52 protein-coding genes (2 of these 52 only partly in view) are annotated in these 57099 nt (G+C 71.3%); 29 read left to right on the forward strand and 23 right to left on the reverse strand.

What is annotated here, in order from left to right:
* On the reverse strand, positions 1–1844 hold the 5' portion of the coding sequence (locus FHS29_RS12355) for a DNA/RNA helicase domain-containing protein (protein WP_184690712.1). The gene continues 4 nt to the left of window position 1, outside the view; the window shows 1844 of its 1848 coding nt (coding positions 1–1844); it begins with the start codon at positions 1842–1844; its stop codon lies beyond the left edge, outside the window.
* Positions 1845–1946: 102 nt separating this feature from the next.
* Between FHS29_RS12355 and recQ the strand changes: the two genes are divergently transcribed.
* Entirely contained in the window at positions 1947–3746 is a 1800-nt protein-coding gene (gene recQ, locus FHS29_RS12360) for a DNA helicase RecQ (RefSeq protein WP_184690713.1), read from the forward strand.
* Entirely contained in the window at positions 3743–4552 is an 810-nt protein-coding gene (locus FHS29_RS12365; protein WP_184690714.1) for a pentapeptide repeat-containing protein, read from the forward strand. Before recQ ends, FHS29_RS12365 begins: the two co-directional genes overlap by 4 nt.
* Here the strand turns inward: FHS29_RS12365 and FHS29_RS12370 are convergent.
* A complete protein-coding gene (locus FHS29_RS12370) occupies positions 4549–5127 on the reverse strand; it encodes a TetR/AcrR family transcriptional regulator (RefSeq protein WP_312864879.1) in 579 nt (192 codons plus the stop codon). The genes FHS29_RS12365 and FHS29_RS12370 overlap by 4 nt on opposite strands.
* Positions 5128–5213: 86 nt before the next feature.
* On the opposite strand from FHS29_RS12370, the gene FHS29_RS12375 reads away from it, so the two are divergent.
* Both FHS29_RS12375 and FHS29_RS12380 read left to right on the forward strand, forming a co-directional pair.
* Positions 5214–6515 carry an APC family permease gene (locus FHS29_RS12375; RefSeq protein WP_312864880.1) on the forward strand — a complete coding sequence of 434 codons (1302 nt, stop codon included), beginning with the start codon at positions 5214–5216 and terminating at the stop codon, positions 6513–6515.
* A gap of 60 nt (positions 6516–6575) precedes the next feature.
* Positions 6576–7076, forward strand: a complete 501-nt coding sequence (locus FHS29_RS12380) for a hypothetical protein (RefSeq protein WP_221455767.1) — start codon at positions 6576–6578, stop codon at positions 7074–7076.
* Here FHS29_RS12380 and FHS29_RS37650 read toward each other — a convergent pair.
* Positions 7045–9051 carry an NACHT domain-containing protein gene (locus tag FHS29_RS37650; RefSeq protein ID WP_184690715.1) on the reverse strand — a complete coding sequence of 669 codons (2007 nt, stop codon included), beginning with the start codon at positions 9049–9051 and terminating at the stop codon, positions 7045–7047. The two genes, FHS29_RS12380 and FHS29_RS37650, sit on opposite strands and share 32 nt — an antisense overlap.
* A gap of 129 nt (positions 9052–9180) precedes the next feature.
* Positions 9181–9981, reverse strand: a complete 801-nt coding sequence (locus FHS29_RS12390) for an alpha/beta fold hydrolase (protein ID WP_184690716.1) — start codon at positions 9979–9981, stop codon at positions 9181–9183.
* 90 nt (positions 9982–10071) lie between these two features.
* Between FHS29_RS12390 and FHS29_RS12395 the strand changes: the two genes are divergently transcribed.
* Positions 10072–10455 carry a RidA family protein gene (locus FHS29_RS12395; RefSeq protein WP_184690717.1) on the forward strand — a complete coding sequence of 128 codons (384 nt, stop codon included), beginning with the start codon at positions 10072–10074 and terminating at the stop codon, positions 10453–10455.
* Here the strand turns inward: FHS29_RS12395 and FHS29_RS12400 are convergent.
* The 4 genes from FHS29_RS12400 to FHS29_RS12415 form a co-directional block, all read right to left on the reverse strand.
* On the reverse strand, positions 10430–10858 hold the full coding sequence (locus FHS29_RS12400; RefSeq protein WP_184690718.1) for a CoA-binding protein: 429 nt from the start codon (positions 10856–10858) through the stop codon (positions 10430–10432). The two genes, FHS29_RS12395 and FHS29_RS12400, sit on opposite strands and share 26 nt — an antisense overlap.
* A gap of 249 nt (positions 10859–11107) precedes the next feature.
* A complete protein-coding gene (locus FHS29_RS12405; RefSeq protein WP_184690719.1) occupies positions 11108–11971 on the reverse strand; it encodes a S1 family peptidase in 864 nt (287 codons plus the stop codon).
* Between the two features lie 207 nt (positions 11972–12178).
* Positions 12179–13255 carry a CaiB/BaiF CoA transferase family protein gene (locus FHS29_RS12410; RefSeq protein ID WP_312864881.1) on the reverse strand — a complete coding sequence of 359 codons (1077 nt, stop codon included), beginning with the start codon at positions 13253–13255 and terminating at the stop codon, positions 12179–12181.
* 63 nt (positions 13256–13318) lie between these two features.
* Positions 13319–14818: an aldehyde dehydrogenase family protein gene (locus FHS29_RS12415; protein WP_184690720.1), complete on the reverse strand. Its 1500-nt coding sequence runs from the start codon at positions 14816–14818 to the stop codon at positions 13319–13321.
* A gap of 140 nt (positions 14819–14958) precedes the next feature.
* Between FHS29_RS12415 and FHS29_RS37655 the strand changes: the two genes are divergently transcribed.
* On the forward strand, positions 14959–15093 hold the full coding sequence (locus tag FHS29_RS37655; RefSeq protein WP_281391571.1) for a hypothetical protein: 135 nt from the start codon (positions 14959–14961) through the stop codon (positions 15091–15093).
* 118 nt (positions 15094–15211) lie between these two features.
* Here the strand turns inward: FHS29_RS37655 and FHS29_RS12420 are convergent, their stop codons facing one another.
* On the reverse strand, positions 15212–15718 hold the full coding sequence (locus FHS29_RS12420; protein ID WP_184690721.1) for a DinB family protein: 507 nt from the start codon (positions 15716–15718) through the stop codon (positions 15212–15214).
* Complete coding sequence (locus FHS29_RS12425; RefSeq protein WP_184690722.1) at positions 15715–17301, reverse strand: thiamine pyrophosphate-binding protein; 1587 nt, start codon at positions 17299–17301, stop codon at positions 15715–15717. Before FHS29_RS12425 ends, FHS29_RS12420 begins: the two co-directional genes overlap by 4 nt.
* Before the next feature lie 390 nt (positions 17302–17691).
* Here FHS29_RS12425 and FHS29_RS12430 point away from each other — a divergent pair, with 390 nt between their 5' ends.
* The 9 genes from FHS29_RS12430 to FHS29_RS12470 all read left to right on the forward strand — a co-directional run bounded on the left by FHS29_RS12430 (position 17692) and on the right by FHS29_RS12470 (position 27371).
* The gene (locus FHS29_RS12430; protein ID WP_184690723.1) at positions 17692–18657 is read left to right on the forward strand and encodes a hypothetical protein; all 966 of its coding nucleotides are present in this window, start codon (positions 17692–17694) and stop codon (positions 18655–18657) included.
* Between the two features lie 198 nt (positions 18658–18855).
* Positions 18856–19467: an ANTAR domain-containing response regulator gene (locus FHS29_RS12435; RefSeq protein WP_184690724.1), complete on the forward strand. Its 612-nt coding sequence runs from the start codon at positions 18856–18858 to the stop codon at positions 19465–19467.
* Positions 19468–19728: 261 nt separating this feature from the next.
* Positions 19729–20904, forward strand: coding sequence for a branched-chain amino acid ABC transporter substrate-binding protein (locus FHS29_RS12440; protein WP_312864882.1), 1176 nt, complete (start codon positions 19729–19731; stop codon positions 20902–20904).
* 136 nt (positions 20905–21040) lie between these two features.
* The gene (locus FHS29_RS12445; protein WP_184690726.1) at positions 21041–22003 is read left to right on the forward strand and encodes a branched-chain amino acid ABC transporter permease; all 963 of its coding nucleotides are present in this window, start codon (positions 21041–21043) and stop codon (positions 22001–22003) included.
* Positions 22000–23142, forward strand: coding sequence for a branched-chain amino acid ABC transporter permease (locus FHS29_RS12450; RefSeq protein WP_184690727.1), 1143 nt, complete (start codon positions 22000–22002; stop codon positions 23140–23142). Before FHS29_RS12445 ends, FHS29_RS12450 begins: the two co-directional genes overlap by 4 nt.
* A 32-nt stretch (positions 23143–23174) precedes the next feature.
* Positions 23175–23915, forward strand: coding sequence for an ABC transporter ATP-binding protein (locus tag FHS29_RS12455; RefSeq protein WP_184690881.1), 741 nt, complete (start codon positions 23175–23177; stop codon positions 23913–23915).
* Entirely contained in the window at positions 23905–24609 is a 705-nt protein-coding gene (locus tag FHS29_RS12460; RefSeq protein ID WP_184690728.1) for an ABC transporter ATP-binding protein, read from the forward strand. The genes FHS29_RS12455 and FHS29_RS12460 overlap by 11 nt, the downstream gene beginning before the upstream one ends.
* 143 nt (positions 24610–24752) lie before the next feature.
* Positions 24753–25823, forward strand: a complete 1071-nt coding sequence (locus FHS29_RS12465; RefSeq protein ID WP_184690729.1) for a sigma-70 family RNA polymerase sigma factor — start codon at positions 24753–24755, stop codon at positions 25821–25823.
* A 72-nt stretch (positions 25824–25895) separates the two neighbouring features.
* Positions 25896–27371, forward strand: a complete 1476-nt coding sequence (locus tag FHS29_RS12470) for an MFS transporter (protein ID WP_312864883.1) — start codon at positions 25896–25898, stop codon at positions 27369–27371.
* 9 nt (positions 27372–27380) lie between these two features.
* On the opposite strand, the gene FHS29_RS12475 is transcribed toward FHS29_RS12470, so the two are convergent.
* Entirely contained in the window at positions 27381–27926 is a 546-nt protein-coding gene (locus tag FHS29_RS12475; protein ID WP_184690730.1) for a DUF4352 domain-containing protein, read from the reverse strand.
* A 3-nt stretch (positions 27927–27929) separates the two neighbouring features.
* Positions 27930–28376 (reverse strand): hotdog fold thioesterase, encoded by a 447-nt coding sequence (locus FHS29_RS12480; protein WP_184690731.1) that lies wholly within the window; start codon positions 28374–28376, stop codon positions 27930–27932.
* A 31-nt stretch (positions 28377–28407) separates the two neighbouring features.
* Between FHS29_RS12480 and polA the strand changes: the two genes are divergently transcribed.
* Positions 28408–31077 carry a DNA polymerase I gene (polA, locus tag FHS29_RS12485; RefSeq protein ID WP_184690732.1) on the forward strand — a complete coding sequence of 890 codons (2670 nt, stop codon included), beginning with the start codon at positions 28408–28410 and terminating at the stop codon, positions 31075–31077.
* 205 nt (positions 31078–31282) lie between these two features.
* Here polA and FHS29_RS12490 read toward each other — a convergent pair whose 3' ends face one another.
* Positions 31283–31726 (reverse strand): winged helix-turn-helix transcriptional regulator, encoded by a 444-nt coding sequence (locus tag FHS29_RS12490; RefSeq protein WP_184690733.1) that lies wholly within the window; start codon positions 31724–31726, stop codon positions 31283–31285.
* A 72-nt stretch (positions 31727–31798) separates the two neighbouring features.
* On the opposite strand from FHS29_RS12490, the gene FHS29_RS12495 reads away from it, so the two are divergent.
* Entirely contained in the window at positions 31799–32305 is a 507-nt protein-coding gene (locus tag FHS29_RS12495; protein WP_184690734.1) for a GNAT family N-acetyltransferase, read from the forward strand.
* 13 nt (positions 32306–32318) lie between these two features.
* Complete coding sequence (locus FHS29_RS12500; protein ID WP_246440168.1) at positions 32319–33626, forward strand: hypothetical protein; 1308 nt, start codon at positions 32319–32321, stop codon at positions 33624–33626.
* A gap of 74 nt (positions 33627–33700) precedes the next feature.
* On the opposite strand, the gene FHS29_RS12505 is transcribed toward FHS29_RS12500, so the two are convergent.
* Positions 33701–34159, reverse strand: coding sequence for a DUF1453 domain-containing protein (locus FHS29_RS12505; RefSeq protein WP_184690736.1), 459 nt, complete (start codon positions 34157–34159; stop codon positions 33701–33703).
* A gap of 64 nt (positions 34160–34223) precedes the next feature.
* Here FHS29_RS12505 and FHS29_RS12510 point away from each other — a divergent pair, with 64 nt between their 5' ends.
* The 3 genes from FHS29_RS12510 (at position 34224) to FHS29_RS12520 (ending at position 36180) form a co-directional block, all read left to right on the forward strand.
* Positions 34224–34829 carry a TetR/AcrR family transcriptional regulator gene (locus tag FHS29_RS12510; RefSeq protein ID WP_184690737.1) on the forward strand — a complete coding sequence of 202 codons (606 nt, stop codon included), beginning with the start codon at positions 34224–34226 and terminating at the stop codon, positions 34827–34829.
* Positions 34830–34900: 71 nt separating this feature from the next.
* Complete coding sequence (locus FHS29_RS12515) at positions 34901–35497, forward strand: P-loop NTPase family protein (RefSeq protein WP_184690738.1); 597 nt, start codon at positions 34901–34903, stop codon at positions 35495–35497.
* Entirely contained in the window at positions 35494–36180 is a 687-nt protein-coding gene (locus FHS29_RS12520) for a Rossmann-fold NAD(P)-binding domain-containing protein (RefSeq protein ID WP_184690739.1), read from the forward strand. Before FHS29_RS12515 ends, FHS29_RS12520 begins: the two co-directional genes overlap by 4 nt.
* Here FHS29_RS12520 and FHS29_RS12525 read toward each other — a convergent pair.
* The 5 genes from FHS29_RS12525 to FHS29_RS12545 all read right to left on the reverse strand — a co-directional run bounded on the left by FHS29_RS12525 (position 36177) and on the right by FHS29_RS12545 (position 41646).
* Positions 36177–36773 (reverse strand): TetR/AcrR family transcriptional regulator, encoded by a 597-nt coding sequence (locus FHS29_RS12525; protein ID WP_184690740.1) that lies wholly within the window; start codon positions 36771–36773, stop codon positions 36177–36179. The genes FHS29_RS12520 and FHS29_RS12525 overlap by 4 nt on opposite strands.
* The gene (locus FHS29_RS12530; protein WP_184690741.1) at positions 36770–38665 is read right to left on the reverse strand and encodes a YhgE/Pip domain-containing protein; all 1896 of its coding nucleotides are present in this window, start codon (positions 38663–38665) and stop codon (positions 36770–36772) included. Before FHS29_RS12530 ends, FHS29_RS12525 begins: the two co-directional genes overlap by 4 nt.
* Positions 38662–39654 carry a P-loop NTPase family protein gene (locus tag FHS29_RS12535; RefSeq protein ID WP_184690742.1) on the reverse strand — a complete coding sequence of 331 codons (993 nt, stop codon included), beginning with the start codon at positions 39652–39654 and terminating at the stop codon, positions 38662–38664. The genes FHS29_RS12530 and FHS29_RS12535 overlap by 4 nt, the downstream gene beginning before the upstream one ends.
* Positions 39655–39774: 120 nt before the next feature.
* Complete coding sequence (locus FHS29_RS12540; RefSeq protein WP_184690743.1) at positions 39775–40806, reverse strand: GNAT family N-acetyltransferase; 1032 nt, start codon at positions 40804–40806, stop codon at positions 39775–39777.
* Positions 40807–40815: 9 nt separating this feature from the next.
* Complete coding sequence (locus tag FHS29_RS12545) at positions 40816–41646, reverse strand: class I SAM-dependent methyltransferase (RefSeq protein WP_184690744.1); 831 nt, start codon at positions 41644–41646, stop codon at positions 40816–40818.
* 203 nt (positions 41647–41849) lie between these two features.
* On the opposite strand from FHS29_RS12545, the gene rpsA reads away from it, so the two are divergent.
* From rpsA to coaE, 3 genes are all read left to right on the forward strand, one after another.
* Positions 41850–43355 carry a 30S ribosomal protein S1 gene (gene rpsA / locus FHS29_RS12550; RefSeq protein WP_184690745.1) on the forward strand — a complete coding sequence of 502 codons (1506 nt, stop codon included), beginning with the start codon at positions 41850–41852 and terminating at the stop codon, positions 43353–43355.
* 271 nt (positions 43356–43626) lie between these two features.
* On the forward strand, positions 43627–44136 hold the full coding sequence (locus tag FHS29_RS12555) for a hypothetical protein (protein WP_184690746.1): 510 nt from the start codon (positions 43627–43629) through the stop codon (positions 44134–44136).
* Positions 44137–44515: 379 nt separating this feature from the next.
* Entirely contained in the window at positions 44516–45685 is a 1170-nt protein-coding gene (coaE, locus tag FHS29_RS12560; protein ID WP_184690747.1) for a dephospho-CoA kinase, read from the forward strand.
* On the opposite strand, the gene FHS29_RS12565 is transcribed toward coaE, so the two are convergent.
* Together FHS29_RS12565 and FHS29_RS12570 are read right to left on the reverse strand one after the other, a co-directional pair.
* A complete protein-coding gene (locus FHS29_RS12565) occupies positions 45661–46179 on the reverse strand; it encodes a ribonuclease FAU-1 family protein (RefSeq protein ID WP_184690748.1) in 519 nt (172 codons plus the stop codon). The genes coaE and FHS29_RS12565 overlap by 25 nt on opposite strands.
* A 136-nt stretch (positions 46180–46315) precedes the next feature.
* Positions 46316–46828, reverse strand: a complete 513-nt coding sequence (locus FHS29_RS12570; protein WP_184690883.1) for a ribonuclease FAU-1 family protein — start codon at positions 46826–46828, stop codon at positions 46316–46318.
* A gap of 111 nt (positions 46829–46939) precedes the next feature.
* Between FHS29_RS12570 and FHS29_RS12575 the strand changes: the two genes are divergently transcribed.
* The 3 genes from FHS29_RS12575 to FHS29_RS12585 all read left to right on the forward strand — a co-directional run bounded on the left by FHS29_RS12575 (position 46940) and on the right by FHS29_RS12585 (position 51187).
* The gene (locus FHS29_RS12575; RefSeq protein ID WP_184690749.1) at positions 46940–48256 is read left to right on the forward strand and encodes a DUF5685 family protein; all 1317 of its coding nucleotides are present in this window, start codon (positions 46940–46942) and stop codon (positions 48254–48256) included.
* Positions 48257–48313: 57 nt separating this feature from the next.
* Entirely contained in the window at positions 48314–50470 is a 2157-nt protein-coding gene (gene uvrB / locus FHS29_RS12580; protein ID WP_312864885.1) for an excinuclease ABC subunit UvrB, read from the forward strand.
* 366 nt (positions 50471–50836) lie between these two features.
* Positions 50837–51187: an MmcQ/YjbR family DNA-binding protein gene (locus FHS29_RS12585; protein WP_184690750.1), complete on the forward strand. Its 351-nt coding sequence runs from the start codon at positions 50837–50839 to the stop codon at positions 51185–51187.
* Between the two features lie 123 nt (positions 51188–51310).
* Here FHS29_RS12585 and FHS29_RS12590 read toward each other — a convergent pair whose 3' ends face one another.
* Together FHS29_RS12590 and FHS29_RS12595 are read right to left on the reverse strand one after the other, a co-directional pair.
* Positions 51311–52261: a DUF2705 family protein gene (locus FHS29_RS12590; RefSeq protein WP_184690751.1), complete on the reverse strand. Its 951-nt coding sequence runs from the start codon at positions 52259–52261 to the stop codon at positions 51311–51313.
* Positions 52258–55113 carry an alpha/beta fold hydrolase gene (locus FHS29_RS12595; RefSeq protein ID WP_184690752.1) on the reverse strand — a complete coding sequence of 952 codons (2856 nt, stop codon included), beginning with the start codon at positions 55111–55113 and terminating at the stop codon, positions 52258–52260. Before FHS29_RS12595 ends, FHS29_RS12590 begins: the two co-directional genes overlap by 4 nt.
* Positions 55114–55412: 299 nt before the next feature.
* On the opposite strand from FHS29_RS12595, the gene FHS29_RS12600 reads away from it, so the two are divergent.
* The gene (locus FHS29_RS12600) at positions 55413–56408 is read left to right on the forward strand and encodes a TerC family protein (protein ID WP_184690753.1); all 996 of its coding nucleotides are present in this window, start codon (positions 55413–55415) and stop codon (positions 56406–56408) included.
* Positions 56409–56518: 110 nt separating this feature from the next.
* On the forward strand, positions 56519–57099 hold the 5' portion of the coding sequence (locus FHS29_RS12605; protein ID WP_184690754.1) for a S9 family peptidase. The gene runs 1327 nt beyond the window's last position; 581 of the gene's 1908 nt are visible here — the first part of the coding sequence; the start codon lies at positions 56519–56521; the stop codon falls past the right edge of the window.

The raw sequence follows: 57099 nt of genomic DNA on the forward strand, positions 1-57099 counted from the left end.
CACAGGCCGGCCAGGAAGCGCTGGGTCTCCGGGTCGGTGGAGTAGAGCCGGCAGCCCGACGTCGCGCGGCTCGCCAGGACCCAGTACGTGTTCAGGGCCAGTCGCAGGTAGCGGTCGGCCGGGAGGTTCTTCATGGCCGGGTCGTGGCTGCGCGCCGAGTCGGCGACCCAGCGGTTGTCACGGCGGACCAGGTCGGGGCCGAGGATCACGCCGCCGTAGTCGTACTCGAGGCCCTGGCTGGTGTAGATGCAGCCGACCTGGTCCTGGCCGCCGGGATCGGTCGCCCAGAAGGCCCGTTTCGGGGCGGTCACCTCGCCGTCGGGTCCTCGGTGCACCCGGCCGGCGTTCCACGGCCGCCGCCAGGTCCGCTCCACCCCGTGGTCGGTCCACGTGATGGCGATGTCGTCGTGGAGCGGTTCGTTCGCCGGGCGTTTGGGCCACTGCCAGCAGAAGCCCGCCGCGATCCGCGCGGTGTGGCCGGTCGCTCCGTGGTGTCGGATCCAGGCCTCCAGCTCGTCCGGGTCGCTCGCCACACCGGCGTCGTAGTCCGACCCCTGCCACGGTTCGGGCACGCCGTCCGCGGACAGCAGCCGGCCGAGCCAGTTCAGGTAGGCCTGCGACCCGCCGCAGCGGAACTGGCTGGTCAGCTCGATGTGGCGGAAGTCCGCGCCTTCGCGCTCGGCGACGTGCCGCAGTTCCTCGACGGTGAAGCCCTCGTTCGGCCGGATCACTTGGCGCTCGTCCAGCAGGAACACGCTGACCGGAGCGTTCCTGACCAGTCGCGCGACCAGGTGCGGATCCCGCCTGAGCCGCTGCGCCTCGTCCACCAGCGGGATGATGCCCTTGCCGTTGTGCGAGTTGGGATACGCGAACAACCCTCTGGTGCGGTTCCGCTCGTCGAGCGCTCGTACGAGCTGGTCCATCAGGGTGCCCGACGGCGTGAGCAGACGGGCAGCCGGCGCCGACTCGAGGTTCGGGATGTCGGCGAGCAGCCGCAGCGCGACCACCGTCTTGCCGGTGCCGGGCCCGCCCGTGACCGCGATGACCCGCCTCCGACCCGCGAAGGCTTCGGCCACCGCGTGGACGACCCGTACCTGGGCGGCCTGCTGGGCACCGAGCAGAACGAACTCGGACCTCTGCGCCAGCACGGCGTCGAGCTCGGCGAACAGCTTCGGCGACGGCCTGTGCTCGACCGCGAGGAACCGGGCCAACTGCCCCTCGGCCGGCGACCGGAGATCGTCGCACCGCAACAGCGCGGCCAGCTCGTGCGGTTCGGTGTCGGTCAGTTCACCGCGGGACAGGATCGGGACGTCCCCGCTGCCCGATCGCCCTTCGACCTCTTCCCGCAGCCGAGTCGTCACGTCGATCCGAGCGTTGTGCAACACCGCGACGCCACGGAACTCGAGGTCCAGGGTGGCGTCCTCGAGCCACTTCTCCAGGTAGCTCCGGTACCCCGCCGCCTGGCGACACGGGTGCACCCGCTCGACGCCGGGGGAGATCTCGACCTCCAGCCAGTCGGCCCGGCGGAACCGGTCCCACTGCTTGAGCTCCACGACGACCCCGGTCAGCCCGCCGTCCGGTCGAACGCCCAGCACCACGGCGTCGACCCGTTCACCGGTACCGGGCAACTCGAACTCGAACAGCAAGGCCAGGTCCGCCAACCCGGCCCGGAGCAGCGCACGCACCAGCGCCGGCCAGCTGTTGCGCCAACTGCCCACCTCGGCGTCGCCGGGCTTCTCACCCCGCCCGCGCCGGAACCGGTCGACGCACGCGGCCACGAAGCCGTCGAGATCGGACCGCAACGCCTCACCAGCGTCCCGAACGGTGCCTGCGTACACGTGCATGATCTACAGCTACCAAAGTCACCCGGCACTCGTGGGTCGTTCCGTCGAACGGATGCGCGGGCGGCCGAACGGGGTGTCGGGGTGGGTCGTTAGGATCGCCGGGTGGGGTCGCATGAGGTTCTGCGCCGGGTCTTCGGGTACGACTCGTACCGCGGAGATCAGCAGGAGATCGTCGAGCACGTCATCGGTGGCGGTGACGCGCTCGTTCTCATGCCCACGGGCGGTGGGAAGTCGTTGTGCTACCAGATTCCCTCGCTGGTCCGGGAAGGCGTCGGGGTCGTCGTCTCGCCGTTGATCGCGTTGATGCAGGACCAGGTCGACGCATTGCGCGATCTCGGGGTGCGGGCCGGGTTCCTGAATTCGACGCAGTACCCCGACGAACGGTCGCTGGTGGAGGCGGAGTTCCTCGCCGGCGAACTGGACCTGCTCTACCTCGCGCCGGAGCGGTTGCGGGTGGAGCAGACCGTCCGGTTGTTGGAGCGGGGGAAGATCGCGCTGTTCGCGATCGACGAGGCGCACTGCGTCGCGCAGTGGGGGCACGACTTCCGTCCCGACTACCTCGCCCTCTCCCACCTGCACGAACGGTGGCCCGACGTGCCTCGGGTGGCGTTGACGGCCACCGCCACCGCGGCCACCCACGCGGAGATCGCCGAGCGGTTGAAGCTGGCGGACGCGAAGCACTTCGTGGCCAGTTTCGACCGGCCGAACATCCAGTACCGGATCGTTCCCAAGAACGAGCCGAAGAAGCAGCTGCTGGAACTGCTGCGCAACGAGCACGACGGCGACGCGGGAATCGTCTACTGCCTGTCCCGCAACTCGGTGGAGAAGACCGCCGAATTCCTCAACCAGAACGGCGTCAAAGCGCTTCCCTATCACGCCGGGCTGGATTCCGGGACGCGGGCGAAGAACCAGTCCCGATTCCTGCGCGAAGACGGTCTGGTGATGGTGGCGACCATCGCGTTCGGCATGGGCATCGACAAGCCGGACGTCCGGTTCGTCGCGCACCTCGACCTGCCGAAGTCCGTGGAGGGCTACTACCAGGAGACCGGGCGCGCCGGCCGGGACGGGCTGCCGTCCACCGCCTGGCTCGCCTACGGCCTCCAGGACGTCGTGCAGCAGCGCAAGATGATCGAGGACTCGGACGGCGACCAGCAGCACCGCCGCCGCCTGGTCGCCCACCTGGACGCGATGCTGGCGCTGTGCGAGACCGTCGAGTGCCGCCGCGTGCAGCTGCTCGAGTACTTCGGGCAGGGCGGCGAGCCGTGCGGCAACTGCGACACCTGCCTCGTGCCGCCGGAGACCTGGGACGGCACGGTGCCCGCGCAGAAGGTGCTGTCCACCGTGTACCGCCTGAAGAACGAGCGCCGGCAGAAGTTCGGCGCCGGGCAGACCATCGACATCCTGCTGGGGCGCAAGACCGCCAAGGTGATCCAGTTCGACCACGACACCCTCTCGGTGTTCGGCATCGGCACCGAGCTGAACGAGAGCGGCTGGCGCGGCGTCGTCCGGCAGCTGCTCGCGCAGGGCCTGCTGGCCGTCGAAGGGGAGTACTCGACCCTCGTCCTCACCCCCGGCAGCGAGGAGGTCCTCTACCGGGGCCGCAAGGTGCTCATGCGGCGCGAGCCGGAGCGGGCCGCGAAGGTCAGGACGGCCAAGCCCAAGAAGGGCGAACCGGTCGACATGCCCGCCGAGGCCGCGCCGGTGTTCGAACGCCTGCGGGCGTGGCGCGCCGCGACGGCCAAGGAGCAGGGCGTCCCGGCCTACGTGATCTTCCACGACGCCACGCTGCGGCAGATCGCCGCGAACGCGCCCGGCACGCTGGCCGAGCTGGGCACGGTCAACGGGGTCGGCGAGAACAAGCTGTCCAAGTACGGGCAGCAGATCCTGGACACGCTGGCGTGACCGGGCTGCGGGCCGACTGCGAGCGGTGCTTCGGGCTGTGCTGCGTGGTGCCGGCGTTCGCCAAGTCGTCCGACTTCGCGATCGACAAGCCCGCCCGCACGCCGTGCCGCAACCTGGCCGCGGACTTCGGCTGCGGCATCCACACCCGGCTGCGGGAACGGGGTTTCCGCGGCTGCACGGTCTACGACTGCTTCGGCGCGGGCCAGCAGGTCGCCCAGGTCACCTTCGGCGGGCGCAGCTGGCGGGACGCCCCGGAGACCGCCGAGCTGATGTTCGACGTCTTCCCGGTGGTGCGCGAGCTGCACGAACTGCTCTGGTACCTGACCGAGGCGCTCCGCCTGGACGCACCGGGACTGCACCACGCGCTCGCCGTGGCGAAGGCGGACATCGAGGAGCGGACCGCCGGCTCGCCGGAGGAGCTGGCGGGGACGGACGTCGAACCGGTCTGGCGCACGGTGAGCGCGCTGCTGGAGCAGGTCAGCGAGCACGTCCGGGCCTCCGCGACCGGGTCCGGGGGCAAAGCGGGCCGGAAGTCCAAGCGGGGCGCGGACCTCATCGGGAAGAACCTCGCCGGGGCCGACCTGCGCGGGGTGGACCTCCGGGGCGCGTACCTGATCGGCGCGAACCTCTCCCGCGCGGACCTGCGGTTGGCCGATCTGATCGGCGCGGACCTGCGCGGCGCGGACCTGTCGGGAGCCGATCTCCGCGAGGCGCTGTTCGTCACCCAGGTGCAGGTCGACGCAGCCAAGGGCGACGACCGGACCGCCCTCCCGCCGACGTTGACCCGACCGGGCCACTGGCCCTAGAGGCGCGCCAGAGCCCCTTCCACGACGTCCTCCAACGCCCGACGGTCGTGCGTCACCTTGCCGAGCACCCGCAACCCGTAATACGTGCTGAGGAAGAACCGGGCGCACACCAACGGATCCACGTCGCGGCGCAGCTCACCGTCGTGCTGGCCCAATGCGATGAGGTGGCACACCGCCCCCTCCAACCGCTCGAATTGCCGCCGCACCTGCTGCGCCACCAGGTCGTCGGTGCCGCCCGCGTCCACGGCGGCGTTGATCGCCAGGCAGCCGCGCCGGTCCGGGTCGGCCAAATCGGTGTCGATGACGGCCAGCATCAGCGCGCGCAGCCGGTCCTTCGCCGTGCCGGGGCCTTCCAGGATGGTGCGCTGCCCGCCGAACCCGAGTTCGGCGTACCGGCGCAGCGCCCGCTCGTACAGCCCGTGCTTGCTGCCGTAGGCGTTGTAGAGGCTGCCCCGCCCCAGACCCGTGCACGCGCACAGGTCCTCCGTCGAAGTGGCCTCGTACCCCTTCGACCAGAACACCTCCATCGCGGCGTCCACGACCGCCGCGTCGTCGAAAGCCCGTGGCCTGCCCACGATGTCGGAGCGTAGCCGGTCCGACACGCGGAGAAGAGCAGGTGAGACTATCCGCGACCGCCCGGAGTGCGGGAGGCTCTCTCGTTGTGGGCGAAAAGATCACGGGCTTAACCGTCGCGCAGGGCACCGCGATGTACGTCGGCGCGGTGCTGGGCACGGGAGTGATCGCGGTGCCCGCGCTCGCCGCGCAGGTGGCCGGTCCCGCGTCGCTGATCGCCTGGCTCTGTCTGGTAATGGTGTCCGCGCCGCTGGCCGCCACGTTCGCCGCGCTGGGTGCGCGCCACCCGGACGCGGGCGGTGTGTCGACCTACGCCCGCCTGGCCTTCGGTGAACGCGCGGCCACGGTGGTGGGCTGGTGCTTCTTCTTCGCCGTGCCGCCGGGCACGACGGCGTCCGCGCTGTTCGCCGGTTCGTACGTGGCGGACGCGGTCGGCGGTGGGCGGGTCGCCCAGGTCGGCACCGCGGTGGTGCTGATGACGCTGGTCGCCTCCACCAACTGGGCGGGTCTGCGTGCGTCGGGACGGATGCAGCTCGCGCTGGCCGGGATGCTCGTGCTGCTCGTGCTCGGGGCGGTCGCGCTGTCCGCGCCGATGATGAACCCGGCGAACCTGGAACCGTTCGCCCCCAACGGGTGGACCGCGATCGGACCGGCCGCCGCGCTGCTGGTGTGGAGCTTCGCCGGCTGGGAGGCGATCACGCACCTGGCTCAGGAGTTCGGCAAGCCGCAACGCGACCTGCCGCGCGCGGTCGGGTTCGCGGTGCTCATCGTGGCCGGGCTGTACCTGTCCGTCGCGTTCGCCACGGTCGCCGTGCTCGGCGCGGACGCCGATTCCGAGGCGCCGCTGGGCGAGCTGCTGGCACGGGCGTTGGGCGGCGACCTGAAGGTGTTCGCGGCGGTCGTGGCCGTGCTGCTGACCGTCGGATCGATGAACGCCTACTACGCGGGCAGCGCGAAGCTGGGTGCGGCGCTGAGCCGGGACGGGGCGTTCCCGCGCAGGCTGTCCGGCGGCAGTGTGGCGGGCGAGGTGCCGCGGCGCAGTCTCGCGCTGCTGGTGGGTCTGTCGTTCGTGATCCTGGTGGTGGTCGTGGTGACCGGAGCGGGCATCAAGCTGTTGGTGCTGCTGACCACCGGGCAGTTCGTCGCGGTGTACGTGATCGGGGCGGCGGCGGCCGTGCGGCTGCTTCCCCGGCGCAGCAAGGCCCGCTACACGGCGGTGCTCGCGCTGGCCGGGGTGTTGCTGCTGCTCGTGGTGTCCGGCGTCTACATGCTGCTGCCCGCACTGGTTGCCGTGCTGGCGCTGCTGTTCCTGCGCTGGAACCGCCGTCGGCGCGGTTCGCTGGACCCGGACGGCAACCTCTCGGCGGTGGAGCTACGTCGACGGACGTAGCCGCGCGGACCGCCGCACGACGGACGTGGTGACAAGCCCCGCACCGGCATCCTTCACCGCATGGAGCCATCGCCCACCGCGAAGTCGCGGCCCACCCGGAAGCCACCGCCCGCGGTGAAGTTACCGCCCACCGCGCGCAAGACCTCGGTCCTGCTGCACGTCGTCTCGTCCGTCGGCTGGCTCGGCGTGACGGTCGGGAACCTCGTCCTGGCGCTCGTCGCGTTCGACCGACCCGAGCTCTACCAGGCGATGGCGCTGCTGGGCGACTACGTCGTGCTGCCGATGGGCCTGGTGTCGCTGGCGACCGGGGTCGTGGTGTCCGTGGGCACGAAGTGGGGCCTGGTGAAGCACCGCTGGGTGCTGGTGAAGTTCGTGCTCACGGTGATCGCCGTGGTGGCCACGACGTTCGCGCTGCGATCCGGCCTGCACGACGCGGCGGACGGCACGGTCGGCACGGCGGGCACGGACGTGCTGGTCGCGTCGTGCGTGTCGTTGACGATCTACACGTTCAACACCGTGCTGTCGGTGTTCAAGCCGTGGGGTCGGACCCGGTGGGGCTGAGGCCCTCCCACCGGCGTTCCACGGTCGCGCCCAGCTCGACGGGGTCGCACTCGGCCACGTGGTCGCGCACTACGGAGTGCGGGAAGCGGTGGTCGTCGACGAGCAGCACCCGGTCTCGCGCGGACTGGATGATCGCCTTGCGCCGCAACGGGAACTCGTCCAGCGCCAGCGGTTTCGCGAGCAGTTCGGCGACCGGCTCGAACGGCCGGGCGGCCACCGGGGTCACCGCGAGCCCGATGAGCAGCCCGGTCACCGGCCCGATCGCCTGCCACTGCGGCGCGGCGCCCAGGCCGGCCGCGAGCCCGACCCCGGCCAGGCCCGCCACCGGTAACGAGCGCAGGCCGCGGCCCGCCGGAGGAAGGTCGCGCAGGCTCTCCCACAACTCGGTCAGCCCGCCGGTGAACACGCCGACCGCCGCACCCGCGCACAGCCCGATCCCCAGGGCCGTCAACAGGTCCGCCGACGGTCCGGTCCAGATCATCACGCCCGCCGGCAGCAGCGCACCCGCCACCGCCCAGTACCGGTCCCGCGTCACGCCCAACGCCACCAGGAACGTGACGGCCGGCACGAACCCGAACGCCGCGTACTCCGGCCAGCGCGCCACCTGGGCGCCCAACCACCTGCCCGCCGACGACAACGCGCCGACGCACACCGCGCCGGCGACGAAGCCCGTTGCCGCCCAACGCAGACCGCGTGACCGGTCGCCCACCGGGGCGGGAAAGCGCCCCTGCCGCAACCCGATCGTGCCCACCGCCGCGACCGCACCGGTCGTCAGCCCGAACTCCAGCCCGAGGACCAGGCACAGCGCCGTCGCCGCACCGGCCAGCGCACCCGGCCCGGCCCGCCGGAACAGCCGCCACACCGCCGGCGCGCCGACGAAGTCCAGCCACACCTCCCGGCGCGGCAGCCGGTGCCGGGCGGCCAGGTCGGCCCGGCGGCGGGCGATCCGGGCCAGGAAGCGCAACGCGCGCAGCGTGCGTTCCGCGCGCCCCGGCCCCCGTGCGGCCGACTCGACCAGGTACGTGTCCAGCACACCGCGGTACTCCGCCCGGCCCGCCCGGTAGGCCAGCGCCAGCAGCCCGAACGCCAGTGGCGTGCGCACCTCCTCCCACACGTCCGGGTCCTTGGCCAACACCTCGTGCAGCCCGTCCAGCCGAGGTCCGCAGGCGGCGATCAGGTCGAGCACGTCGGTGCGCCGCAACGGTTCCACGTGCACCACGTCGTAGCGCGGCAGCCGCAGGTAGTCGTCGGTGGAGCAGCACAGCACCACCTGCGGCAGCTTCAGCGCGGTGATCCACGCCAGGCACTCGGCCCGGTCCGCCTCGGGCACGTCGTCCAGCCCGTCGAACAGCACGGTCAGCCGCCGGTCCCGCAGCCAGGTCCGGCCCAGCCGCGCCCCGATCCGGTACCGCCGGGCGAGCGTGGCGAGCAGCCACTCGCCGAAGTCCTCGTCGCGCCGCCACGTGCCCAGTTCGACCAGCACGGGCACCGGCCGGCCCTCGTCGCCCTTCGCGCGGTTGAGCAGCGTCTCGGCCAGTTCCAGCAGGAGGGTCGTCTTGCCCGCGCCCGGCTCTCCGGTCACCACCAGCGGCGCTTTGACCCGGGTCGGCAGCCGCGGCCCGATCCGGGGCGCGACACCGAGCTTGAGCCGCACCTGCTCGGCCAGCGACCCGTCCTGGCGGGCCCGGACGTACCGCTCCACCCGCTCCAGCGCGGCGGTGCGGTTGGCCGGGTGCGCGGGCCGGCGCTGCACGAGCACGGCGCTGAGCGGTTCCCACACGGCGAGCGCGACGGTGACCGCCGACAGCAGCACCAGCGACGGCCACAGCCACGTCGCGTACGGCCCGAGCACGCGGGGCGCGGAACCGCCGGTCGCCGCGTTGATGGCGATCGGCAGGAGCACCAGACACGTCACGCCACCCGCGCCGATCAGAGCGATCAGGCGCGAGGTGCGGGCGAGTCTCCGGTGGTCCATGTGCCCCTTCCGCAGGTCGCAACGACGGTAACGGCGTTTGCGGTCCCGTGGTAGGGAACTTCTCGTGGCTTCGCGGTCACTGCCGGCGATTGCTCCGAACGGCGGCGTCGCCGGAGCCGCCGGACGTCGTCAGCCCTTCAGGAACTCCACGAGCAGGCGGTTGACCTCGGCCGGCTGTTCGAGGAAGCCGTAGTGGCCCGCGTCGGCGACTTCGGCGTACCGCGCGCCCGGGATGGCGTCGGCGACCTCGCGGGCCAGGTGCGGCGGCAGGATGCGGTCGTCGGCGAAGCCGACCACCAGGCACGGCACGGTGATGGCGCGGTAGGCGTCCAGGCGGCTGTCGAACTCGTTCAGGTCCATCTGGGCCCGGACGCCGGCGCTGAACGCGGAGCCGGTGAACTCGAAGACGTCCAGCCAGTCGCGGACGGCCACGGGGTCGCGCAGGGTAGCGGGGGACAGGTTGAGGATCGCGCTGACGGCGGCGAAGTAGCGGCCGGGCAGCGTGATGTTCTTGTCGTGCAACGCCCGTTCGCCCTGGGACAGGGCGTTCTGCACCGGGTCGTTGCGGCCGGCGGTGCCGAGCATCACGGCCCGCGCCACGAGGTCCGGGCGGGCCAGCGCCAGTTCCTGGGTGACGCGCGCGCCCATCGACGTGCCGACCACCCGCGCCGGGCCCCCGAGGTGTTCGATCAGCGCCGCCGTGTCGCCGACCAGGTCCTCGATCTTCATGCCGGACGCGCACTCGTCGGTCGGCGGGATGCCCCGGTTGTCGATGGTCGCGACCCGGAAACCCGCCGCGCGCAGGGCGGGGACCTGGTGCGGGTGCCACACGCGGCCGGGGCTGCCGGTGCCCATGACCATGGCGACGAGATCGCCGTCGCCCTCCACGTGGTAGCTGAGGTTGATCCCGTTGAGGGCGGCTACTGGCATGTCCGCAGGTTAGCGAGCGACTCCATACGTCCGCTATCCGTGGGCCCGGGTACCGGCGCGGACCGCCGGTGCCCGTCTAGGGTCGCGGCCATGAGACGAGCGATCCTGTCCGGTTCCACGTTCGAAGAGCAGATCGGGTACGCGCGGGCCGTCGTGGACGGGGACTGGGTGCACGTCTCGGGCACCACCGGGTTCGACTACTCGACCATGACGATCCCGGACGACGTGGTCGCCCAGGCCGAGCAGTGCCTGGCCAACATCGGTGCGGCACTGACCGAGGCCGGGTGCGCGTTCGCCGACGTGCTGCGGGTGACCTACTACCTGCCGGACGCCGCGGACTTCGAGCCGTGCTGGCCGGTGCTGCGCGCGGCGTTCGGCGAGGTGCGCCCGGCCGCGACCATGCTGGTGTGCGGCCTGGCCGATCCCCGGATGCGGATCGAGATCGAGGTCACCGCCCGGCGCGGGGCCCGTTAGCCGGCCACTCGATGGCCGGGCAGTGGTCCATGACCATGTCGAGACCGGCGGCGGTGACGCGTTCGTAGGCCGCGGTGTCGACTACGTCGAGCTGGAACCACACGGCTTTGGCGCCGATCTTGACGGCCTCGTCGGCGAATTCGCCGGCGGCCTCGGAGCGGCGGAACACGTCCACGCAGTCGACCGGGAACGGGATGTCGGCGAGCGTCGGGTAGCCCTGCTCCCCGAGCACCGCCTCCGCGTCCGGGTGCACCGGGACGATGCGCTTGCCGTGCTGCTGGAGGAACCGGGCCACGCCGTAGGCCGCCCGGTGCGGGTGGTCGGCCAGCCCCACGACGGCCCACGTGTCGCAGTCGGCCAGGATGCGGCGGATCTTCTCGGTGTCACCCCACGGTTCGGTCATGCCACCAGCCTAGGCCGAGGTCAGGTGAAGGGCCCTCGCGTTGCTGCTCGGACGGGTGACCCCGGGCGGTGTCCGCTGACCTTGCGCCCGTGGCGCGGCTCCCGTGGCGGGGGTCCGCCCCGACCGGGCCGACCGCGCGCGGCGGTCCTGCGAACCCGCCGCGCGCACGACACCGAGCTGCCCGACCGTGGACCACCACCACCCGGCCGACCCGATGGCACCGGTCCGAGCCGTGGCAGCGCAACGGTTCTAGGGCCGCGCCAGACCGCAGCCGGGCGCGTACAGGTCCAGTCGGCCGCCCCCTGGCAGGCACGGCACCATCTGGTAGGTCTGCTGCGCGTACCCGATCTTGTGCCGCACGGTGACCGTGCCGGCCTGGTCGACCTCGCACGGGTTGTTCATGGTGCATCGGCCGCCGCTCTCGTTGGCGGTGTTGTTCACGCCGACGACCTGGCCGCTTGCCACGTCCACCACGGGCGAGCCGGACGTGCCGCCGACGACGGCGCACGCCGACGTGTAGCGCATCGAGTCGTTCCACGTCCAGTCGGCCTCGCGCAGCCGGTGCACGAACCCGTCCGCGCGACAGGAGTAGATCCTCTTCCAGTACCCGGAGACCACGCGGATGTCGATGCCGACGGCCGGGTGCTGCGGCGACAGTTCCAGTGCCCGCGAACCCATGCCCTCCACCTGCGCGTACGTCGCGGCGAGCCGGTACAGCGCCGCATCGGTGCCGGACATCGTCGCGTACAGCAGGCGTTCGGCGCGCAGCGTGCCCAACGACCCGTTGCCGGAGCTGTCGAGCAGGGTGAACGTGCGGCTCGCCGCCTGGTCGACGATGACCTCGTCGGCCGCCAGCAGCTTCACGCAGTGGCCGTTGGTCAGCACCAGGGCGCGGTCCGACGACTGCGCGGTCGGTGTGCGGACCACCGAGCCCGAGCAGTTGTTCAACGCCACGATCCCGGTGAAGTCCACCGGCGCGGTCTGCGCGGGCAGGACCTGGGCGGGCAGGACCCAGGTGGGCGTGGTCCGGGCGGGCGTGGCCCGCGCCGGCACCGCGAAAAAGGTCAGGACGAGCAGGGCGGCCAGCATCGCGCCCGGCAATCGCTTGGACATCAGTCGGATCCTCCTCGCAAGTACGGGGCATCCAACCAGCAGTTTGTCGCTCACCGTGCCCGACACGCTACGGCCAGGAGTCAGGTTCACCGGTACGCGGGAATCCCGGTGAGCGCCCGACCCGGCGCGAGCGCGTGGACCTCGGAAGCGCCCTCGTGGGTGGGCACGGACTGTCGGCGTGCCGCAGCACCGCGACGGGTGCACGGTCTACTCCAGGTCCGGCGGCGGCAACCGGTAGGTCGCCGGGGTGGCGGACAGCCGGATCGGGTTCGCCACCAGGTTCATCCCGCCGACCTCCACGGTCGGGTGGAGGCCCAGCGACTCGGCCAGGTCGAACGCGCCCGCGAGGTCGTTGACCGGCCCGCACGGCACGCCCAGCGGCGTGAGCAGGGCGAACCACTCGGCGGCCGGCCGGGTGCGCAGCTTCGCGCCCACCGCCTCCGCCAACGCGTCGACGTTCGCCACCCGCAGCCCGTTGGTGGCGAACCGGGCGTCCGCCGGCAGCCCCAGCGCCTCGCACAGCCGCTCGAACTGCCGGTCGTTGCCCACGGCGAGCGCCATCGGCCGGTCGGCGGTCGGGAACACCTCGTACGGTGCGATCGACGGGTGCCGGTTGCCCATGATGCCGGGCACGACACCCGCGAGCGCGTAGCCGGCGCTCTGGTTCACCATGCCGGACAGCAGGACCGACAGCAGGTCGACCTCGACCCGCTGGCCCTCGCCGGTCCGGTCCCGGTGCCGCAGAGCCGCCAGGATGCCGACGGCGGCGTGCACCCCGGTCAACACGTCCACCAGCGCCACACCGACCTTGGTCGGCTCGCCCGGTGCGGGACCGGTGACGCTCATCAGCCCTCCGACCGCCTGCGCCAACAGGTCGTAGCCGGGCAGCGCCGCGCCCCGGCCCGCACCGAACCCCGTCACCGAGCAGTACACCAGTCCTTTGTGGACCATACGTAGCGATTCGTAGTCCAACCCGAACCGCCGCATCGTGCCCGGCCGGAAGTTCTCCACCAGCACGTCCGCGCCGAGCACCAGGTCCCGCGCCGCCGCCGCACCCCGCTGCGTCGCCAGGTCGATGGTCCGGGACTCCTTGTTCCGGTTGACCGACAGGAAGTACGTGGCGTGGCCGTGCGCGTGCGGCGGACCCCACGTCCGCGTCTCGTCTCCGCGCGGGTGCTCGACCTTCACCACCTCCGCACCCAGGTCGGCCAGCATCATCGTGGCGTACGGCGCGGCCAGCACCCGTCCGAAGTCGGCGATCACCACGCCGTCCAGTGCGTTCACGTGGCGCGGCCCGTCGGTCGCAGCGCGACGGGCACCCGTACGGCTCCCGACCCCACCGCCGGGTCACCCGTCCAGTCGGAAGTCGAGGTCCGCTTCGACGTCCGGGGTGTCCATCTGCGCCTTCTGCAACGAGCCCGAGTAGTCCCAGTTCATCGACTGCCAGCGGGTGAACTGGTCGAGAACCCACATGCCGGACTGCCGGGAACCGTTGCCGGACTTGCCGTTGCCGCCGAACGGCAGGTGCGCCTCCGCGCCGGAGGTGGAGTTGTTGACGCTCACCATGCCGGCGCCGATCCCGTGGCGGAACGCGAACACCTTGCCCGGGTCGGTGGTGTAGATCGAGCAGGACAGCCCGTAACCGGGCAGGTTCCCCAGCTCTACGGCCTCGTCCAACGTGCGGTACGTCGTCACGCCGACCAACGGCCCGAAGGTCTCGTGCCGGAACACCTCGTCGTCCGGCCGCACCCCGTCCACGATCACCGGGTGGTAGAACAGGCCGCCGTCCGGGTCGCCGACGAAACCCTTGCGGGGGTTGGACTCCGTGATCCGCCCGACACCGCTCGACCCGTGCACCGAGTGGTGGTCGCGGATCCAGCCGAGGTACTTCTCGAACGACACCGCGAACTTCCCGTCCAGCATCGGCCCGTACAGCACGTCGCAGAACGGGTCGCCCACCACGGCGCTCCCGGTCGCCGCCGTGAACCGGGTCAGGAACTCGTCGTGCACCGACTCGTGCACGATCACGGTGCCCAGCGACGTGCACCGCTGCCCGCCGGTGCCGAAGCCGGAGAACAGCGCGCCCTGCACGGCCAGGTCCAGGTCCGCGTCCTCGGTGATCACCATGGGGTTCTTGCCGCCCAGCTCCAGGCACGGCGCCTGGAGGTGCCGCCCGCACAGCTCGCCGATCAGCGCGCCCACTTCGGACGACCCGGTGAAGCCCACCTTGTCCACCAGGCGTTCCTCCAGCGCCAGTTCCAGCCCGCGGAAGGTCTGCGAGCCCTCGGCGAACACCAGGTTCAGCACGCCCTCGGGCAGCCCGGCCGACATGAAGATGTCGTACAGCGCCTGCGCGGACGCGGCGGAGTACTCGGCGGGCTTCCACACCACGGTGTTCCCGCACAGCAGCGCGGGCACGATGTACCAGGACGGCACGGCCACCGGGAAGTTCCCCGCGGTGATGAACGCCGTCACGCCCACCGGGTTGCGGAACGTGAACAACTGCTTGTCCGGCATCTCCGACGGCACCGTCTGCCCGTACAGCCGGCGGCCCTCGCCGACGAAGAACGCACAGGTGTCGACGATCTCCCGCACCTCGCCGCGCGCCTCGGCCAGCGGCTTGCCGATCTCGCGGGTCACGATCCGGGCCAGCGCCTCGGCGTTGACCTCCACCAGCCTGCCGATGTTGGCGACCACCTGTCCCCGGACGGGGGCGGGCACCGCGGCCCAGTCGCGTTGTGCCTGCTTGGCGAGGCGTGCCGCGTCGGCGTACTCCTCCGCGCCGATGAGTTCGACGCGCGCGACGACATCGTTGAGATCGGCCGGGTTGGTCGACACGTAGGTCATGGCACTCAGCGTGGTGCGCGCCGGCCGGGGTGCCAAGGCCCCGCAGGGTGAAACCTCGTCGCGTCGATCACGAGGCGGGCCGGTCCTCCCGGCCTCCGCCGCGCTGCGCATCGCCGAACGCGGATCACACCAGGCACGCCGTGGCGCGACCGGCCGCCGAACGGTCGGACGCGGAGATCCTGCTGGACGAAACGCTGCCCGTGCCGCCGCCGGCGTCGGGTTTCGAGCCGCTACCCGGTGCCCCGAAGCGGCTGTCGCGCGGGAAACCGTTGTGACAGCACGTGTTCGTCGTTCACCGGGCCGCCAGTGCGGACCCGTCGCCGCCGGACGCGTCGGCGGCGTCGTCCTCTGTGTGCGACCAGGCGACGGGGGAGTACCCGACCCGGGTCCGGGTTACTCGCCCTTCTCGCCGTCCGCCAGCTCGCGCAGGAAGTCCAGGTGCCCGACGTGCCGCCCGGTCTCCTGCACCAGGTGGGCGAGGACCCAGCGCACGGTCCGGCCCTTGCCGTCGTGGTCGCCCCGCGTCCGGTCGCCCGGGGCCAGTCCCGCCAGCGCCTTGTCGGACAGCTCCCACTCGGCGCGGTACTCGGCGATCACCGAGTCCACCGTGTCCTCGTCGTGCAACTGCCAGGAGGCGTCGGCGTCCGCGCCCCACAGCGACGGCAGCTCCACGCCGCCGGCCTCGATGGACAGCCACCACCGCTCGACCGCCGTGAGGTGCTTGAGCACGCCCAACGCGCTCACCACGGGCGACGTCGGGATCGGGGTGGCCGCGGCCAGTTCCCGGCTCAGCCCTTCGACCTTCGACACCGCGGTGAGCCGCAGGAAGGTCAGGAAGTCCGTCAACAGCCGCAGCTCGTCTTCCGCTGCCGCGGCCGGCCACACTCTAGTCGAACTCATGTTCGAACCTTACGGTACCAGCGCGGAGAGGTGTTCGGCGGGGGCCGCAAAGCGGCCCGCACCACGATCATGTTCGGGCCGTCCCGGTTCGTGAACTCCCGGAGCCTGCTCGCGAACTCGTCCCCGAAGCCGTCCACTTCGGACGCTTCCACGTCGAAACTCCTCGCCAGACCAACGAAATCCGGTGTGTGCAGGTCGACCCCGTGCGGTGGGTGGCCCGCTTCGACCTGGTCGTAGCGCAACATCCCGTACCCGCCGTCGTCCACCAGCACCACCGTCACCGGCAGCTGTTCCTGCCGCGCGGTGGCGAGATCGCCGCACGCGAACAGGAACCCGCCGTCCCCGCACACCGCGACCGTCCGCCCCGCCACCGCCGCGCCCAACGCGGCCGGGAACCCGAAGCCGAGCGTGCCCCACCCCACCGGGTAGGCCAGCCCGCGCGGCCGGGTGACCTTGTGGAACCCGCCGACCCAGTACCCGGCAACGCACATGTCCGCCACCACCCGGTGGCCCTCCAGCGCTTCCAGCAGCGGCACGGCCCGCGGTTCGTCGTCCGCGATCGCCCTGCGCACCAACGCGTTCAGCGCGGCGACGCGTTCGGCGGCGGTCGGATCCGCGCGTCGGGGGAGTGCCCGGACGAGTGCTTCGGCGACCAGCCGGGCATCACCGCGCAACGTCACGTCCGGCGGGTAGTTGCGCACGGTGTCCACGTTGATGCTGATGAGCCGGTGCGGCGGCGGCTGGAGCCAGTTCTGCGTCATCATGCCGTCGAAGTCGCTGCCGATCCCGATCACCAGGTCCGCGTCGTCCCACAACGCGCCCACCTCCGGCAGGTGCACCGGCCCGTGCACCACGAGCGGGTGGTCCACCAGGCCGCGCGCCCCGTACGTCGTGACGATCGGGGCGTCCAGCCGCTCGGCGAGCTCGGCCACCGCCGGGCCCGCCCCGGCCCGCTGCGCGCCCCCTCCCGCCCAGATCAGCGGCCTGCCCGACCGGCTGACCAGGTCGAGTGCGTGGTCCAGCGCGGGCGTGGTCTGGCCGCTGGTCGGGATCTTGCTCCACGGCCCGGCGTCGGCGGTCAGGAAGTCGGTCGGGATGCCCAGGTAGACGGGCCCGTGCGGCGCGGTGGTGGCCAGCAGGGCGGCGCTGTCGGCATACGTCCCGAGCACGTCCGCGCTGCGCAGCGTCCACCCGCCCTTGACCACGGGGAGGAACATGGCGCGCTGGTCGCGGGTCTCGTGCAGCACGCCCCGGTACTCGCCGGGGCGGCGCAGGGTGGACGGGATGTCGGTCGCGACCACCAGCACCGGCGACCCCGACGCCATCGCCTCCCCGGTGGCCGCCAGGCAGTTCGCCGCGCCCGGCCCGGTCGTCACGAGCGCCACCCCGAGCTTCCCGGTGGCCCGCGCGTAGCCGTCGGCGGCGTACACCGCGGTCTGCTCGTGGCGGACACCGACGAGCCGGATCCGGGACTCCCGCAACGCCTCCCACACCGGCAGGTTGTGCACGCCGGGCAGCCCGAACACGACCTCGACCCCGTGCGCCCCCAGCACCTCCAACAACCGCACCGCCCCGCTCGCCATGGGGCGACGCTAGGGAGTCCGGGGCCCGGGGGCAATGAGGGCGGGGTCGGAGGTCGTGCCGAGCACCAGCGGGAGAACGTCCGAACGGGACAGTCGGTGCGCGCGAAAGGGTGACCGGCATAGTCCGGTCCGAGCGCGGGCGGGCTCGGCCCGCCCGACCGAAGCCCGGACCACACCGAAATGCGCGGGCGGCCACACCCCGACCGCTGGTAAAGTGGAGCGCGGCGTGTATGGGCAGACGCGAGGCTGGAGCCACTCCCCGGCAGACGGGTGGCGTGATCCGCCGCAGGGTGTAGGCACCCCTGACCATGGAGCAGCACCACGAACCGAACCGTTGACGCGTGTACGCGTCCTTGTGCGCCGAGCCGGGCGGCGGGAACGAGGACTGCCGTGGCACGTTCGTCATTGACCGAACAATTGGTCGACCTGCGCCGCACCTACACCGGCGAGAATCTCAGCCAGGCCGTCCCGGCGGTGAAATCCGTCCTGTACGAACTGCCCGACGACCGGCGTGAACGAGTGGTCGACGCGCTGAACGGGCGTGCGGATGTCCGCGGTCTTTTCCTGCCCGACGCACCGTCGGACGACCAGCGCACGCTCGAATGCGTGATCCTCCAGGTCGCGACCGACGCATCGGCCCACCTGCAACTCCGGCCACCCGCGTCGATGCTGCGCCCGGCCCACGTGTTCGCCGCGGTCGAACCGACCGACACCCCGCGCCTGCACCTCGCCGAGCACGCCCTCGGGCCGCTGCTCTACGAACTGCTCCCCAGGCACGAGGAGCGGTGGGTCGCGGGCGTGGCCGGGCTGCGGGTCGAACGGCACCCCCGGTCCGTCGAACTCCGACTGCTCGACCTGGACGCGAGTGTCGTCCTGTCGAACGTGGACGAAGCCGCCTGGAGCACCGCGATGCACTACGTCCACACCCTCCTCAGGGGACGTGACCTGCGTGGACAGTTCATCGATGGGCCGTTGGGCGCCGCCGAGCGCGAGCACCTGGCGGAGTTCCCGCGACCGACCGGCCTGGGCAGCGCCGTGCTCCGCCGCTACCACCTGTTCACGGCGGCACCGTGGCTCCGGTCGCTGTCGCAGCGCGACGAGTGGTGGCTGGAGTGGCCGGCGAGCCTCGGCGTGCCGGCGGTGACCGACCGGCTGCTGCACCCGGTGTTCGGGTTGCCGAACGCGGTCGAGACGCCCAGCCCGACCGGCGGGCTCGGTCTGACCACCGGCTGGTACGACCTCTACCTGCGGGAGGTCGACCCGCCCGACCCCGCCAAGGAGGAGGCGCTCGGGGCGGTGGAGTGGCCGGAGGGCGTCACCGGCTGGTGGGAGCCGCCGCAGAAGACCGTCAAGTAGGACCCGGCCGGGCCCGCCACCCCACCGGCGGTCACGCCGGGTGCCCGACCACCGGCGGCACCCGGTCACCCGGCGTGTCGCCGGTGGCCGTGATCACGGCCGGACCGGGCGGTGCGCCCACGTCGCGCCGGTAGACTGCCCTTTCGCCCGGTGCGACCGCGTCGAGTGCCGCCAGTGACGACCATGAGGAGGACCCCGGTGACCCAACAGGCTGCCGAGGCCCAGTCCGCGGGCCAAGCCGCGCCGCGTCGCGTGCTCGTCGCCGAGGACGAAGCCCTCATCCGCCTCGACCTGGTCGAGATGCTGCGCGAAGAGGGCTACGAGGTGGCCGGGCAGGCCGCCGACGGCGACGAGGCGGTCACGCTGGCCGAGCGGCTGCGGCCGGACCTGGTCATCATGGACGTCAAGATGCCCAAGGTGGACGGCATCGAGGCCGCCGGCGCGATCGCGGCCAAGCGGATCGCCCCGGTCGTCATCCTCACCGCGTTCAGCCAGCGCGACCTGGTGGAGCGGGCCCGGGACGCGGGCGCGATGGCCTACCTGGTCAAGCCGTTCGCCAAGCGCGACCTGGTGCCCGCGATCGAGCTCGCGATGAGCCGGTTCGCGGAGCTCCAGGCATTGGAGAACGAGGTCGCCGGGCTGTCCGAGCGGCTGGAGACGCGCAAGGTCGTGGAGCGCGCCAAGGGTTTGCTGATGGCCAAGCAGGGCCTGTCGGAGCCCGAGGCTTTCCGGTGGGTGCAGCGCACCGCCATGGACCGCCGCACCACCATGAAGGCAGTCGCCGAAGCCGTCATCGAAAACTTCGGCTGAGTTCCCTGTTCGGCTATCGGACACTCGCTCGGGCATTGTTGATTACTGCCCGCATCGGCCCTGTGACCTGCGGCTATTTGAGCTGGATTTAAGACTGTTAACGCGCGCGCATTTGCCGGTGACTACCGTCACGATGTGGACACAGAGCAGGAAGACCACCTGTTCACGGAACACATCTGAAGCTACGTTCCTGCCCTAACCCAAGCCCTCGTGTGAGGGCGCCGCCTACCGGCGGGCTGGTTGGTCATGGGAGGTATTCCGGTGTCAGGAGCACGACTCGGCCGAGTTCTGGTGCTGGCGGCGGCTACGTCGCTGGTGCTCGCGGCTTGCGCCGGCGGTGGCGGCGGCGGCACGGGTGGCGGCGACGTCACGACGGTCAAGATCGGGTTCATGGGTGACCTCACCGGTGAGAACTCCGCGATCGTGATTCCGCCGTACAACGGCGCGAAGATGGCGATCGACGAGTACAACGCCACGAACCCCAAGGTCAAGATCCAACTGGAGAAGTACGACAGCCAGGGCAAGCCCGAGCAGGCCACCTCGCTCATCGCCAAGGCGATCACCAGCGACAAGATCGTCGCCCTGATCGGGCCGGCCTTCTCCGGTGAGTCCAAGGCCATCGGCGGCACGCTGGACGAGAGCAAGATCCCCAGCATCTCGCCGTCCGCCACGAACCCCGGCCTGGCCAAGAACGGCTGGAAGTACTGGCACCGCGTCGTGGCGAACGACGACGACCAGGGCCCCCGCGTCGCCGAGTTCCTGCTGACCGCGAAGGCCCCCAAGAAGGCGTTCGTGCTGTCCGACGACCAGGAGTACAGCGTCGGCATCGCGGAGGCGGTGACCAAGACGTTCAAGGACAAGGGCGTCGAGGTCGAGACCGACAAGTTCGCCAAGGACGCGTCGGACTACTCGTCCACGGTCACCAAGGTCAAGTCCGCCAACCCGGACGTCATCTTCTTCGGCGGCTACTACGCCCAGGGCGGCCGGCTGCTCAAGCAGCTGCGCGACAACGACGTGAAGACCACGTTCGCCTCCGGCGACGGCTCGCTCGACGCGCAGCTGGTGACCGGTGCGGGTGCCGCGGCGGCCGAGAACGCCGTGCTCGCCTGCCCGTGCAACATCCCGTCCGCGGACGTGACCGGCACGCTGAAGACGTTCTTCGACAACTACAAGAAGAGCGCGGGCGCCGACCCGGCCATCTACTCGACCGAGGGCTACGACGCGGCGACCGCTTACATCAAGGCCATCCAGGCGGGCAAGACGACCTCCGAGGACATCAACAACTTCCTGTCGACGGTGAACTTCGAGGGCGCGTCCAAGCCGATCAAGTTCAAGTCGAACGGCGAGCCGGAGAACGCGTCCATCTTCGTGTACCAGGTCAAGGGTGGTGTCCTCAAGCTGCTCGGCCCGTCGGCCACGGCCAAGCTCGAGGGCTGATCTCCGAGACGGTTTTCCACCGAGTTAGGTAGCGCTGGGGAGCGGGAGCGTCGTCGAAGCGTCGACGGGCTCCCGCTCCCCACCCCTATGGCGCAGAAGTCTCTCTCCCCCGCCCCGTCTCGTGAGGCAACCTGTCATGCTTGATGATTTCGTCAACCAGTTCCTACCCAGCACGGTGGGTGGACTGGTGATCGGCTCGATCTACGCGCTGATCGCCCTGGGCTACACGATGGTCTACGGCGTCCTGCGTCTGATCAACTTCGCGCACTCCGAGATCTTCATGATCGGCACGTTCGCGTCCCTGGTGACGCTGCTGGCGATCGCGCCGACCGCGCCGTTCACCGGGTTCGCCCTGGTCGGAGTGCTGCTGCTGTTGATGCTGGTCTCCGCGCTCGTCTCCGGGGCGTCCGCGGTCGCCCTCGAAGCCGTGGCCTACCGGCCGTTGCGCAAGCGAGGCGCGACCAGGCTCGCCGCCCTGATCTCCGCGATCGGCGCGTCGCTGTTCCTCCAGGAGCTGTTCGGCCTGGTCGTGATCGAGTGGTTGATCGACAAGCCGGGCCGCAACCAGGCCTCGGCACCCCGGTTCGTAGCCCGCGACACCCTGTTCGAGATCGGCAACGCGTCCGTCCGGCTGGACCAGGTGATCGTGGTCGTCGCGGCGATCCTGGTGATGGTCGGGCTCGACCGGGTGGTGAACAAGACGCGGATCGGCCGCGGCATCCGGGCCACCGCCCAGGACCCCGAGGCGGCCGTCCTGATGGGCGTCAGCATCGACAACATCGTGCGGGTGACGTTCCTGCTCGGTGGCGCGATGGCCGGCGTGGCCGGATCCCTCTACATCATGGAGATCGAGAACACCGGGTACCTGATCGGCTTCGTCCTCGGCATCAAGGCGTTCACCGCGGCCGTGCTCGGCGGCATCGGCAACCTGCGCGGCGCCCTGATGGGCGGCATCGTGCTCGGTCTCATCGAGAACTGGGGCGCCATCTTCCTCGGTTCCGAGTGGAAGGACGTCATCGCGTTCACCGTCCTGGTGGTCGTGCTGATGTTCCGCCCGACCGGCATCCTCGGCGAATCGCTGCAGAAGGCACGCGCATGAAAGGCGACGGAGTGACGAGGGAAGAAAGCCCCACGAAGCGCGGCGGCTTCGCGGCCGTCGGGCACGGGATCGACCGCATGCGGGACTGGTGGGAGAACGCCAAGGTCTGGCAGCGGTACCTGATCTACATCGCCCTGGTGGTCGGCGCGCTGATCCTGCCCGCGCCCGCGATCGGGACGTTCATGTCGCCCGGCTCGGACTGGACGACCGTGCTGGTCTACCCGATCGGCACCTACATCCTGCTGGCGGTCGGCCTCAACGTGGTGGTCGGCCAGGCCGGTCTGCTCGACCTCGGGTTCGTCGCGTTCTTCGCCATCGGCGGCTACTCGGTCGCCTACTACGGCACCCAGTTCGGCTGGAACTACTGGGCCACGGTCGCCTTCGGCATCATCCTCGCGGCCGTGTCGGGCGTGATCCTCGGCGCACCGACGCTGCGGTTGCGCGGCGACTACCTCGCGATCGTGACCCTGGGCTTCGGCGAGATCGTCCGCATCACCGCGAACAACACCGACGAGATCGGTGGCGCGCGCGGCATCCCCGGCATCCCGCACCCGCCGCCCATCTTCGGCACCAAGTTCCTGATCGACCCCGCGCCGTACTACTACCTGATCGTCGCGGCCATCGTGCTGGTCATCATCTTCTCGGTGCGCCTGCAGAAGAGCCGGGTCGGCCGGGCGTGGGCGGCGATCCGGGAGGACGAGGACGCGGCCGAGCTGATGGGCGTGCCGACGTTCAAGTTCAAGCTGCTGGCGTTCGCGATCGGCGCCATGATCGGCGGCCTGGCGGGCGGCATCTACGCGGGCAAGGCCGTGTTCATCGACCCCAACACGTTCCCGTTCATCCTGTCCGCGACGATCCTCGCCGCGGTGGTGCTGGGCGGCTCGGGCAACCTGCCGGGCGTGATCCTGGGCGCGTTCCTGATCGGCTGGCTGCCGGAGCGGTTCCGCGACTTCGCCGACTACCGCATCCTGATCTTCGGCGGCGTGCTGGTGCTGATGATGGCGCTGCGGCCGGAGGGCCTGCTGCCGTCGCGGCGGCGCAAGGCGGAACTGCACGAGGGAACAGGCGGGATGGGCACCATGGGTGCCGAGGTCCCGGGTCCGGACACGGATGTCTCGACGACGGAGGCGGCCAAGTGAGCACTCCCGTCCTTCAGCTGGACAACGTGACGATGCGCTTCGGCGGCGTCGTGGCGCTGCGCGAGGCGAAGATCAGCATCGCGGAGGGCGAGATCTTCGCCCTGATCGGCCCGAACGGCGCGGGCAAGACCACGGTGTTCAACGTGGTCACCGGCGTCTACCAGCCGACCGAGGGCCAGGTGCTGTTCAAGGGCAGCAGGCTCGACGGCACCAAGCGTTTCAAGATCACCAAGCAGGGCATCGCCCGCACGTTCCAGAACATCCGGCTGTTCCACAACATGTCGGCCCTGGAGAACGTCATGGTGGGCGCCGACGCGCACCACCGGACGGGCGCGGTCGGCGCGACGCTGAACCTGCCGTGGCACCGCAAGGAGGAGAAGCGCGGACGCGAGCTGGCGCGGGAGCTGCTCGACTTCGTCGGCATCTCCGCCCGGATGACCGAGACCGCGAAGAACCTGCCGTACGGCGACCAGCGCCGGCTGGAGATCGCCCGCGCGCTGGCCACCGACCCCAGGCTGCTGCTGCTCGACGAGCCGGCCGCCGGCATGAACCCGGCGGAGAAGGAGGACCTCCAGCGGCTCATCCGGAAGATCCGGGACAGCGGCCGGACGGTGCTGCTGATCGAGCACGACATGAGCCTGGTCATGGGTGTCAGCGACCGCGTGGCGGTGCTCGACTTCGGCCAGCTGATCGCAGAAGGGCTGCCGCACGAGGTGCAGAACAACCCGAAGGTCATCGAGGCCTACCTGGGGGTGTCCGAAGATGCTTCTTGAGGTCAAGGACATCCACGTCCACTACGGCAAGATCGCCGCCATCAAGGGCATCAGCCTCCAGGTCGGCGAAGGCGAGATCGTCTCGCTGATCGGCGCCAACGGCGCGGGCAAGACCACCACCCTCAAGACCATCTCCGGCCTGCGCCCGCTGTCCAGCGGCAAGGTGGTCTTCAACGGCGACGACATCACCCGGACGCCGGGCCACAAGAGGGTGCAGCTGGGCATCGGCCAGTCCCCGGAAGGCCGGGGCGTGTTCCCCGGCATGACGGTGCAGGAGAACCTGCTGATGGGTGCCTACACCCGCAAGGACGACCTGAGCGCCGACCTGGCCGAGGTCTACGAGCTGTTCCCGAGGCTCGCCGAGCGCAAGACCCAGTTCGGCGGCACCATGTCGGGCGGTGAGCAGCAGATGATCGCCATCGGCCGAGCGCTGATGACCAAGCCGAAGGTGCTGCTGCTCGACGAACCGTCCATGGGCCTGGCCCCGATGCTCATCGCGCAGATCTTCGAGATCATCAAGGAGATCAACCGGCGCGGCACCACGGTCCTGCTGGTGGAGCAGAACGCCCAGCAGGCCCTGAAGCTGTCCGACCGGGCCTACGTCCTGGAGACGGGCCGGGTGGTCAAGTCCGCCCCCGGCCTCGAACTGCTGGACGACCCCCAGGTCCGCGCCGCCTACCTCGGTGGCCACTGAGAACGCCGCGTCACCCCCGGAAGGCCCGTCACTGTCCCAGTGGCGGGCCTTCTTCATGCCCACCACCCCGCTCACCGACCAGTTTCCGGCACCTGCGGTGTCCACCCATCCGAGAGACCACAGGAGCAGGGGGAGGAGCCGACATGCGAGAGATACCGCAGGCCGGGGCGAGCGATGCCCCGGTCGATGTCCGGCGCGCGGCCGGGGATCTGCTGGTGCGGGCGCGGAACGGGGACGGTGAGGCGTTCCGCGGGCTGGTCGAGCCGTACCGGCGCGAGCTGCGGGTGCACTGCTACCGCATCCTCGGCTCGGTGCAGGACGCCGAGGACCTGTCGCAGGAGACGCTGTTGGCGGCGTGGCGCGGGATCGGCGGTTACGAGGAACGCGCGTCGGTGCGGACCTGGCTCTACCGGATCGCGACCAACCGCTGCCTCAACGCACTGCGGGCAGGCGCCCGCCGTCCGCCCGAATACGCGTCCTACCGGCCGGAGGTCCCGCTGCCCGAGCCGTCGCACCGCCGGGCGGAACCGAGCTGGCTGGAGCCGTACCCCGACGTGCTGCTCGACGGGATCGCCGACCACGTGCCGGGACCGGAGGCGCGGTACGAGGTCAAGGAGTCGGTGTCGCTGGCGTTCCTCGCGGCGTTGCAGCAGTTGCCACCCAGGCAGCGGGCCGTGCTGGTACTGCGGGACGTCCTGGGATTCCGGGCCGCCGAGGTGGCGGACATCCTCGACACCACCGAGAACGCGGTGACCAGCGCCCTGAAACGAGCACGGGGTGCGTTGGCGCAGGAGCTGCCGGGCCCTGACCGGGAGAGCGCCCCGCTGCCGGACTCGCCACAGGAACGCCGGATCGTGGACGAGTTCACCCGCGCGTTCGAAGCCGGGGACGTCGATGCGATCGTCGCCGTGCTGACCGACGACGCATCGCTCACCATGCCGCCGCTGCCGCTGGAATACCAGGGACCGGACGCCGTCCGGAACTTCCTCGCCACGGTCGCACTGCGCCACGGACGCCGACACGTGCTGATCCCCACGCGGGCCAACGGCCAACCGGCATTCGGCTGCTATCAACGCGACCCGCGGACACCGATCCTGCACGCACACGGAGTACTCGTCCTGACCCTGACCGGCAGCCGCATCAGCGCGCTGACCCGATTCCTGGACAACTCGCTCCTCACGGTATTCGGGCTTCCGCGATCGCTACGGACCTGACCCGCATCAATGCGAGTTCGGCGCCGGCTTCGACCCGCGCATCCGGAGAAGGTTCGAGCAGAAGGAGGAACGGTGGGTTCCGGCGAAGGGCGAATGACGTCCGAGCAGGCATGGGTGTTGGGGCTCGCTTCCCTGGCGTCGTTCATGATGGCTTTGGACAGCTTGGTCGTGACGACGACGTTGAGCACGATCCGGCACGACCTGACCGCATCGGTCGAATCACTCGAGTGGACCGTCAACGCGTACAACCTGCCGTTCGCGGTGCTGCTGCTGACCGGAGCGGCACTGGGTGACCGGTTCGGTCGCCGCCGGGTGTTCGTCGTCGGGCTGGCGGTCTTCACCGTCGCGTCGGTGGGCTGCGCGCTGTCCCCGGACATCGGCACCCTGATCACGGCCCGGGCGTTGCAGGGCGTCGGTGCGGCGATGGTGCTGCCGCTGTCGCTCACCCTGATCAGCACGAACTTCCCGCCGCGGCAGCGGGGCAGGGCGATGGGGCTGTACCTGGGCATCACCGGCCTGGCGACGTTCAGCGGCCCGTTCATCGGTGGCGTCATCGCCGAGGGGCTGGCCTGGCAGTGGATCTTCTGGCTGAACCTGCCGGTCGGCCTGGCCGCGATCGTGCTCACGGCGCGGCGGGTCGACGAGAGCGTCGGCCCGGACACCCGGTTCGACCTCGGCGGGGTCGTGCTGGTGACCTCGGGCGCGTTCGGCGTCGTCTGGGGTCTGGTCCGCGGCAACGCGGCGGGCTGGGGCAGCGCGGAGGTGCTGGGCGCGCTGGTGCTCGGTGTCGCGCTGGTGACCGCCTTCGTGCGCTGGGAACAGCGGACGAGGACCCCGATGCTGCCGATGCGGTTCTTCCGGTCGAGGGCGTTCGCCACGGCCAACCCGGCGAACTTCGCCGTGTTCGCCTCGCTGTACGGCACGCTGTTCTTCCTCGCGCAGTACTTCCAGACCGCACTCGGTGAAGGGCCGCTCGGTGCCGGCCTGCGGCTGATGCCGTGGACCGCGACGCTGATGGTGTGCGCGCCGATCGCCGGCGCGTTGGCCGACCGGTACGGCGAGCGGACGTTCGTGGTCGGCGGCCTGCTGCTCCAGACCATCGGCACGGGCTGGATCGCCCTCGTCGCCGACACCGACACGGGCTACCTCGAACTGCTGCCGGCGCTGGTCGTCAGCGGCGCCGGGCTGACCATGGCCATGCCGGCGGCGCAGAAGGCGGTGGTCGGAGCGGTGCGGCCCGGGGAGGTCGGCCGGGCGTCGGGCGCCTTCATGATGCTGCGGATCTTCGGCGGGGTGTTCGGTGTCGCGGTCTCGGTCGCCGTCTTCGCGGGTGCGGGCGGCTACTCGTCCGCCGAGGAGTTCAGCGAGGGTTTCACGGCGGCCATGAGCGCCGTCGCGGCACTCGCGTTCACCGGCCTGCTCGTCGCACTCGGGATGCCGGGCAGGCGACCGGCGGCCGTGCCGGCACCCTCGCGGACTGCGGACGTCCCACCTCGGGACGTTCCACCTCGGGGCGAGGACGCCACCAGTCCGCTGACCCGGTCGTGACCGGCCCGGTCACTGGCTGAGCCGGATCTCCGTGCTCGACTGGTCCTTCAGGTCCGTCAACGTGGGTCCACCGAACACCCGCAGCGCCAACGGCTTCGCGTCCTCGGGCAGGTCGTAGTACACGTCGTACTCCAACCGCACGTTCGCCCCGAGGTCCAGCACCTCGGGCTGCCGCTTGATCGTCATGGCCTGGGTGTCGACCGGGTACTCGGTCTTCTTCTCGTCCAGCAGGACGTGCTTGCGGGCGTCGAACGAGACGCTGCTGCGCCCGTTGTTGACCACGCTCAGCCGGACCCGGACGAACTGCCCCTTGGCCTCGAACTCCGCGTGGCTGCCGACCAGCGAGGGCATCCCGGTGGTCAGCCCCAGCAGCGTGAACGCGGTGTCCCCGTCCGCCGTGGTGGGCAGGTGCAGCACCTTCTCGTCCGGCCGGACCGCGGCGGGCGGCACCGGGTAGGTCGCGGCGGAGGAGGAAGGCGGGGCCTCCGCCGCCGGCGCACTGGTACACCCGGCGGCCACCGCCACGACACCCAACACCGCCACGACCCATCGCATGTGTCAGACCTTAGGCTCCGCTTCCCGCAGGAAGCACGTGAGCCGCGCCGTGCAGCAGCGCCGCCCACGCTCGTCGGTGATGACGATCTCGAACGTAGCCGTCGACCGTCCCCGATGGATGGGTGTGCACACGCCGGTCACCACACCCTCCGTCACCCCGCGGTGGTGGGTGCACGACAGCTCCAGGCCCACCGCGATCCGGGACGGCGCGGCGTGCATGGCCGCGGCGATCGACCCCAGCGTCTCGGCCAGCACCGCGTTCGCGCCGCCGTGCAGCAGGCCGTACGGCTGCCGGTTGCCCTTGACAGGCATGGTGCCGATCAGCCGGTCGGCATCCCATCGGGTGATCTCGATGCCCATCCGAGCGGTCAACTGCTCGTGGGCGACCGCCTGGTCGGCGCCCGGGAGGTCCTCGGGGGTTGGGCTCACGTGCTGCTCCACTCGGTGCATGACTGTCGGACCCTCACCCTAGACTCGCCCCGTGAGCACCTCAGAAGCCTCCCGTCTGCTGCTGGTCGACGGCCACTCGATGGCCTACCGGGCGTTCTTCGCGCTGCCCAAGGAGAACTTCCAGACCGGCACGGGCCAGACCACCAACGCGGTCTACGGCTTCACGTCGATGCTGATCAACCTGCTGCGCGACGAGCAGCCCACGCACATCGCGGTGGCGTTCGACGTGTCGCGCAAGACGTTCCGCACCGAGGCCTACGCGGAGTACAAGGCCGGTCGCAGCGCGACGCCGGACGAGTTCCGCGGCCAGGTCAGCCTCATCCAGGACGTGCTGGGCACGCTCAACATCCCCACCCTGGAGAAGGACAACTACGAGGCCGACGACGTCATCGCCACGCTCACCACCCAGGCGACCGCGCTCGGCTACGACGTGCTCATCTGCACCGGCGACCGCGACGCGTTGCAGCTGGTCAACGACAAGGTCACGGTGCTGTACCCGGTCAAGGGCGTGTCCGAGATGGCCCGCTACACCCCCGACCTGGTGCTGGAGAAGCAGGGCGTCACGCCGGAGCTGTACGCCGACTACGCGGCCGTGCGCGGCGACTCGTCGGACAACCTGCCCAACACCCCCGGCGTGGGCCCGAAGACGATCGTGAAGCTGCTCAACCAGTTCGGTTCGCTCAACGGCCTGATCGACCACGTGGACGAGGTGCCCGGCAAGGTCGGTGACGCGATCCGCGCCAACCTGACCAACATCATGCTGAACCGGCAGCTCACCGAGCTGGTCCGGGACGTGGAGCTGCCGATCGGCCCCACCGACCTGGCGGCCAGGCCGTGGGACCGGGACGCGGTGCACCGGCTGTTCGACGAGCTGGAGTTCCGCGTGCTGCGCGACCGGCTGTTCGCCACGCTGCCCACCGCCGAGCCCGAGGCCGACGAGGGCTTCGAGGTCTCCGGTGGCACGATCGACCCCGGCGACCTGGCCGGCTGGCTGGACGCCCACGCCCGGAACACCCGGGTCGGCCTGGCGTTCCGCGAGTCCGCCGGCGACCTGGAGGGCATCGCCTTCGCCGGTGACGAGGGCGGCTACGTCGAGGTCGCCACCCTCACCGAAGCGGACGAGAACGCCCTCGCCGCGTGGCTGTCCGACGAGGGGGTCGCCAAGGCCGGCCACGACCTCAAGCTCCCGCTGCGCACCCTGCGCGCCCGCGGCTGGAAGCTCAACGGCCTGACCAGCGACACCGCGCTGGCCGCCTACCTGGTCCGCCCCGGCCAGCGCAGCTTCGCCCTGGACGACCTGGCCCTGCGCTACCTCCAGCGCGAACTGCGCGCCGAGGAGCCGGACAACGGCCAGCTGTCCCTGCTCGCCGACGAGGACGAGGAACGCCAGAAGGCCGCCCAGGCGACCATCGTCCGCGCCTTCGCGGTCTCCGAACTGGCCGACGCCCTGGACGCCCAGCTGGTCGAAACCGGTCAGGACAACCTCCTGGCCACCCTCGAACTGCCCCTGATGAACGTGCTGGACGAGGTGGAGGCGGTCGGCATCGCCATCGACTCCGAGCACCTCGCCGCGCTGGAAGCCCACTTCGCGGCCGGCGTGAAGCAGGCCGCGCAGGACGCCTACGCGGTGATCGGCAAGGAGATCAACCTCGGCTCGCCCAAGCAGCTCCAGGCGGTGCTGTTCGACGAGCTGAACATGCCGAAGACCAAGAAGACCAAGACCGGCTACACCACGGACGCGGACGCGCTGCAGAACCTGTTCGAGCAGACCGAGCACCCGTTCCTCCAGCACCTGCTCACGCACCGCGACGTGACCCGGCTCAAGTCCACGGTCGACGGCCTGCTCAAGTCGGTGGCCGACGACGGCCGCATCCACACCACGTTCCACCAGACCATCGCCGCGACCGGCCGGCTGTCCTCCACCGACCCGAACCTCCAGAACATCCCGATCCGCACCGACGAGGGCCGTCGGATCCGCGAGGCGTTCGTGGTCGGCCCCGGCTACGCCGAGCTGATGACCGCCGACTACAGCCAGATCGAGATGCGGATCATGGCGCACCTGTCGGAGGACGCGGGCCTGATCGAGGCGTTCCGGTCGGGCGAGGACCTGCACACCTTCGTCGCCTCCCGCGCGTTCTCCGTGCCGACCTCCGAGGTCACCGCCGAGCAGCGCCGCCGGGTCAAGGCCATGTCCTACGGCCTGGCCTACGGCCTGTCGGTGTACGGCCTGGCCCAGCAGCTGCGGATCTCCGCCGACGAGGCCCGTGACCAGATGGAGGCGTACTTCGCCCGCTTCGGCGGCGTGCGCGACTACCTGAACTCGATCGTGGAGGACGCCCGCAGGAAGGGCTACACCGAGACCATCCTCGGCCGCCGCCGCTACCTGCCCGACCTGAACAGCGACAACCGGCAGCGCCGGGAGATGGCCGAGCGGATGGCGTTGAACGCCCCGATCCAGGGCTCGGCCGCGGACATCATCAAGGTCGCCATGCTGGGTGTGTTCCGCGCTCTCGAAGAGTCCGGCCTGCGCTCCCGGATGCTGCTCCAGGTGCACGACGAACTCGTGCTGGAGATCGCGGAAGGCGAGCGCGAAGCGGTGGAGGCACTGGTGCGCGACCAGATGGGCCGCGCCTACGAGCTGTCCGTGCCGATGGAGGTCTCGGTCGGCGTGGGCCGGTCGTGGGACGACGCCGCGCACTGACCGGGCAGGGGAGGGAGCAGCCGGGCCGGTTCTCGCCGGTTCCAGCCCGCACGGCTCTGCTGCACGGCCCTGCTGCAAGGCCCTGCCGCAAGGCTCCGTCCCACGGTTTGTCGCACCGCCCTGTCCCACGGTTTTGTCGCACGGCCCTGCCGGAGGGATCTGTCGCAAGGCCCTGCTGCACGACCCTGCCGCGGGGCTCTGGGACTCAACGCAACGGGGTGACCCGGACGTCGCGTGCGGTCAACTCGTCACCGCACGCGGCGCACTCCACCTTCACGTCCACCTGCCCGCCGCAGTCCCGGTGGTGCAGGTCGAACGACGGCCCCTCCTCGGGCGTCATCCACCTGTCACCCCACTTCCGCAGCGCCATCAGCACCGGGTAGAGGTCGAGCCCCTTCTCGGTCAGCCGGTACTCGTACCGCGTCCGCACGTCCTTGTACGCGACCCGGCTCAGGATGCCTTCCTCCACGAACTTCGCCAGCCGCTCGGTCAGCACGCTGCGCGAGATGTCCATCGCCGACTGGAAGTCCTCGAACCGCCGCGTCCCCAGGAACGCCTGCCGGAGCAGCAGCAGCGTCCACCGCTCGCCCAGCAGCGCGGCGGGCAACGACACGGTGCACAGCTCGTCGGTGACCTTCACAGGCGACATGCCCTCGACCATACCTTGCGTTCGGAAAACAGACCCAGCTAGGGTTCGGATTCCGAACCTAGGGGGCTTGTGATGACCACGGTCCGCGTGCTCGACCGCGAAGGCGCGGGAGCCGCCGTCGACGCGGTGTTCCAAGGCCTGTCCCCGCAGAGCCGCTACCTGCGCTTCCACGCCCCCATGCCGAGGCTCACCGCGTCCATGCGCGGCCAGTTGGTCGACCTGGACGGCTGTCGCAAGGCGGCCGTCGTCGCGGAGCGCGGCGAGCAGGCCATCGGGATCGCCCGGCTGGCCGCCATCGGCCAGGGCGTCGCCGAGATGGCGGTCGCGGTCGTGGACGACTGGCAGCGCAAGGGCGTCGGCACCCTGCTGGTCACCGCGCTGGGCGACCTCGCCACCGAACTGAGCTACACCGAGCTGGTCGGCGAGGTGCTCCACGAGAACCTGGCCGTGCTGCGGCTGGTGCGCCGCGCGTTCCCCGGCGTCCGGCTCGACCGCACCGAGGACGAGGTGATCCGGATCAGTTACCCGCTGACCTTCACCCTCACCCATGAGGAGCTGGTGGCGGACCTGCGCTGGTGAGCACAATCGAGTCATGCGACGGGTACTGGGGTTGGCGTCGGTCCTCATCCTGCTGTTCGCCACGCCGGCCGCGGCGGCCCAGGGCGATCCGCCGTCGGACCAGCCGTTACCCGGCTACACCATCGCCAACCCGCCCCTGCCGCCGGCGCTGGTCGGCGGGCAGCCGTCCAGCGTGCGGCAGGGCGTGCACCGGCACGCCGCCTACGTCATCGAGGTCCCGCCCCGCTGGAACGGCCGGCTGGCGGTGTGGGCGCACGGCTACCGGGGCGCGTCCAGGGTCCTCACCGTCGAGCCACCGGGCTACGGCCTGCGGCAACGCCTGCTCGACCAGGGCTTCGCGTGGGCGGCGTCCAGCTACTACGCCAACGACTACCACGTGAAGGCCGGCGTCGAGAGCACGCACGACCTGGTCGGGCACTTCACCACCCTGGTCGGCGAGCCCCGGGACGTGTTCGTGGTGGGCGCGTCGATGGGCGGCCACGTGATCGGCCGTTCGCTGGAGCAGTACCCCGGCTTCTACCGGGGTGCTCTGCCGCTCTGCGGCGTGCTCGGCGACCACGAGCTGTTCGACTACCTGCTGGACTACCAGCTCGCCGCCCAGGCCCTGGCCGGCATCGACGCGTTCCCGCCGCCCGACGACTACGCGTCCCGGGTCGTCCCGCGGATCAAGGCGAACCTCGGGCTGGACGGCACCCCCACCGAGCGCGGCACCCAGTTCTCCCGCGTGGTGGTCGACCGGTCCGGCGGCGAGCGGCCCGGCGGGCGGGCGGCGTTCACCCACTGGAAGGACTTCCTGTTCGACCTGGCGTCGGTGGGCGCGGGCGACGACCTGGCGACCAACCCGCTCCAACTGGCCACCAACGTGCTCACCCGGTACACCCCGAACACGCCGTTCGACCTGGACCGGCGGGTGGAGCGGGTCTTCCCGGAGAACCTGGAGGCCCGGCTCACCCCGAGGCTGACCGAGATCCCGCGCATCGCCGGCCGGCCGACCGCGCCGGTGCTGTCCCTGCACGACCTCGGCGACCTGTTCGTGCCGTTCTCGATGGAGCAGCAGTACCGGCGGGACGTGCGGCTCAACGGCCGGTCGCACCTGCTCGCGCAGCGCGCGATCCGGGCCGTCGAGCACTGCGAGTTCAGCCCGGACGAGGTCGGCCGGGCCTGGGACGACCTGGTGGACTGGGTGGACACCGGCAAGCGGCCGGCGGCGGACGTGGTGGACGACCCCGCCGTCGTGGCGGACCCCGACTACGGGTGCCGGTTCAGCGACCCGAGGGCCTACGGCACCGGCACCCGGCGGCTGTTCCCGGCCTGTCCCTGACCGGCCGTCCTTGCGACGATCGCCGTCCGAATTCTCCGCTCGTCGGCATTCGGCGGCGTTGCATCGACCGCGCCTCATTCGCGGCGCGCGAACGGGACGCCCGAACGGACCGCGCGCAAACCGATCGGCACGAGTTCGCCGAGCAGCCCGACCCCGATGGCCAGCGTCATCGGCCGCGCCTCGGCGTGCATCCCGGCGGACACCGCCAGGAACCCCAGGCCGGCGTTCACCGCGAACGACCCGACCCACACCACCAGGGTCCACGGCGTGTACCGCTGCCACAGCACGCCGTCACGGGTGAACAGCCGGATCGTCGTGCCGCGCAGCGCCCCCAGCGCCACGCCGACCACCGACCCGATCACGAGCCACAGCACGTCCACCGCGGCGAGGTGCTGTTTGGTCAGCCCGTAGACCCCGATGCCGAGCAGCAGCAGTGGCGGCCCGAACAGGTCGCGGGCGTTGAGCGGCTCGCCGAGGAACCGCTTGACCACTACCGCCACCACGCCGACGACGATCAACCCCCAGGTCAGCATGACCCCTCCTCTTTGTGGCATGACTGTGCTAATTAACCTAGCACGACTGTGCTACAAAGGGATCGTGCCGAAGGTCGTCGATGCCGATGCCCGCCGCCGCGCCGTCGCGGAGGCGGTGTTCCGGGTGGTGCGCTCGCAAGGGTTGGAGCAGGCGTCGCTGCGCAACGTCGCCGAGGAGGCCGGTCTGGCGATCGGGTCCGTGCGGCACTACTTCACCGACCACGACGAACTGCTGACGTTCGCGCTGGAGGAGTTGACCGACCGGGTCGAGGTGCGCATCCTGGCCAGGGTCGCGCAGGTGTACGCCGCCACCACGCCCGAGGAGCGGCGGACCGGCGTCGAGGACCTGCTCGGCGAACTGCTGCCGCTCGATCCGGACCGCCACGACGAGTCGGTGGTCTGGCTGGAGTTCTCCAACGCCGCGCGCACCCGCCCGGCCCTGCGCCCGGCCGCCCGCAGGCTGCACGGCGGTATCCGGGTGGTGGTCGGCAAGGTGCTGGCACGGACGGGCGTGCCGGACGTCGGGGTGGAGACCGAGCGGCTCGCCGCCCTGCTGGACGGCCTGGCGGTGAACGCCGTGCTCCAGCCCGACCTGACGACGCCGGACGTCATGCGCGCCGTGCTGCGCCGCCACCTCGGCGAACTCGCCGACCGCCGCGACGTCCACTGAGGACGGGGTCCGGCCGCCCGGACCCGCGTCGACGGCTAGTGGCGGTACCCGGCCTCGGTTAACCTTCGGGGGTGCCGCTGTTAGGACCGACCGACGAGTTGCCGCACTCGCCGAAACGGGTGCTGGTCGCGGGCACCTCCGGTGCGGGAAAATCGACGATGGCCGGCTGCGTCGCCGATGTGCTCGGATTGTCCTATGTGGAGATGGATTCGCTGTTCCACGGTCCACAGTGGACCCCTCGGCCCGAGTTCGAGGCCGACGTGCGCGAACTGGTGAAGCGCGAGACGTGGGCGACCGAATGGCAGTACACGTTGGCCCGTCCGCTGCTGCTGGCCCGGGCGGACACGCTGATCTGGCTGGACCACGCCAAGCACACCGTGCTGCGCCGGGTGGTGGTGCGCACCGTGGTCCGCCGGGTGCGGCGGGTGCAGTTGTGGAACGGAAACACCGAGCCGCCCCTGCGGACGGTGTTCACCGACCGGGAGCACCTGCTGCGCTGGGCGTGGAAGTCGCACGGGCGCACCCGGGACCGGATCGCGGCGGTGCTGGCGGGCGAGCACGGTTCCCGACTGGCGGTGGTGCGGCTGCGCGGGCAGCGTGAGGTGGACCAGTGGCGCGCCGGGCCTCTCCGGCGTGCGGCGGAGCGCGGCGAGGAGTCGGTGCGATGAATGGGCGGACAGCGCTAGTGCTCGGTGGTACCGGCATGTTGAAGGGCTGCGCGGACGACCTGTTGGCGCAGGGCTGGCAGGTGGTGCTGCCGTCCCGCAGGCCGCCGAGGGCGGGCATGGCGGCTCGGGCGGCCCTGGGTGGACGCGGCCATGTGCCGCAGCAGAACGTGTCGCGGGACGAGTCGCGAAACGTGTCGCGGGACGGGGCGCAAAGCAGGTCGCGGGACGGGGCGCGAGATGATTCCTCGGACGCATCGCGAAACGTGTCGCCGACCGGTGCGAAGTGGGTGCGGGCCGACTGGGCGCGGCCGGAGGAGCTGGCCGAGTCGGTGCGCGACGCGCTGGCCGCCCCGGCGGACCTGCTGGTGGCCTGGGTGCACCTGAGCTACCGCGTCCCGGTCCTGCGCGCGGTGGCGCCGCTGCTCGCCCCGCACGCCCCCGTGGTCGAGGTGCACGACAGCGGCGGGATCAGCTCCCGCCACGGCGTCCCGGACCCGATCCTGCCCGGCCACCCCACCCAGCAGGTGGTGCTCGGCTTCGTCCGGCACGGCGGCGCCATGCGCTGGCTCAGCCACGAGGAGACGTCCGTGGGCGTCCTGGACGCCGTGCACCGCGCACTGGAGGGCAAGCCGCCGTCCGTGCTCCAGGTCGGCGAGGTCGACACCTGGGCGGTGCGCTCCTAGAGCGCCGGCCGCAACCCCCGGACCAGCAGCAGCACCGCTTCCCGCACGTCGGCCAACGACCGTTCGGGCTGGAACACCTGCCAGTCCAGCGCGACCACCAGCAGCGTGCCGAACAGCGCCGCCGACGCCGTCCCCACCTGCACGCCCTCCGGCAGCCGGCCCTCGTCGGACAGCCGCTGCATCTGGCCGCGCACGATGGACACGATGTCGTCGCGCAGCAGGCTCAGCGTGCCGTGCCACTGGCCCGGCGTCCGCCACAGCTCGCTGACCAGCAGCTGCCCGAACGCGGGGTACTCGGCGAAGAACCCGAGCATCCCGTCCACCAGCGACTCCATCGCCTGCTCGGTCTCCGCCTCGCCCTCGGCGACCCGCAGCCGTGCCGCCAGCAGCTCCACCCCGTGCCGCAGCAGCGCGTCCACCAGGGCGTCCTTGCTGGCGAAGTTGTAGTAGACGGTGCCCTTGGCGACCCCGGCCTCGGCGGCGATCTCGTCCACCGTCACGCCAGCCGCGCCGCGTTCACCGACCAGCTTCAGCGCGGCGTCGAACAGCTTCTGCTTGGTGGCGGCGGTGCGACCGGGGCGGGTGCCGGTCACAGCACCAGCTCGGGCTTGAGGCGCGACGGAGTCCACACCCGCTGCTTGTACGCGGCGAACGTCGCCAAGGCAAGGGATCCGACCAGGTAGGCGAGCAGGATCAGGGCGTCCTTCCCGACGCTGCCCAGCGGTCCGCCGTACATCAGGTGCCGCAGCCCGTCGACCGCGTAGCCCATCGGCAGGCCGTAGTGCAGCGGGTACAGCGGCACCGGGATGGTCTGCCACGGGAACGTGCCGCCCGCGCTGACCAGCTGGAGGATCAGCAGCACCAGCCCGATGAACTTGCCGACCGCGCCGAACATCGCGTTCAGCGCGTGCAGCACCGCCACGAACGCCGCCGACGTCAGCAGCAGGAACCCGAGCGTCCCCAGCGGGTGCGTGGGCCGGATGTCGACCACCAGCGCGACCACCGAGAACATGATCACGACCTGCGCCGCACCCAGCAGCACACCCGGCAGCCAGCCGCCCAGGGCGACCCGCAGCGCGTTCTGCCCGGCCGCCAGGCCCCGCCGCGACAGCGGCTTGAGCAGCAGGAACAGCACGAACGCGCCGATCCAGGTGGCCAACCCGAGGAAGAACGGCGCGAGGCCCGCCCCGTAGCTGCCCGCCGAGGTCTGGCTGACGCCGTGCACGTTCACCGGGTCGCCGATGGTGTTGGCGGTGGACTCGCGGGTCGGGTCGTCCGGGTTGGGTATCTGCGCCACGCCCGCGTTCAGGCCGTCGCGGAGCTGGTTCGCGCCGTCCACGAGCTGCTGTTCACCGTCCCGCAGCGTCGTCGCACCGTCGCGGAGCTGCGCGTTGCCCGTCGCGACCTGCGTCGCGCCGTCGGTGAGCTGGATGATCGCGTCGGTCAGGGCCGGCGTGGACGCGGCGAGCTGCGCCGCGCCGTCGGACACCTGCTTGGCCCCGGTGGCGAGGGCGCGCAGCTGACCGGCCGTGCCCTGCACCTTGGCGTTCGCGTCGTCCACCGGGGCGCGGGCGTCGGTCAGCGCCCGCATGACCCGCTGCACCTGCTCCTCGGTGAACCCGGCGGCGCGCAGGTGGTTGGCCACGTCGCCGTTGAACTGGTCCAGCCGGCCGGCCAGGGTCTGCGCCTTGGCCGCGTAGTCCTCGGCGGTCCGGGCGACGGTCTCGTTGCCGTCCGAGACCTGCTTCGCGCCGTCCGCGAGCTGCTGGGACTTCACCGGCAGGTCCTTGGTCCGGTCCCGGAGCTGCCGCAACCCGTCCGCCAACTGCGCCGCGCCGTCGGCCAGCGGTGTCGCGCCGTCCACCAGCTGCTGGCTGCCGGTCAGCGCCTCCTGCTGGCCGGTGGCGAGCTTGGTGGCCCCGTCGGCGGCCTCCACCGTCTTCTGGCGGATGGTGGAGAAGCCGAGCAGCAGCTTGTCCGCCGCCTCCGCCCCGACCTTGACCGACACCGACCGGCGCACCTCGGCGACGACCTGGTTCGCGATCGTGGAGCCGAGGTAGTTGTTGGCGTCGTTCGTGGTCAGCATGATCACGCCCTGGCGGGGGGTGAAGTCGCCGGAGGACAGCAGGGCCTGGGAGAAGTCCTCGGGCAGGGTCAGCGCGAACGTGTAGGTGCCGTTGCGCACGCCCTCCTCGGCCTTCGCGGCGTCCACGCGCTGCCAGTCGAACCGCTTGCCGGAGATCAGCTCGGTGGCCACGTCCTCGCCCGCGTGCTTGGCCGTGCCGTCGCTCGCGGTCGCGCCCTTGTCCTCCACGACGAGCGCGGCGGGGACCTGGTCGAGGTTCTGGTACGGGTCCTTGTTGGCGTACAGGTAGAGGGCCGCGTACAGCAGGGGGACCAGCGCCAGGGCCACGACGGCGAGCTTGGGCAGCGTCCCGGAGGTGATGCGGCGCAGTTCGTTGAACGCCATCCGCAGGGCGGTCACGAGGTCTCCTCGGGGTCTTCGGGGGTGGCCGGGAGCGCGTCGGTCCGGGCGGGTGCTCCTGCGGGTGGTTCTGCGTGTGCTCTGGCGGGTCGTGCCGCGGGTCGTTCCGCGGGTCGTGCCGCAGCGCTGGGCGGGCCGGGTGGCGGTGCGAGGTCGCTCCGGGTGGGCGGCTCCGCGGGTGGTTCCGCGGCGGCGGGTCGGCTGCGTGGCACCGTGGGGGCGGCCGAGTCGGGCCTCGTGAGGTCGGTCAGGGTGGGTGCGTCGGCGAGCCCGACCGGTTTGGCGGGCGCCGGGAGGGGCGCGAACGTCGCGACCGTGGCGGTGCCCGCGAGTTCGGCGGCGTGGCGTCCTGCGTGGTGTTCGGCGCCGTCGACCTCGGCGGCCGTGTTGTCCGAGCCGAGCTGTGCGGCGGGCACGTCCAGCGCGGCGGCGGAGGTGGAAGTGCACAGCACGACCACGGAGAGCTCCGGCGTCACGTGTTCGCGTGCGAGCCGCCACCAGGCCGAGGGGTCGCCGTGGTAGCGGTCGGGGGTGTCCAGGATCAGGGCTCGGGCGCCGGGGCGGCCCGCGGCGAGTTCCAGCATCAGCCCGCACCGGACGTCGGCCGGCACGTACTCGAAGCGCGTGTCGAGGTACTCGTCCACGCCGCGCGCGACCAGCCAGTCGGCCACCGCCTTGCGGCTGCTGCGCCGGCCGTTCATGGCGAGTTCCTCGCCGACCACGCCGGCCAGCGACAGTGAAGCCTCCGGCTCGCTCACGTCGGGGGAGTCCACCAGCACGACGTGTTGGCGCAGCACCGTGGCGGACGGCGTGACGGTTCCGGTGCTCGGGCGCAGCCGCCCGGACAGCGCCAGCCCGAACGCGGTGTGCCCCGCCCCCGGCGGGCCCGCCACCAGCACCAACTCGCCCGGCGGCACGCGCAGGCCGGTCGGCTTGAGCAGCGGGCCGTGCGGCCCGGTGACGCCGACGCGCTGGGCGTGGATCTCCACGTCGGAACCCCTTCTTTGAACTGACCGGTCAGTTCAAATAGTGGCCCAGCCGGGTGCCGCCCGCAACCGGAGCGGCTGTGATCCCGCACGACAGCCGGTGGTGACGGCCTGTGCGACGGCCTAGCGCAGCGCTCCCGCCGGGCGGACCTCCCAGACGGTCCACAGAGGACGGTAACCCTGCCGGGGCCAGAACACCGAGGAGAGCGGGTTCGGCGGGTTGTAGTAGAGGTAGGTGCCGACCGTGCCCAGCCGGTGCAGCTCGCGGTGCGCGTGCGCCATGAGCCGCTGCCCGATCCCGCCGCCGCGGGCGCCGGGGAGGACCGACACGCAGTTCACGTAGCCCCAGCGGCCGGTGGGTAAGCGGGTCGACGTCCAGTTGCCGGGCTCGGAGGTGACCAGCGCGCACTCGGCCAGGGCGACCGCGATGCCGTCCCGCTCGGCCAGCCACGCCGGACCGCCCGCGGCCAGGCGTTCGGCCAGGGTGCGGCGCTTGAGCCCGGCGGCTTCCGGGCGGTCGACGGTGGAGCCGACCATGGCGGAGTAGCGCAGCTCGGCCAGGGCCAGGTTGAGCACGCTGTCCACGTCGGCGGGGGTGGCCCGGCGGATCACCAGCGCGCCCGGGACCGGCGGTGTGTTCCGGACGGGCGGTGTGTTCGGGACCGGCGAGGTGTTCGGGACGGGCGGTGTGTTCGGGATCGGCGGGGTGTCGGTGACCTGCGGTCGGCGGGGGCCGGGCACGGGCGGGTGCCGGCGCACGGCGATCACCGACAGCGGCACCAGGCCGTGGTCCAGCAGCGCCCGGGTGGCCTCCGCGTCCCGGCTCGGCCAGGTCAGCACGCACGCCGAGTCCCGCTCGGCGGGCCCCACCCGGTCCATCCGCCCCCGCCACGCGCGCAGCAGCGCGTCCATCCCCGCCGCACCCGCCGCCCCGAGCAGCGGCGTCAGCTCCCACACCTCGGTCGCCGACCACAGCCGGGCCGCCGACATCCGGTCGTGCACCTGCCGCTGGAGCACCCCGGCCACCCGCGAGCCGTCCGGCAGCGCCGCGGTGATCACGTCCCCGTCCGGCGGCGGGGCCATCGCGGGCAGCAACGGGTCCAGGCACGCGAAGCGGGTGCCCTGGGCTTCCACCAGTCCCCGACTGACGGTCATACCCGCAGGTTACGGCTTGCGTGTCCGCAGAATCGCGGTGCCGGGGAACAGCCGCCCGCGCAGCGGGCTCCACTGGCCCCACGTCCGGGTGTGCCCGGCGGGCCACTCGGGTTCCACCACGTCGACCAGCTCCAGCCCCGCGCCGACCAGCGCGCGGACGTAGTCGCCCAGCGTGCGGTGGTGCTCGACGTAGGTCGCCCGGCCGCTGTCGTCCACCTCCACGTAAGGCGTGCGGTCGAAGTACGACTGGGTCACGGTCAGGCCGTTCGGCCCGGGGTCGTCCGGAAAGATCCACCGGATCGGGTGAGTCACGGAGAACACCCAGGGCGCGCCCGGCCGCAGCACCCGGGCCACCTCGCGGAACACCTCGCCGACGTCGGCCACGAACGGCACCGCGCCGAACGCCGAGCACGCGGCGTCGAACGAGCCGTCCGCGAACGGCAGCTGGTCCGCGCTGGCCTGCACCAGGGGCACGTCGATGCCGGTGTCCGCGTTGGCCGCCACGGCGTGCCGCAGCATCCCGGCGGAGATGTCGAACGCGACCGCGCGCGCACCCCGGGACGCCAGCCACCGGGCGCACGGAGCGGAACCGCAGCCAATCTCCAGCACCCGCCGGTCGCGGACGTCGCCGAGGAAGCGGGCGTCCTCCTCGCGCACCCCCTCCGGGCACCAGACGAAGTCCGCCGAGCCCAGGAACGCCCCGTGCTCGGCGTGGTAGTCGTCCGCGTCGGCGTCCCACCAGATCCGGTTCGCGGCCCGCGACTCGGCCGCGTCGGCCCCCCGCTTGGCGATGCCGGTGGTGCCGAGCGCCAGTTCCGCGCTCGCGTGCTGGTCGGACACACTGCTCCTTCAGGGTTACCCGCCGGGGTACCGGTTTGCCCGGTGGTCGCCGAGCCGCGTACGATACCGCCCGCGTAGTGGGTTCGCGCTGCCCAGGATCGGTATGCACGTCACGGGATCGGTCGTCGGGGGAAGCCTTGCCTCCCGCGCAGCGTTGCACCCAAGGTCAGACAACCCCAATCCGTACCGGAGCCACCTACCTAATGTCCACCGACACCACCACTGTCCCGGCTGTCAAAGCGCCGAAGCAGATCGCTATCAACGATATCGGGACGGAGGAGGACTTCCTCGCCGCCATCGACAAGACCATCAAGTACTTCAACGATGGCGATATCGTCGAGGGCACCATCGTCAAGGTCGACCGGGACGAGGTCCTGCTCGACATCGGCTACAAGACCGAGGGCGTCATCCCCTCGCGCGAGTTGTCGATCAAGCATGACGTCGACCCCAACGAGGTTGTGAAGGTCGGTGACGAGGTCGAGGCCCTTGTGCTCCAGAAGGAGGACAAGGAAGGTCGGCTGATCCTCTCCAAGAAGCGCGCTCAGTACGAGCGCGCCTGGGGCACCATCGAGGCCCTCAAGGAGAAGGACGAGCCCGTCAAGGGCACGGTCATCGAGGTCGTCAAGGGCGGCCTCATCCTGGACATCGGCCTGCGCGGCTTCCTCCCCGCCTCGCTGGTGGAGATGCGGCGCGTCCGCGACCTCCAGCCGTACGTCGGCCGCGAGCTCGAAGCCAAGATCATCGAGCTGGACAAGAACCGCAACAACGTGGTCCTGTCCCGCCGCGCGTGGCTGGAGCAGACCCAGTCCGAGGTCCGCAGCGAGTTCCTCAACCAGCTGCAGAAGGGCCAGGTCCGCAAGGGCGTCGTGTCCTCCATCGTCAACTTCGGTGCCTTCGTGGACCTGGGTGGCGTGGACGGCCTGGTGCACGTCTCGGAGCTGTCCTGGAAGCACATCGACCACCCGTCCGAGGTCGTCGAGGTCGGCCAGGAGGTCACGGTCGAGGTCCTGGACGTCGACATGGAGCGCGAGCGCGTCTCGCTGTCCCTGAAGGCGACCCAGGAAGACCCGTGGCGCCAGTTCGCCCGGACCCACGCGATCGGCCAGATCGTGCCGGGCAAGGTCACCAAGCTGGTTCCGTTCGGCGCGTTCGTCCGGGTGGACGAGGGCATCGAGGGCCTGGTCCACATCTCCGAGCTGGCCGAGCGCCACGTGGAGATCCCGGAGCAGGTCGTCCAGGTCGGCGACGACGTGATGGTCAAGGTCATCGACATCGACCTGGACCGCCGCCGGATCTCGCTGTCGCTCAAGCAGGCCAACGAGGGCTTCACGGTCGACTCCGAGTTCGACCCGACCCAGTACGGCATGGCCGCCGAGTACGACGACCAGGGCAACTACATCTACCCCGAGGGCTTCGACCCGGAGACCCAGGAGTGGCAGGAAGGCTTCGACAAGCAGCGGGAGGAGTGGGAGCGGCAGTACGCCGAGGCCCACACCCGCTACGAGGCCCACATGAAGCAGGTCGCGAAGGCGGCGGCGGCCGAGGAAGAGGCGGCGGGGGAGACCAACTACTCCTCCGGCGGCGAAGCCCCGGCGGCGGCGGCCGGCGGCGGCAGCAGCAGCACCGGTGCCCCGGCCCAGGCCGGCGGCACCCTGGCCAGCGACGAGCAGCTGGCCGCGCTCCGCGAGAAGCTGTCGGGCGGCGCGTGACACCGCGTGCTTGACCGCTGAGGTCCGTCGGGCCTCGTGAAGAGGCCCGCTGGGCTTCGTGAAGACAGGGCGACGGCCCCGCACCGGTTCAGGTGCGGGGCCGTCGTCGTGTGCCGAGTGCGAGGTGCGGGGCGTCGTCTTGCGCTAAATTGAGAGGTCTATGGGCGCGCGAAGTCGGCTCGGGGCAACGGTGTTGGCCGCGATGGCGGTCCTTTCGGGATGCTCGTCGGAGAAGCCCCCACCGGCTCCGCCGCCCCAGATCCCGACCATCATGGCGCCCACCTCGGCGGTGCGGACGCCGGTGATGGTGGATCGCGAGCTGCCCGACGACTGCGAGTTCATCGTGCCGGTGGACGTGGTGAACCAGCGGGTCGGCCGTGAGTTGCAGGGCGAGCTGAAGCAGATCATCGGGATCCCGGAGCCGTCGCTGGGACGCACCAAGAAGATCGACTGCTACTACGACGTGGGCGACCGTCAGTCGTTCGACTCCGCCCCGTTGATCATCGGGCTGGCCGCGTACTCGGACGAGGGTGCGGCCAAGGAGAGGGTCACGGAGAGCGTGAGCGCCGAGCGGGAGGCGGGCGGCTCGGTGGCCGAGGTCGACGTGGGGAAGCAGAAGGGGTTCCTGGTCAGCACGGCGGGTGAGCGGTTGCTCATCGGGTCGTTGGGGAAGACGACGTTCGTGGCTCGGGCGAAGGTCGGGTTCGTGCCGGACGACCAGATGACCGGGGTGCTGGCTGCGCTGGCTGCGCAGTCGATGACGCCGATCGAAGGGACTTGAGGGGCCGGCGCGTGAAGCGCGGTAGGAGTGGTAGCAGCGGTGAGAGCGTGAAAAGCGGGCGCTCGCCGCTGGGCAGGCCTCCGGGGGGAAGGGCGTCGTGTTCTCCCGTATGGCCTGCCGGAGGCAACCACACTCGTCAAGGGGTATCGACGGGGGCGGGTGCGGTGCGGGGGTGTCGTCGATACCCCTTGACAAGCGCGGTTGGGCTGCGCCCAGGCCATACGGGAGAACACGAGGCCAGGGGTCTGCGCCGGCGCGCACGGGAGGCGCAGAGCCTGCGCCGGCGCGTACGGGCGTCGAAGCGGTAGGGCGAGGCAGAGCGGCGAGGGGGCGGGCGTCCGGGCGGCAGGGGGGCGAAGCGGCGGGGCAGACTGAGGGCATGTTGCGCGTGGGCCTCTCGGGGGGCATCGGGTCGGGGAAGTCGACGGTCGCGGGGCGGCTCGCCGAGCACGGGGCGGTGGTGATCGACGCCGATCGGCTGGCGCGTGAGGTCGTCGCGCCCGGTTCGGAGGGGCTCCGGGAGATCGAAGAGGCGTTCGGTCCCGGGGTGCTGGATGCGGACGGGGCGCTTGATCGGGCCGCGCTGGCTGCGAAGGTCTTCAGCGACGACGAGGCGCGCCTGACGCTCAACGGCATCACGCACCCGAAGATCGCGGCGCGCACGGCGGAGTTGGTCGCGGCTGCGCCGGAGGACGCGGTGGTCGTGCACGACGTCCCGCTGCTGGTGGAGAACGGGCTCGCGCCGATGTACCACCTGGTGTTGATCGTGCACGCCGAGGTCGGGCAGCGGGTCGAGCGGCTCGTCGGGCGGGGGTTGGACGAGCGGGACGCGCGCAGTCGGATCGCGAAGCAGGCGGGGGACGAGCAGCGGCGGCAGGTGGCCGATGTCTGGTTGGACAACTCCGGCACGCCTGATCGGGTGTTGGCCGAGGTCGACGGGTTGTGGGCGGATCGGCTGGTGCCGTACGAGGCGAACGTCCGTCTTCGGCGGTACGCCTCCGGGCCGCCGAAGGTGGTGCCCTACGACCCGACCTGGCCCGAGCAGGCGGCGCGGGTCGGCAGGCGGATCGAGTTGGCGGGTGGGGGACGTCGGGTCGAGCACATCGGGTCGACCTCGATTCCGGGACTCGCCGCCAAGGACGTGCTCGACTTCCAGCTCGGGGTGCGGTCGCTGGACGAGGCGGACGGGATCGCCGAGGCCCTGACCCAGGCCGGTTTCCCGTCGCTCGGGGCCGGCGAGGACTCGGTGAAGTACGGCGCCCCGGAGGACTGGCGGAAGCGGTTGCACGCCGGAGCTGATCCGAAGCGGCGGGTCAACCTGCACGTTCGCGTCGAAGGCGGGCCGGCTTGGGAGTGGGCGCTCCGGTTCCGGGACTGGCTGCGGGCCGACGGGCAGGCCCGTGGCGAGTACGAGGCGCTGAAGCTCGAACTCTCCCGTCGGCACGCCGGGGATGTCGACGGCTTCGCCTACGGGGAGTCCAAGGAGCTCTGGATGACGGCCGCGGTGGCGCGGATGGCCGCTTTCTACAGGGACGGCCAGACGTCGTAGATGCCCCGGTGGGTCAGCCAGGCACCGAGGTCGTGGCGGTGCAGGCTGACCTCCTCCAACGTCCGGTGCACGGTGCGCAGGGCCTGGTCGGCGTCGTCCGGCCCCAGCACCCGGCCTGCCACCGCCGCGGCGAACTCCTCCGAGCGCACGATCCGCGCCGTGGTCCCGCCGGGGACGGCCAGGCCGAGCAGCAGGTCGGTGGTGCGCCAGGAGCGCCCGTCACGCTGCACGCGCACCGCCGTGAGGACGCTCGGGCCGCTGCGGGCGTGGCGTGAGCGGGGGCGGTGGTGGGTGAGCCGGAGACCGAGGTCCGGCATCAACCAGGTGACCTCCGAATCGGAGAACGGGTCTTCCGGGGTGGGGCATTCCAACCGGAGGCCCCAGCGCTCCACCCGGCACGCCGTCAGGTATCGGGACGTGCCCGAAGAGTAGCTCCGAACTGCACTGACGGTGTCGACCACGTCGACCAGCTGAGGTGTGATGACCGCTCCCACGCGACCCGAGGGTAGCCGTAAGTGTGCGGGCGGTAACACTGCGGGTCGATTTGTTACATCACGGTCTGTGGTGTAGGAGGTCTCTATCCGGTGACGGACTCGGATGGCGGTTGACCGTTCAGTGTCACCCTTTGTATTACCGCCGGCGCCAGGTGGTGACCGTGCCCTGGGCCGCCAGCCAGCGCACCGCATCGTGCCCGTGGGCCGCGATGCCGGCCACCGCCCGGTACGTGGTCTCCAGCGCCCACTGGGCCCGGTGCGGCTGGATGAGGCCCCGGTCCAGAGCCGCCAGCAGCTCGTCGGTGTCCAGCACGGTGACGCTGCGGCCGGTGCGCACGATCAGGTCCAGGTACAGGTCCACCGTCTTCCACACCGGCCCGCTGGAGCTGATCTCCACCACGTCCAGGTACAGGTCGTAGTCGCGTTCCTGACCGGGGTGCCACGACTGGCGGGTGACGCGCAGGCCGTGGTCGGGCAGCAGCCACGACTCGAAGTGGGACAGCTGCGAGTGGCCGGGCACCGGGCGGAACATGTAGAGGCCGTGCCGGGTCAGCCGGTACTCGTCGACCCCGCGCAGGTGGCCCTTCGGGTCCGTGTTGCTCTTCGCGTCGAGGTCGAAGTACTCGATCTTCGGCGGGTGGATGTGCATCTGGGACGTCCCTGCCGCGCTCCGCGTCACGATGCGCACCCTATGCACCGCTACCCGCCGAACACCCGTGTCTGTCACCCGAATGTAGGATGATCGCTTAGTCTTCCGGCCATGTTCGGGATCATCCGGCCTTGCCGCAACCGATTGGGCGCGGACCTGCGCGCATCGTGGCTGGCGCACTTGTGCGGCCTGTGCCTGGCGCTGCGCGACGACCACGGCCACCTGGCCCGGCTCGTCACCAACTACGACGGACTGGTCATCTCCGCTCTGGTGGAGGCCCAGACGAGTCGTTCGCGGCGTGCTGCGGGGCCGTGCGCGTTGCGCGGCATGAAGTCCGCCGACGTGGCCGTGGGTGCGGGCGCGCGGCTGGCGGCGGCGGTCTCCCTGGTGTTGGCGTCGGCGAAGGTCGGCGACCACGTGGACGACCGCGACGGGGCGTTCTCGCGCGCGCCCGTGCGCGGACTTGGACGTCAGGTGGCCCGGCGGTGGGCCGACCAGGCCGCGGAAACGGGCGCTGACCTGGGGTTCGACACGGCGGTGCTGGTCGCGGCCGTGCGGCGGCAGGCGGAGGTCGAGGCGGCGGCCGGGCTCGGCAGCTCCGTCCTGCTGGTCACGGAGCCGACCGAGACGGCCAGTGGTGAGGCCGTCGCGCAGACCGCCGTGCTGGCGGGACGTCCGGGGAACGTCGCTCCGCTGCGCGAGGTGGGGCGCTTGTTCGGGCGGTTGGCGCACCTGTTGGACGCCGTGGAGGACCTCGACGAGGACCGGGCCTCGGGCGCCTGGAACCCGCTGGAGGCCACCGGGACCTCGTTGGCCGAGGCACGGCGGTTGTGCGACGACGCGGCGCTGGGGATCAAGCTGGCGTTGCGCGAGGTGGAGTTCGTCGACGGGCGGCTGGTGCACGCGCTGTTGGTGCACGAGGTGCAGGAGTCGATCCGACGGGCGTTCGGCGAGCCTCACGCGCACGGGCCCCGGGGTTCCGGGGCGCAGCCGCCGTCAGGGCACGGGCCGAGGGACACGCCGCCCGGGTGGCACCCTCAGCCCGGTATGTACCCGCCCGCGCAGCACCCGTACGGCAGCGTGCCGCCGCCTGGTCCGGTGCCGCCCGCCGGCGCTCACGGGGGCGGGGGCGACGGGCCGCCGCCACGTCCGACCAAGTGGGACAGGAACGGCAAGCAGCCCGGTCCTGGTGGCGGGCTGTGGTGCTGGCCGAAGCTGGTCCACCCGCCGCGCGGGCGCGGGCTGCTCCTGGGCTGCCTGGCGGTGCTCTACCAGTGCGGCACCTGCCAGTACTGCTGCCGCGACCCGTTCCCCGGTCCGTTCAGCGGCCAGTGGCACGAGGGGAACTGCGACTGCGGCGGAGACTGCGGCTGCGGCTCCGGCCGGGGCGACGGTGGTTGTGACTGCTGTTGCGGCTGTGACTGCTGAGGCCCTCCGACCTGGACCGATCGAAGAGTGTCGTACCCGGGGCGTACCGTCGTTCCCGTGGCTTTCCCAACCGAGATCCCGGTCAAGGCGCACTCGGCGCACCGCCCCGTCGGCGACATCCCCCGCACCGACGGGCAGTTCCGCGTGGTCAGCGACTACCAGCCCGCCGGTGACCAGCCGGCCGCGATCGCCGAACTCGAACGCCGCATCAAGGCGGGCGAGAAGGACGTCGTGCTGCTGGGCGCGACCGGCACCGGCAAGTCGGCCACCACGGCGTGGCTGGTGGAGAAGCTGCAACGCCCGACCCTCGTGATGGCGCCGAACAAGACGCTGGCCGCGCAGCTGGCGAACGAGCTGAAGGAGTTCTTCCCCGACAACGCGGTGGAGTACTTCGTCAGCTACTACGACTACTACCAGCCCGAGGCGTACATCCCGCAGACGGACACCTACATCGAGAAGGACTCCTCGATCAACGAGGACGTCGAGCGGCTGCGCCACTCGGCCACCATGAGCCTGCTGACCAGGCGGGACGTCATCGTGGTGGCGTCCGTGTCGTGCATCTACGGCCTGGGCACACCGCAGTCCTACCTGGACCGCTCCATCCAGCTGGAGGTCGGCGGCGAGGTCGACCGCGACCTGCTGCTGCGCGCCCTGGTGGACGTCCAGTACGCCCGCAACGACGTGGCGTTCAACCGGGGCACCTTCCGGGTGCGCGGCGACACGGTGGAGATCATCCCGGCGTACGAGGAGCTGGCGCTGCGCGTCGAGTTCTTCGGCGACGAGATCGACAAGCTGTACTACCTGCACCCGCTCACCGGCGACGTGATCAAGGAAGTGGACGAGCTCCGCATCTTCCCGGCGACGCACTACGTGGCCGGCCCGGAGCGGATGGAGAGGGCCATCCAGAACATCGAGGCGGAGCTGGCCGACCAGCTGGCGAGGATGGAGCGGCAGGGCAAGCTGCTGGAGGCGCAGCGGCTGCGCATGCGCACCTCGTACGACATCGAGATGATGCGCCAGGTCGGCTTCTGCTCGGGCATCGAGAACTACTCGCGGCACATCGACGACCGGGCCGCCGGCACCGCGCCCGCCACCCTGATCGACTACTTCCCGGACGACTTCCTGCTGGTCATCGACGAGTCGCACGTGACGGTGCCGCAGATCGGCGGCATGTACGAGGGCGACGCGTCCCGCAAGCGCAACCTGGTGGAGCACGGCTTCCGGCTGCCCAGCGCGCTCGACAACCGGCCGCTGACCTGGGAGGAGTTCGCCGACCGGATCGGTCAGACGGTCTACCTGTCGGCGACGCCCGGCCCGTACGAGATGGGCCAGGCGGGCGGCGAGTTCGTGGAGCAGGTCATCCGCCCGACCGGCCTGGTCGACCCGCAGGTGGTCGTCAAGCCGACCGAGGGCCAGATCGACGACCTGGTGCACGAGATCCGGGCGCGGGCCGAGCGCGACGAGCGCGTCCTGGTGACCACGCTGACCAAGAAGATGTCCGAGGACCTCACCGACTACCTGCTGGAACTCGGCATCCGGGTCCGCTACCTGCACTCCGAGGTGGACACCCTGCGCCGGGTCGAGCTGCTGCGCCAGCTGCGGCTGGGCGAGTACGACGTGCTGATCGGCATCAACCTGCTCCGCGAGGGCCTGGACCTGCCCGAGGTGTCGCTGGTGTCGATCCTGGACGCGGACAAGGAGGGCTTCCTCCGGTCCGGCACGAGCCTCATCCAGACCATCGGCCGTGCCGCCCGCAACGTGTCGGGCGAGGTCCACATGTACGCGGACCGCATCACCGACTCGATGCGGCACGCGATCGACGAGACGAACCGCAGGCGGGCCAAGCAGGTCGCCTACAACGAGGAACGCGGCCTGGACCCGCAGCCGCTGCGCAAGAAGATCACCGACATCCTGGAGCAGGTCTACGCCGAGGCCGAGGACGCCATCGAGCCCGGCGGCTCGGGTCGCAACGCGTCGCGCGGCAAGAAGCCGACCGGCGACCCCGGCGCGAGCGGTCGCAGCTCGGGCGTGCTGGCCGAGCGCGACACCGGCACCATGGCCCGGTCGGAGCTGGCCGACCTGGTCCAGCAGCTGACCGACCAGATGATGAACGCGGCGCGGGAACTCCAGTTCGAACTCGCGGCCCGGCTGCGCGACGAGATCCAGGACCTGAAGAAGGAACTCCGGGGGATGGACGCCGCCGGCGTGAAGTGATCCCGGCGGGCGCCGGGGTCGGTCAGCCCTGCGGACGGCGGGCCGGCTAGCCCTGCCGGTGGCCGGTGTCGGAGTCGGCTGAGTGCGGCGGGGTGCCGGCCGGTCCTGCGGGTGGCTGGCGTCGGAGTCGGCCAGTCCGGCGGGCGCCGGGGTCGGCCGGCCCCGTGAGCGGCCGGCGTCGGGTGAAGGCCGACGTTCCCCGCGACCGGCCCCGGTGCTGTCGAAGCGCTGGGGCTGTCCGCTGTCCCGGACCGGGTGCTGCCGGGTCGCGGGCCATCGTCCCCCGGCGCGTCGGTCAGGCCGGTCGGGGAGGGTGCGGGTGAGCGGGCCGGGTTTTGTCGGTGTGCCGGTTTAGCGTGTGCGGCTATGACGCTCGACGAGGTGATCGCGTACTGCCTGGCCAAGGCCGGGGCGGAGGAGAGCTATCCGTGGGGTGACGAGGAGCTGGTGTGCAAGGTGGGCGGGAAGGCGTTCGCGTTCATCGGGCTGTCCGGGCAGGCGGTCGGCGTGAAGTGCGGGGTGAACGCCGAGGAAGCGGCCGAGTGGCGTGACCGCTTCCCGGACGACATCACGGTCAGCGCCTACATCGGCCGCTACGGGTGGAACCGGGTGCAGTTGGGCGGTGGCGTGCCCGCCGACGACGTGCGGGAGCTGCTCGACCGGTCCTATGACGCGGTCGTCGCCAAGTTGCCGAAGTCGAAGAAACCCCGGCCCTGACCTCCGGAGCGACGGACACCTCCCGGCCCGCGAAGTCGCTCGCGTGCCGGGAGGTGTCCGAGATCCACGACCGGGAACCTGGTGGCCCACCGGGAGCGGCAAGCGCTCCCGGTGGGCCGGTCCTCAGCTGGTGATGTCCTTGCGGGCGAACTTGCGGGCCGCGAGGAGCGTGAAGAACGCGCCGTAGGCCAGTGCCGAGAACGTCCCGCGGGCCATCTGCGACCAGTCCACGTCGGACGACAGCAGGTCCGCCCACGCCAGCGCGTAGTGCGTGGGCAGGTAGTCCCGCAGGTCCTCCAGCGCGGTGATCTGGTCCAGGATCTGCGACAGGATCGACGCCAGCACCGCACCGCCGACCGCGCCCAGCGGCGCGTCCGTGGACACCGACAGGTACAGCGCGAGCCCCGCCACCCAGAACAGGTGGACGGAGATGTAGCAGACCGCCAGCGCCACGCCGTACACGCCGGAGCCGAACGACGCCGCCTCACCGGTCGGGCTGACCGCCTCGCCCGCCCCGTACCAGATCACACCCACCAACAGCGCCACGGCGGGCAGCAGGACCAGCGCGAACACCGACAGCAGCCCGGACGCCAGCGCCTTCTTGCGCAGCAGCCGGTGCCGCGGGACAGGTGCCGCCAGCAAGTACTTCAAGCTCGACCAGGACGCCTCGGAGGCGATGGTGTCGCCGAAGAACAGCGCCACGATCATCGGCAGCAGGAAGCTCCCGCTCACGAACAGCGTGAGGATCACGAAGTTCACGCCGCTGGCCGTGGCCAGGTCGACGAACCCGCCGGACCGCCGGTTCGGCGACGCCTGCCCCAGCTCGAACGCCACCACCAGGATGAACGGCAGCAGCACCAGGAAGCCCAGCACCAGCTGGGTCCGCCGGCGGCGCAGCTGCCGGGCCAGCTCCACCCGGATCGGCAGCGTCCGCCCCGCCCGGTAGCCGACCTTCGAGCCGTCCGGCGCGACCGACGAGTTCTCGTGCGCGGCCGCGTCGGTCAGGTCGGAGATCGCCGACGGATCGGTGTGCACGCCGCCCGTGTCGTGGGCACCCGCACCTGAGGTCTTCATTCGCCCACCAACTCCAGGAACGCGTCTTCCAGTCGGCGGCGCGGACCGGCCTGGTCCACCGCCACCCCGGCCTTCACCAACGCCTGCAACGCCTCGGCGCGCGGGGTGCCGTTGAGGCTGGCGTGCACCTGCTCGCCGTCCACCGCCACGCCGTGCACGCCGACCAGCCCGCGCAGCACGGTGGCCGCCTCCTCGGGCTGGTCGACCCGGAAGCTGGCCTCGCCGCTGCCCGTCGCGATCTCCTCCACCGGACCGGCCGCGACCAGGGTGCCCTTGTGCATCACCACGACGTGGCTGCACGTCTGCTCGACCTCGGCGAGCAGGTGCGAGGACACCAGCACGGTGCGCCCGGCCGCCGCGTAGCGCCGCAGGACCTCGCGCATCTGGTGGATCTGGGGCGGGTCGAGCCCGTTGGTCGGCTCGTCGAGCACCAGCAGGTCCGGCAGGCCGAGCATGGCCTGCGCGATCGCCAGCCGCTGCCGCATGCCCTGGCTGTACGTGCGCACCCGGCGGTGCACCGCGTCGCCCAGGCCCGCGATCTCCAGCGCCTCGTCGAAGTGCGCCTGCTCCGCCGGGCGGCCGGTCGCCGCCCAGTACAGCCGCAGGTTCGCGTGGCCGGACAGGTGCGGCAGGAAGCCCGAGCCCTCCACGAACGAACCGATGCGGGACAGCACGGGCGCGCCGGAGCTGATCCGGTGGCCGAACACCCGGATCTCGCCCTCGGACGGCGTGATCAGGCCCATCAGCATCCGCAGCGTGGTGGTCTTGCCCGCGCCGTTGGGCCCGAGCAGACCCAGCACCTGGCCGTGCTCCACCCGGAACGACAGGTCCTTCACCGCGGTCAGCCCGCCGGGGTAGGACTTGGTCAGGCCGGAGATCACCAGCGGCACGCCGGCCAGGTCCGGGTCGACGTCGGCGGCCAGCCGGCGGCGGAACCACGCCACCACCGCCGCGATCAGGCACACGATCAGCACGATCGCGATGCCCCACAACGCCTCGGTCGGCACGTCGCTGGTGGCGTTCACGCCCGCCACGACCGGCACCGACAGGTCCGGCGAGGCCAGCGAGATCCGGTACGCGGTGGGCTGCGCGGCGTTCGCGTACGCCTGGTCGGTGGTGGACACCACGAGCTGCAGCCGGTGGTCGCTCTCCACCGGGCGCACCGCGCCGGGCAGCGTCACCGTCACGTCGACCGGTGTGCCGTCGGCGGGCAGGTTCCGGATGCGGATCGGCGCGACCGCCGAGCCGGGCAGCGTGCGCACGCCGTTGGCGTCCGCGTCGTAGAGCTTGGCGAACAGCACCGCGCCCTCGGCGGGCACCGGCTGGCCGGGCACCGCCGCCACCCTCAGCCGTGCGGTGGACGCGCCGGTCAGCAGCACCTGCGAGGTGAACGGCTCGCTGGCGAACACCGCGGCCTGGCCCGGCAGGTCGATCGACAGCCGCGACGAGATCGAACTGGACCGGGACAGGGCCGAGCCGAGGCCGGGCAGGCTGCTCACCGCCGCCGGGTTGCCGCCCGCCGGGTTGACCACCGTCTGCTCGCGGTCGGCCAGTGCGACGGCCCGGCGCTCGACCGGGTCGCCGCCGGGCAGCCCGGGGTAGTGCGGTGCGATCACGTTGCGCAGCGACGGCGACCCGCTGCTGCGGAACGCGCCGACCACGGTGTACTCGAAGCCGACCCCCGGATCGCTGCCCTTGCCGTCCAGGTGGAACGCCATCCAGTCGGCGATCCTCCCGCGCAGGTCCGGGCCGGGCGACCCGCCGTCGTGGCCGCCGGAGTACCAGACCACCTTGACCTTCGCGCCGTTCGCGGCGATCTGGCGGGCGTTGGCGTCGGCCTGGTCCAGGCCGAACAGGGTGTCCTGCTCGCCCTGCACGATCATCGTCGGCTGGGTGATCCGGTTGGTCACCGTCGCGGGCGAGGAGCGGCGCAGCACCTCCAGGGTGCGCGCGCTCGCCTGGCCGGTGGTCGCGACGTCGGTGTACGCGGCGCACACGTCGGCCTGGAACCGGCCGCACGCGCCGTTGACCGGGCCGGACGGGCGCGGCGCACCCTGCTGCTGGGGCGCGGTGTTGGCCGCCGACGCGTCGTTCAGCGCCTGGCCGTCGTTGTCCTGGCCCGGCTCCTGCGCCTCCTGGCCGGGACCGGCCAGGTCGCCGCCGGACAGCCCGGCGGAGAAGAAGATGCCCGCCCAGGACCGCTTGAACACGCCGTCCTCGGCGAACGCGCCCGGCGACGGCGAGGTGGTGTCCACCGGGTCCGTGCGGGCGGCGTTCGGCAGCAGCGCCTGACCCAGGTCGTTGAACGTGATGACCGGCGCGATGGTGTCCACCCGGCGGTCCACGCCCGCGAGCGACAGCGCCAGGGCGCCGCCGTAGGACCCGCCGGTCACGCCGACCCGCGGGTCGCCCGCCGCGTCGGTGCGCACCTCCTCGCGGGTGGCCAGCCAGTCCAGCAGCTTCTGCGCGTCGCGGACCTCGTGGTCCAGCGAGTTCAGCGCGATCTGGCCGGAGCTGCGGCCGAAGCCGCGCGCCGAGTAGGCCAGCACGACGAACCCGCGCTGGGCCAGCTCGGTCGCCTGGGTGGCCACGCTGTCCTTGCTGCCGCCGAAGCCGTGGGGCAGCAGGACGGCCGGTGCGGGAGTGCGTTCGGGCAGGTAGAGCGTGGTGTCGAGTTGGATCGCCCGGTCGCTGTCCGGGCTCTCCGGGACGTCGATCACCGCGTCGCGCTTGGTCACCGGGGGCGGGTCGTCGCCCTGCCGCGCCCAGACCACGACGGCGCCCACCAGGGCGACCAGCACGACCAGCGCGGGGAGCGACCACCTGCCGCGGAAGCGGGAGGAGAGGGCCACCTTGTTGACCTTAGGCGGAGTTCGGCGCGGAGGCCGGGTTTGCTGAGAACACGGGGTGACGCGGGCCTCCTGTTCTCAGCCGGCGGTGCCCCCGGCCGGGTGGGTCTGATCACCCCGGCTGGCGCTGGACCGCAATCATGCGTGAGACTGTGGCCAGCGTGGAGGGGAGTACTCCCTGAGCGGCGGTGTCGTCAGCACGGAGCCCAGCGTCGGGGTCCCGGTGCCGCCGGTCGGTTCCCAGAGCCGACGGAGGAGACCTCCGGTCATTGGCGTGCGCGCGATGTACCGGAGGTGTTTCGATGGCTGTTCCCGCGTGGTTGTGGATCGCGACGATCGCAGGTCTGTTGGCCCTGCTTGCGATCGACCTTTTCATCGTCGACCGCAAACCGCACGAGGTGAGCCTCGGTGAAGCCGGGCGGTGGGTCACCTTCTACGTCGCGGTGGCGATCGTGTTCGGCCTGGGCATCTGGTACTTCTCCGGCGGCACGTACGCGGGTGAGTACTTCGCCGGGTACATCACCGAGTACTCGCTCAGCGTCGACAACCTGTTCATCTTCCTGATCATCATGACCACCTTCAAGGTGCCCGCGATCCACCAGCACAAGGTGCTGCTGATCGGCATCCTGATGGCGCTGGTGATGCGCGGCATCTTCATCGCCGTCGGCGCGGCGGTCATCGCGAAGTTCAGCTGGGTCTTCTACATCTTCGGGGCGTTCCTCATCTACACCGGCTACAAGCTGGCGCGGACCGACCACGAGGAGGAGGAAGAGGAGTACAAGGAGAACGCGGCGCTGCGCATCGTGCGCAAGGTGTTCCCGGTGACCGACGAGTACCACGGCGCCAAGTCGTTCCTGAAGATCGACGGCAAGCGGTTCGCCACGCCGATGTTCATCGTCATCGTCGCCATCGGCACCACCGACCTGCTGTTCGCGCTGGACTCCATCCCGGCGATCTTCGGCCTGACCAAGGAGCCGTTCCTGGTCTTCGCGGCCAACGCGTTCGCGCTGATGGGCCTGCGGCAGCTGTACTTCCTGCTCGGCGGCCTGCTGAACAAGCTGGTCTACCTGTCCATCGGGCTGTCGGTGATCCTCGGCTTCATCGGCGTGAAGCTGATCCTGGAGGCGCTGCACTCGAACTCGCTGTGGTTCCTCAACGACGGCGAGCCGCTGCCGGTGCCGGTGATCGGGATCGAGCTGTCGCTGTCGGTGATCGTGGGTGTCCTGGCGATCACCACGGTCGCGTCGCTGATCAAGGTCAGGCGCGACCCGGAGTCGGTCAAGCCGGTCGGCAAGTGACGCCGGCCCGGCGGTGGCCGGGCGGGCACGCGGAGTCGTCGGCCGACGAAACTGTGAGCGTCAAAATCTCGTGAGCCTTGCTAAGGACTTGTGCGGTAGCGTGCTCCTTCGTGCGCCCCGATGACTTGCAGTCGCTGACCCTGCCCGGCTCCGTGTCGGTGCGGGGGGACCTGGTCCTGGTGAACGTCTCCACGCCGGACGTCGCCGCGAACGCCTACCGGGGCGGGCTGTACGCCGTGCCCCTGGACGGCGGCGGCGCACGGCGCTGGACGTGGGCGGAACGCGACCTCACCCCCCGGATCTCGCCGGACGGGCAGTGGGTCGCGTTCCTCCGCGTCGGCGAGCGGGGCCAGGCCCCGCAGCTCCACCTGATGCCCGCGGCGGGCGGCGACGCGCGTCGGGTCACGGACCTCAAGCTGGGTGCGGGCGTGCCGGTGTGGTCGCCGGACTCCCGGCGCATCGCGTTCACCTCGCGCGTGCCCGAGGCCGGGCGGTACGGGGTGGCACCGGCCGACGGCGAGGACGCGCCGACGCCGGACACCGAAGCGCCCCGGCACATCCAGCGGCTGGACTACCGGCTGGACGACATCGGGTTCACCGCGGACCGCCACCCCAGGCTGTTCGTGGTCGACATCGCCGACGCCGCCGCTGAACCGGTCGAGCTGACCGACGGCACGTTCGACGTGGCCGA

Origin of the sequence: Saccharothrix tamanrassetensis (genome assembly GCF_014203665.1) — a bacterium.
In the GTDB taxonomy this organism is placed as follows: Bacteria; Actinomycetota; Actinomycetes; order Mycobacteriales; family Pseudonocardiaceae; genus Actinosynnema; species Actinosynnema tamanrassetense.

Bases quoted from the DNA above. Each gene is read 5' to 3' on its own strand.
- FHS29_RS12380 (WP_221455767.1), top strand. From the start codon at position 6,576: ATGGAGCCATCGCCCACCGCGAAGTCGCGGCCCACCCGGAAGCCACCG.
- FHS29_RS37650 (WP_184690715.1), bottom strand. From the start codon at position 9,051: ATGGACCACCGGAGACTCGCCCGCACCTCGCGCCTGATCGCTCTGATC.
- FHS29_RS12390 (WP_184690716.1), bottom strand. From the start codon at position 9,981: ATGCCAGTAGCCGCCCTCAACGGGATCAACCTCAGCTACCACGTGGAG.
- FHS29_RS12395 (WP_184690717.1), top strand. From the start codon at position 10,072: ATGAGACGAGCGATCCTGTCCGGTTCCACGTTCGAAGAGCAGATCGGG.
- FHS29_RS12400 (WP_184690718.1), bottom strand. From the start codon at position 10,858: ATGACCGAACCGTGGGGTGACACCGAGAAGATCCGCCGCATCCTGGCC.
- FHS29_RS12405 (WP_184690719.1), bottom strand. From the start codon at position 11,971: ATGTCCAAGCGATTGCCGGGCGCGATGCTGGCCGCCCTGCTCGTCCTG.
- FHS29_RS12415 (WP_184690720.1), bottom strand. From the start codon at position 14,818: ATGACCTACGTGTCGACCAACCCGGCCGATCTCAACGATGTCGTCGCG.
- FHS29_RS12420 (WP_184690721.1), bottom strand. From the start codon at position 15,718: ATGAGTTCGACTAGAGTGTGGCCGGCCGCGGCAGCGGAAGACGAGCTG.
- FHS29_RS12425 (WP_184690722.1), bottom strand. From the start codon at position 17,301: ATGGCGAGCGGGGCGGTGCGGTTGTTGGAGGTGCTGGGGGCGCACGGG.
- FHS29_RS12445 (WP_184690726.1), top strand. From the start codon at position 21,041: ATGCTTGATGATTTCGTCAACCAGTTCCTACCCAGCACGGTGGGTGGA.
- FHS29_RS12450 (WP_184690727.1), top strand. From the start codon at position 22,000: ATGAAAGGCGACGGAGTGACGAGGGAAGAAAGCCCCACGAAGCGCGGC.
- FHS29_RS12455 (WP_184690881.1), top strand. From the start codon at position 23,175: ATGCGCTTCGGCGGCGTCGTGGCGCTGCGCGAGGCGAAGATCAGCATC.
- FHS29_RS12460 (WP_184690728.1), top strand. From the start codon at position 23,905: ATGCTTCTTGAGGTCAAGGACATCCACGTCCACTACGGCAAGATCGCC.
- FHS29_RS12465 (WP_184690729.1), top strand. From the start codon at position 24,753: ATGCGAGAGATACCGCAGGCCGGGGCGAGCGATGCCCCGGTCGATGTC.
- FHS29_RS12475 (WP_184690730.1), bottom strand. From the start codon at position 27,926: ATGCGATGGGTCGTGGCGGTGTTGGGTGTCGTGGCGGTGGCCGCCGGG.
- FHS29_RS12480 (WP_184690731.1), bottom strand. From the start codon at position 28,376: ATGCACCGAGTGGAGCAGCACGTGAGCCCAACCCCCGAGGACCTCCCG.
- FHS29_RS12490 (WP_184690733.1), bottom strand. From the start codon at position 31,726: ATGTCGCCTGTGAAGGTCACCGACGAGCTGTGCACCGTGTCGTTGCCC.
- FHS29_RS12495 (WP_184690734.1), top strand. From the start codon at position 31,799: ATGACCACGGTCCGCGTGCTCGACCGCGAAGGCGCGGGAGCCGCCGTC.
- FHS29_RS12500 (WP_246440168.1), top strand. From the start codon at position 32,319: ATGCGACGGGTACTGGGGTTGGCGTCGGTCCTCATCCTGCTGTTCGCC.
- FHS29_RS12505 (WP_184690736.1), bottom strand. From the start codon at position 34,159: ATGCTGACCTGGGGGTTGATCGTCGTCGGCGTGGTGGCGGTAGTGGTC.
- FHS29_RS12520 (WP_184690739.1), top strand. From the start codon at position 35,494: ATGAATGGGCGGACAGCGCTAGTGCTCGGTGGTACCGGCATGTTGAAG.
- FHS29_RS12540 (WP_184690743.1), bottom strand. From the start codon at position 40,806: ATGACCGTCAGTCGGGGACTGGTGGAAGCCCAGGGCACCCGCTTCGCG.
- rpsA (WP_184690745.1), top strand. From the start codon at position 41,850: ATGTCCACCGACACCACCACTGTCCCGGCTGTCAAAGCGCCGAAGCAG.
- FHS29_RS12555 (WP_184690746.1), top strand. From the start codon at position 43,627: ATGGCGCCCACCTCGGCGGTGCGGACGCCGGTGATGGTGGATCGCGAG.
- coaE (WP_184690747.1), top strand. From the start codon at position 44,516: ATGTTGCGCGTGGGCCTCTCGGGGGGCATCGGGTCGGGGAAGTCGACG.
- FHS29_RS12570 (WP_184690883.1), bottom strand. From the start codon at position 46,828: ATGCACATCCACCCGCCGAAGATCGAGTACTTCGACCTCGACGCGAAG.
- FHS29_RS12575 (WP_184690749.1), top strand. From the start codon at position 46,940: ATGTTCGGGATCATCCGGCCTTGCCGCAACCGATTGGGCGCGGACCTG.
- FHS29_RS12585 (WP_184690750.1), top strand. From the start codon at position 50,837: ATGACGCTCGACGAGGTGATCGCGTACTGCCTGGCCAAGGCCGGGGCG.
- FHS29_RS12590 (WP_184690751.1), bottom strand. From the start codon at position 52,261: ATGAAGACCTCAGGTGCGGGTGCCCACGACACGGGCGGCGTGCACACC.
- FHS29_RS12600 (WP_184690753.1), top strand. From the start codon at position 55,413: ATGGCTGTTCCCGCGTGGTTGTGGATCGCGACGATCGCAGGTCTGTTG.